This is a genomic window from Halobellus rufus, assembly GCF_000739575.1.
Lineage (GTDB): Archaea > Halobacteriota > Halobacteria > Halobacteriales > Haloferacaceae > Haloquadratum > Haloquadratum rufum.
Genome location: NZ_BBJO01000014.1, coordinates 341,641 through 397,128 on the forward strand (window position 1 = coordinate 341,641; position 55,488 = coordinate 397,128).

General features: G+C 64.9%; 57 protein-coding genes and 1 pseudogene (1 of these 58 only partly in view). 24 read left to right on the top strand and 34 right to left on the bottom strand.

Annotated elements, in window-relative coordinates:
* Window positions 1-30 precede the first annotated feature (30 nt).
* Together ACP99_RS08165 and ACP99_RS08170 are read left to right on the top strand one after the other, a co-directional pair.
* On the top strand, window positions 31-1,467 hold the full coding sequence (locus ACP99_RS08165) for an aldehyde dehydrogenase family protein (RefSeq protein WP_049986116.1): 1,437 nt from the start codon (window positions 31-33) through the stop codon (window positions 1,465-1,467).
* Window positions 1,468-1,545: 78 nt separating this feature from the next.
* Window positions 1,546-1,992 (top strand): universal stress protein, encoded by a 447-nt coding sequence (locus ACP99_RS08170; RefSeq protein WP_049986117.1) that lies wholly within the window; start codon window positions 1,546-1,548, stop codon window positions 1,990-1,992.
* A gap of 42 nt (window positions 1,993-2,034) precedes the next feature.
* Here the strand turns inward: ACP99_RS08170 and ACP99_RS08175 are convergent, their stop codons facing one another.
* The 3 genes from ACP99_RS08175 to ACP99_RS08185 all read right to left on the bottom strand — a co-directional run bounded on the left by ACP99_RS08175 (window position 2,035) and on the right by ACP99_RS08185 (window position 5,078).
* On the bottom strand, window positions 2,035-2,781 hold the full coding sequence (locus tag ACP99_RS08175; RefSeq protein ID WP_049986118.1) for an SDR family NAD(P)-dependent oxidoreductase: 747 nt from the start codon (window positions 2,779-2,781) through the stop codon (window positions 2,035-2,037).
* Between the two features lie 67 nt (window positions 2,782-2,848).
* Window positions 2,849-3,946 carry a hypothetical protein gene (locus tag ACP99_RS08180; RefSeq protein WP_049986119.1) on the bottom strand — a complete coding sequence of 366 codons (1,098 nt, stop codon included), beginning with the start codon at window positions 3,944-3,946 and terminating at the stop codon, window positions 2,849-2,851.
* 91 nt (window positions 3,947-4,037) lie between these two features.
* Window positions 4,038-5,078 carry a zinc-binding dehydrogenase gene (locus ACP99_RS08185; protein ID WP_049986120.1) on the bottom strand — a complete coding sequence of 347 codons (1,041 nt, stop codon included), beginning with the start codon at window positions 5,076-5,078 and terminating at the stop codon, window positions 4,038-4,040.
* A 140-nt stretch (window positions 5,079-5,218) separates the two neighbouring features.
* Here ACP99_RS08185 and ACP99_RS08190 point away from each other — a divergent pair, with 140 nt between their 5' ends.
* Window positions 5,219-6,772 carry a GMC family oxidoreductase gene (locus ACP99_RS08190; protein ID WP_197052387.1) on the top strand — a complete coding sequence of 518 codons (1,554 nt, stop codon included), beginning with the start codon at window positions 5,219-5,221 and terminating at the stop codon, window positions 6,770-6,772.
* A gap of 133 nt (window positions 6,773-6,905) precedes the next feature.
* Window positions 6,906-8,432 carry a GMC family oxidoreductase gene (locus ACP99_RS08195; protein WP_049986121.1) on the top strand — a complete coding sequence of 509 codons (1,527 nt, stop codon included), beginning with the start codon at window positions 6,906-6,908 and terminating at the stop codon, window positions 8,430-8,432.
* 2 nt (window positions 8,433-8,434) lie between these two features.
* Here ACP99_RS08195 and ACP99_RS08200 read toward each other — a convergent pair whose 3' ends face one another.
* Window positions 8,435-9,973, bottom strand: coding sequence for a sulfatase family protein (locus ACP99_RS08200; RefSeq protein WP_049986122.1), 1,539 nt, complete (start codon window positions 9,971-9,973; stop codon window positions 8,435-8,437).
* A gap of 62 nt (window positions 9,974-10,035) precedes the next feature.
* Entirely contained in the window at window positions 10,036-12,081 is a 2,046-nt protein-coding gene (locus ACP99_RS08205) for an AMP-binding protein (RefSeq protein WP_049986123.1), read from the bottom strand.
* A 363-nt stretch (window positions 12,082-12,444) separates the two neighbouring features.
* Between ACP99_RS08205 and ACP99_RS08210 the strand changes: the two genes are divergently transcribed.
* Window positions 12,445-14,268 carry an ABC transporter substrate-binding protein gene (locus ACP99_RS08210; protein ID WP_049986124.1) on the top strand — a complete coding sequence of 608 codons (1,824 nt, stop codon included), beginning with the start codon at window positions 12,445-12,447 and terminating at the stop codon, window positions 14,266-14,268.
* A gap of 372 nt (window positions 14,269-14,640) precedes the next feature.
* Here ACP99_RS08210 and ACP99_RS08215 read toward each other — a convergent pair whose 3' ends face one another.
* From ACP99_RS08215 to ACP99_RS08235, 5 genes are all read right to left on the bottom strand, one after another.
* Complete coding sequence (locus ACP99_RS08215; RefSeq protein WP_049986125.1) at window positions 14,641-15,624, bottom strand: ABC transporter permease; 984 nt, start codon at window positions 15,622-15,624, stop codon at window positions 14,641-14,643.
* Window positions 15,621-17,759 (bottom strand): ABC transporter ATP-binding protein, encoded by a 2,139-nt coding sequence (locus ACP99_RS08220; protein WP_049986126.1) that lies wholly within the window; start codon window positions 17,757-17,759, stop codon window positions 15,621-15,623. Before ACP99_RS08220 ends, ACP99_RS08215 begins: the two co-directional genes overlap by 4 nt.
* A gap of 1 nt (window position 17,760) precedes the next feature.
* Complete coding sequence (locus ACP99_RS08225; protein ID WP_049986127.1) at window positions 17,761-18,669, bottom strand: ABC transporter permease; 909 nt, start codon at window positions 18,667-18,669, stop codon at window positions 17,761-17,763.
* Window positions 18,670-18,779: 110 nt separating this feature from the next.
* A complete protein-coding gene (locus ACP99_RS08230) occupies window positions 18,780-19,460 on the bottom strand; it encodes a hypothetical protein (RefSeq protein ID WP_049986128.1) in 681 nt (226 codons plus the stop codon).
* A 98-nt stretch (window positions 19,461-19,558) separates the two neighbouring features.
* On the bottom strand, window positions 19,559-20,407 hold the full coding sequence (locus ACP99_RS08235) for a BKACE family enzyme (protein ID WP_049986129.1): 849 nt from the start codon (window positions 20,405-20,407) through the stop codon (window positions 19,559-19,561).
* Window positions 20,408-21,086: 679 nt separating this feature from the next.
* Here ACP99_RS08235 and ACP99_RS08240 point away from each other — a divergent pair.
* Complete coding sequence (locus ACP99_RS08240; protein ID WP_049986130.1) at window positions 21,087-22,241, top strand: thiolase family protein; 1,155 nt, start codon at window positions 21,087-21,089, stop codon at window positions 22,239-22,241.
* An 87-nt stretch (window positions 22,242-22,328) separates the two neighbouring features.
* On the opposite strand, the gene ACP99_RS08245 is transcribed toward ACP99_RS08240, so the two are convergent.
* Genes ACP99_RS08245 through ACP99_RS08260 form a run of 4 tightly spaced genes read right to left on the bottom strand, consistent with a single transcriptional unit; the run spans window position 22,329 to window position 25,406 of the window.
* Window positions 22,329-23,063, bottom strand: coding sequence for a 2-oxo acid dehydrogenase subunit E2 (locus ACP99_RS08245; RefSeq protein WP_049986131.1), 735 nt, complete (start codon window positions 23,061-23,063; stop codon window positions 22,329-22,331).
* A 13-nt stretch (window positions 23,064-23,076) separates the two neighbouring features.
* Entirely contained in the window at window positions 23,077-23,355 is a 279-nt protein-coding gene (locus tag ACP99_RS08250; RefSeq protein ID WP_049986132.1) for a lipoyl domain-containing protein, read from the bottom strand.
* A 24-nt stretch (window positions 23,356-23,379) separates the two neighbouring features.
* On the bottom strand, window positions 23,380-24,393 hold the full coding sequence (locus ACP99_RS08255) for an alpha-ketoacid dehydrogenase subunit beta (RefSeq protein ID WP_049986133.1): 1,014 nt from the start codon (window positions 24,391-24,393) through the stop codon (window positions 23,380-23,382).
* Window positions 24,393-25,406: a thiamine pyrophosphate-dependent dehydrogenase E1 component subunit alpha gene (locus tag ACP99_RS08260; RefSeq protein WP_049986197.1), complete on the bottom strand. Its 1,014-nt coding sequence runs from the start codon at window positions 25,404-25,406 to the stop codon at window positions 24,393-24,395. The genes ACP99_RS08255 and ACP99_RS08260 overlap by 1 nt, the downstream gene beginning before the upstream one ends.
* Window positions 25,407-25,766: 360 nt before the next feature.
* On the opposite strand from ACP99_RS08260, the gene ACP99_RS08265 reads away from it, so the two are divergent.
* Together ACP99_RS08265 and ACP99_RS08270 are read left to right on the top strand one after the other, a co-directional pair.
* On the top strand, window positions 25,767-27,029 hold the full coding sequence (locus ACP99_RS08265; protein WP_049986134.1) for a tyrosine-type recombinase/integrase: 1,263 nt from the start codon (window positions 25,767-25,769) through the stop codon (window positions 27,027-27,029).
* A gap of 97 nt (window positions 27,030-27,126) precedes the next feature.
* Entirely contained in the window at window positions 27,127-27,651 is a 525-nt protein-coding gene (locus ACP99_RS08270) for a hypothetical protein (RefSeq protein ID WP_049986135.1), read from the top strand.
* 115 nt (window positions 27,652-27,766) lie between these two features.
* Here ACP99_RS08270 and ACP99_RS08275 read toward each other — a convergent pair whose 3' ends face one another.
* Window positions 27,767-28,636, bottom strand: coding sequence for a DMT family transporter (locus ACP99_RS08275; protein ID WP_049986136.1), 870 nt, complete (start codon window positions 28,634-28,636; stop codon window positions 27,767-27,769).
* A gap of 220 nt (window positions 28,637-28,856) precedes the next feature.
* Here ACP99_RS08275 and ACP99_RS08280 point away from each other — a divergent pair, with 220 nt between their 5' ends.
* The 3 genes from ACP99_RS08280 (at window position 28,857) to ACP99_RS08290 (ending at window position 30,656) form a co-directional block, all read left to right on the top strand.
* Window positions 28,857-29,294, top strand: a complete 438-nt coding sequence (locus tag ACP99_RS08280) for an ester cyclase (RefSeq protein ID WP_049986137.1) — start codon at window positions 28,857-28,859, stop codon at window positions 29,292-29,294.
* 308 nt (window positions 29,295-29,602) lie between these two features.
* A complete protein-coding gene (locus ACP99_RS20460) occupies window positions 29,603-29,989 on the top strand; it encodes a CBS domain-containing protein (protein ID WP_049986138.1) in 387 nt (128 codons plus the stop codon).
* 205 nt (window positions 29,990-30,194) lie between these two features.
* Complete coding sequence (locus tag ACP99_RS08290; RefSeq protein WP_049986139.1) at window positions 30,195-30,656, top strand: ester cyclase; 462 nt, start codon at window positions 30,195-30,197, stop codon at window positions 30,654-30,656.
* Window positions 30,657-30,663: 7 nt separating this feature from the next.
* On the opposite strand, the gene ACP99_RS08295 is transcribed toward ACP99_RS08290, so the two are convergent.
* From ACP99_RS08295 to ACP99_RS08305, 4 genes are all read right to left on the bottom strand, one after another.
* Window positions 30,664-31,056 carry a secondary thiamine-phosphate synthase enzyme YjbQ gene (locus ACP99_RS08295; RefSeq protein ID WP_049986140.1) on the bottom strand — a complete coding sequence of 131 codons (393 nt, stop codon included), beginning with the start codon at window positions 31,054-31,056 and terminating at the stop codon, window positions 30,664-30,666.
* A complete protein-coding gene (locus tag ACP99_RS08300) occupies window positions 31,008-31,403 on the bottom strand; it encodes a hypothetical protein (RefSeq protein WP_049986141.1) in 396 nt (131 codons plus the stop codon). The genes ACP99_RS08295 and ACP99_RS08300 overlap by 49 nt, the downstream gene beginning before the upstream one ends.
* A gap of 3 nt (window positions 31,404-31,406) precedes the next feature.
* The gene (locus ACP99_RS20465) at window positions 31,407-31,562 is read right to left on the bottom strand and encodes a hypothetical protein (RefSeq protein ID WP_197052388.1); all 156 of its coding nucleotides are present in this window, start codon (window positions 31,560-31,562) and stop codon (window positions 31,407-31,409) included.
* 69 nt (window positions 31,563-31,631) lie between these two features.
* Window positions 31,632-32,273 carry a dienelactone hydrolase family protein gene (locus ACP99_RS08305; protein WP_049986142.1) on the bottom strand — a complete coding sequence of 214 codons (642 nt, stop codon included), beginning with the start codon at window positions 32,271-32,273 and terminating at the stop codon, window positions 31,632-31,634.
* A 105-nt stretch (window positions 32,274-32,378) separates the two neighbouring features.
* Between ACP99_RS08305 and ACP99_RS08310 the strand changes: the two genes are divergently transcribed.
* From ACP99_RS08310 to ACP99_RS21190, 4 genes and pseudogenes are all read left to right on the top strand, one after another.
* Window positions 32,379-32,840, top strand: a complete 462-nt coding sequence (locus ACP99_RS08310) for a hypothetical protein (protein WP_049986143.1) — start codon at window positions 32,379-32,381, stop codon at window positions 32,838-32,840.
* A gap of 52 nt (window positions 32,841-32,892) precedes the next feature.
* A complete protein-coding gene (locus tag ACP99_RS19900; protein ID WP_156105631.1) occupies window positions 32,893-33,066 on the top strand; it encodes a C2H2-type zinc finger protein in 174 nt (57 codons plus the stop codon).
* A gap of 100 nt (window positions 33,067-33,166) precedes the next feature.
* Window positions 33,167-33,310: a DUF7557 family protein gene (locus tag ACP99_RS20470; protein WP_197052389.1), complete on the top strand. Its 144-nt coding sequence runs from the start codon at window positions 33,167-33,169 to the stop codon at window positions 33,308-33,310.
* Between the two features lie 285 nt (window positions 33,311-33,595).
* Window positions 33,596-33,670: pseudogene (locus ACP99_RS21190) on the top strand (plastocyanin/azurin family copper-binding protein); the annotation flags it as partial.
* A 26-nt stretch (window positions 33,671-33,696) separates the two neighbouring features.
* Here ACP99_RS21190 and ACP99_RS21195 read toward each other — a convergent pair.
* Window positions 33,697-33,831, bottom strand: coding sequence for a hypothetical protein (locus tag ACP99_RS21195; protein ID WP_269319657.1), 135 nt, complete (start codon window positions 33,829-33,831; stop codon window positions 33,697-33,699).
* Between the two features lie 9 nt (window positions 33,832-33,840).
* On the opposite strand from ACP99_RS21195, the gene ACP99_RS21200 reads away from it, so the two are divergent.
* Both ACP99_RS21200 and ACP99_RS19905 read left to right on the top strand, forming a co-directional pair.
* Complete coding sequence (locus tag ACP99_RS21200; RefSeq protein WP_049986144.1) at window positions 33,841-34,089, top strand: plastocyanin/azurin family copper-binding protein; 249 nt, start codon at window positions 33,841-33,843, stop codon at window positions 34,087-34,089.
* A gap of 175 nt (window positions 34,090-34,264) precedes the next feature.
* Entirely contained in the window at window positions 34,265-34,429 is a 165-nt protein-coding gene (locus ACP99_RS19905) for a hypothetical protein (protein ID WP_156105632.1), read from the top strand.
* Window positions 34,430-34,566: 137 nt separating this feature from the next.
* Here the strand turns inward: ACP99_RS19905 and ACP99_RS08320 are convergent, their stop codons facing one another.
* From ACP99_RS08320 to rdfA, 5 genes are all read right to left on the bottom strand, one after another.
* Complete coding sequence (locus tag ACP99_RS08320; protein ID WP_049986145.1) at window positions 34,567-35,196, bottom strand: phosphoribosyltransferase; 630 nt, start codon at window positions 35,194-35,196, stop codon at window positions 34,567-34,569.
* A gap of 24 nt (window positions 35,197-35,220) precedes the next feature.
* Complete coding sequence (locus tag ACP99_RS08325) at window positions 35,221-35,673, bottom strand: Hsp20/alpha crystallin family protein (protein WP_049986146.1); 453 nt, start codon at window positions 35,671-35,673, stop codon at window positions 35,221-35,223.
* Window positions 35,674-35,773: 100 nt separating this feature from the next.
* Complete coding sequence (locus ACP99_RS08330; RefSeq protein ID WP_049986147.1) at window positions 35,774-36,196, bottom strand: CBS domain-containing protein; 423 nt, start codon at window positions 36,194-36,196, stop codon at window positions 35,774-35,776.
* Window positions 36,197-36,447: 251 nt separating this feature from the next.
* A complete protein-coding gene (locus ACP99_RS08335; protein WP_049986148.1) occupies window positions 36,448-37,212 on the bottom strand; it encodes a proteasome assembly chaperone family protein in 765 nt (254 codons plus the stop codon).
* Window positions 37,213-37,469: 257 nt separating this feature from the next.
* The gene (rdfA, locus tag ACP99_RS08340) at window positions 37,470-38,084 is read right to left on the bottom strand and encodes a rod-determining factor RdfA (protein WP_049986149.1); all 615 of its coding nucleotides are present in this window, start codon (window positions 38,082-38,084) and stop codon (window positions 37,470-37,472) included.
* A gap of 245 nt (window positions 38,085-38,329) precedes the next feature.
* Between rdfA and ACP99_RS08345 the strand changes: the two genes are divergently transcribed.
* The gene (locus tag ACP99_RS08345; protein ID WP_049986150.1) at window positions 38,330-38,569 is read left to right on the top strand and encodes a DUF7120 family protein; all 240 of its coding nucleotides are present in this window, start codon (window positions 38,330-38,332) and stop codon (window positions 38,567-38,569) included.
* Window positions 38,570-38,691: 122 nt separating this feature from the next.
* Here ACP99_RS08345 and ACP99_RS08350 read toward each other — a convergent pair whose 3' ends face one another.
* From ACP99_RS08350 to yicI, 5 genes are all read right to left on the bottom strand, one after another.
* A complete protein-coding gene (locus ACP99_RS08350) occupies window positions 38,692-40,158 on the bottom strand; it encodes an MATE family efflux transporter (RefSeq protein WP_049986151.1) in 1,467 nt (488 codons plus the stop codon).
* On the bottom strand, window positions 40,155-40,787 hold the full coding sequence (locus ACP99_RS08355) for a TetR/AcrR family transcriptional regulator (protein WP_049986152.1): 633 nt from the start codon (window positions 40,785-40,787) through the stop codon (window positions 40,155-40,157). The genes ACP99_RS08350 and ACP99_RS08355 overlap by 4 nt, the downstream gene beginning before the upstream one ends.
* A 939-nt stretch (window positions 40,788-41,726) precedes the next feature.
* On the bottom strand, window positions 41,727-42,506 hold the full coding sequence (locus tag ACP99_RS08360; protein ID WP_049986153.1) for an IclR family transcriptional regulator: 780 nt from the start codon (window positions 42,504-42,506) through the stop codon (window positions 41,727-41,729).
* A gap of 52 nt (window positions 42,507-42,558) precedes the next feature.
* The gene (locus ACP99_RS08365; RefSeq protein WP_049986154.1) at window positions 42,559-43,692 is read right to left on the bottom strand and encodes an ABC transporter ATP-binding protein; all 1,134 of its coding nucleotides are present in this window, start codon (window positions 43,690-43,692) and stop codon (window positions 42,559-42,561) included.
* 68 nt (window positions 43,693-43,760) lie between these two features.
* On the bottom strand, window positions 43,761-46,100 hold the full coding sequence (yicI, locus tag ACP99_RS08370) for an alpha-xylosidase (protein ID WP_049986155.1): 2,340 nt from the start codon (window positions 46,098-46,100) through the stop codon (window positions 43,761-43,763).
* 89 nt (window positions 46,101-46,189) lie between these two features.
* On the opposite strand from yicI, the gene ACP99_RS21205 reads away from it, so the two are divergent.
* The 3 genes from ACP99_RS21205 to ACP99_RS08385 all read left to right on the top strand — a co-directional run bounded on the left by ACP99_RS21205 (window position 46,190) and on the right by ACP99_RS08385 (window position 49,741).
* Window positions 46,190-46,840, top strand: coding sequence for a glycoside hydrolase family 3 N-terminal domain-containing protein (locus tag ACP99_RS21205; RefSeq protein ID WP_081927285.1), 651 nt, complete (start codon window positions 46,190-46,192; stop codon window positions 46,838-46,840).
* Window positions 46,822-48,414 carry a glycoside hydrolase family 3 C-terminal domain-containing protein gene (locus ACP99_RS21210; RefSeq protein ID WP_049986157.1) on the top strand — a complete coding sequence of 531 codons (1,593 nt, stop codon included), beginning with the start codon at window positions 46,822-46,824 and terminating at the stop codon, window positions 48,412-48,414. The genes ACP99_RS21205 and ACP99_RS21210 overlap by 19 nt, the downstream gene beginning before the upstream one ends.
* Window positions 48,415-48,475: 61 nt before the next feature.
* Window positions 48,476-49,741, top strand: coding sequence for a mandelate racemase/muconate lactonizing enzyme family protein (locus tag ACP99_RS08385; RefSeq protein ID WP_049986158.1), 1,266 nt, complete (start codon window positions 48,476-48,478; stop codon window positions 49,739-49,741).
* Between the two features lie 157 nt (window positions 49,742-49,898).
* Here the strand turns inward: ACP99_RS08385 and ACP99_RS08390 are convergent, their stop codons facing one another.
* The 3 genes from ACP99_RS08390 to ACP99_RS20475 are packed head-to-tail and all read right to left on the bottom strand — an operon-like array spanning window position 49,899 to window position 51,641.
* A complete protein-coding gene (locus ACP99_RS08390; protein WP_049986159.1) occupies window positions 49,899-50,759 on the bottom strand; it encodes a carbohydrate ABC transporter permease in 861 nt (286 codons plus the stop codon).
* Between the two features lies 1 nt (window position 50,760).
* Window positions 50,761-51,405: a carbohydrate ABC transporter permease gene (locus ACP99_RS08395; RefSeq protein WP_049986160.1), complete on the bottom strand. Its 645-nt coding sequence runs from the start codon at window positions 51,403-51,405 to the stop codon at window positions 50,761-50,763.
* A 56-nt stretch (window positions 51,406-51,461) separates the two neighbouring features.
* On the bottom strand, window positions 51,462-51,641 hold the full coding sequence (locus tag ACP99_RS20475) for a sugar ABC transporter permease (RefSeq protein ID WP_197052390.1): 180 nt from the start codon (window positions 51,639-51,641) through the stop codon (window positions 51,462-51,464).
* A 223-nt stretch (window positions 51,642-51,864) separates the two neighbouring features.
* Here ACP99_RS20475 and ACP99_RS21215 point away from each other — a divergent pair, with 223 nt between their 5' ends.
* The 3 genes from ACP99_RS21215 (at window position 51,865) to ACP99_RS08405 (ending at window position 54,252) form a co-directional block, all read left to right on the top strand.
* Window positions 51,865-51,999, top strand: a complete 135-nt coding sequence (locus ACP99_RS21215; protein ID WP_269319658.1) for a hypothetical protein — start codon at window positions 51,865-51,867, stop codon at window positions 51,997-51,999.
* The gene (locus ACP99_RS08400) at window positions 51,999-52,976 is read left to right on the top strand and encodes a YeiH family protein (RefSeq protein WP_049986161.1); all 978 of its coding nucleotides are present in this window, start codon (window positions 51,999-52,001) and stop codon (window positions 52,974-52,976) included. The genes ACP99_RS21215 and ACP99_RS08400 overlap by 1 nt, the downstream gene beginning before the upstream one ends.
* 88 nt (window positions 52,977-53,064) lie before the next feature.
* On the top strand, window positions 53,065-54,252 hold the full coding sequence (locus ACP99_RS08405) for a threonine synthase (protein ID WP_049986162.1): 1,188 nt from the start codon (window positions 53,065-53,067) through the stop codon (window positions 54,250-54,252).
* A gap of 68 nt (window positions 54,253-54,320) precedes the next feature.
* On the opposite strand, the gene ACP99_RS08410 is transcribed toward ACP99_RS08405, so the two are convergent.
* On the bottom strand, window positions 54,321-55,488 hold the 3' portion of the coding sequence (locus ACP99_RS08410; protein ID WP_049986163.1) for an FAD-binding and (Fe-S)-binding domain-containing protein. 1,880 nt of this gene lie beyond the right edge of the window; 1,168 of the gene's 3,048 nt are visible here — the last part of the coding sequence; the start codon falls outside the window, past its right edge; the stop codon is at window positions 54,321-54,323.

Sequence of the window (55,488 nt, forward strand, 5' to 3'; positions counted from 1 at the left end):
AACCCACGACTGGTCCACTGGTGGAATTCAATGTCACTCACAACGCAACAACAGTACGAGTTGTTCATCGACGGCGAGAGCGTAGCGCCAGCGAACGGGGAGTATCGAACCACGGAGGACCCCGCTACCGAGGAACCGATCGCGCGGTACGCGGCCGCGACGGCGGCCGACGTCGATCGCGCGGTCGAGGCTGCCCAGCGTGCCCAGGCCGAGTGGGAGACGAAACGGCCCAGCGAACGCGGTGCGGTGCTTCGCGACGTCGCCGACGCGGTCCGAGAGAACGCAGATGAACTCGCTGAGATCGAGACGAGAGACCAAGGAAAGCCCATCTCGTACTCGGAGCGGTTGAGTCAGGCCGCCGCGGGGACGTTCGACTTCTACGCGGGTGCCGCGGACAAAGTCCAAGGGGACAGCATACCGATCGGGGAGGACGGCGTCGACTTCACGATGGAGGAACCCTACGGAGTGAGCGCGCAGATCATCCCGTGGAACACGCCGCTCAACCTCACGGCACAGGGAATCGCCCCAGCTCTCGCTGCGGGCAACGCGGTCGTGATCAAGCCCGCACCGACGACCCCACTTCCCCCGCTGCACCTCGCGGAAGTCTGTAAGGAGGCGGGCGTTCCGGACGGTCTCATCAACGTCGTTACCGGCGCGACAGAACCCGGCGCCGCGCTCTCCGGACACGAGGGCGTCGACACGATCTCCTTCACCGGGAGCGTTCCCACGGGACAGGCCGTGATGGAGTCCGCGGCGAAGAACATCACTCCCGTCACGCTCGAACTCGGCGGCAAGAACCCCGCGGTCGTGATGCCGGACGCCGACCTCACGGAGGCGGTCGAAGCGATCCAGACCGGAATCTTCAGCAACACCGGACAGATCTGTGCGGCCGCCGATCGAGCGATCGTTCACGAGGACGTCTACGACGAGTTCGTCGAGATGATCGTCGAGCGCGCAGAGGGATACAGCCTCGGCGCGGGAGTGGACGATCCGGATATGGGACCGCTCAATCACGAAGCGCACTTCGAGGAGGTGATGGAGTACATCCGGACCGGGATCGACGAGGGGGCGACGCTCGAAACCGGCGGCGAGGCGCTCGACCGGGACGGCTACTTCGTCGAGCCCACCGTCTTCTCGGACGTCGAGAACGGTATGACGATCGCCCAAGAGGAGATCTTCGGTCCGGTGCTCTGTGTCATTCCGTTTTCGGATCAAGCGGAAGCCGTCGAGATCGCCAACGACATCGAACTCGGCCTCACGAGCGGCGTGTTCTCACAAGACATCGATACGGCACTCCAACTCTCGCGCGACATCGAGGCCGGAACCGTCTACGTGAATCAGTGGTTCGGTGGATCGACGGCGACGCCGTTCGGCGGCTACAAAAAGAGCGGAATCGGTCGTGAGATGGGAATGTACGCCTTCGAGTCACACCTCCAGACGAAGAACGTCTGTATCGACCTCTCCTGACGAACCCCCTAGAACTAGCCCCTCTCGGGTTCACTTTTGGAGAACAACTTATTTGCCACTCCGGTTTGAGTGGACGCTATGGCCATACTCGCTGCCATCGACGAAACCGAGCAGTCGAAAGAGGTGCTCAAGATCGGGTACGACCTCGCCGAGCGGTACGACGAGACCCTGATCGCGCTGCACGTCATTCCGAAGGAGCAACACGAGGAGTACGAGGCGTCGATCCGCGACATCGCCGAGTTCTCCGATTACTCGTTCACGCAGGAGGAAGCGAGCGCAGAGCGGTTCGTGCGGCACTTCGTCTCCGAGACGCTCGGCGACCCCGACCTCGACGACGTCGAACCGAGCGGTGCGGTCGGCAACGTCGCGAACGAGATCATCAACAAGGCCGACGCCGTCGAGCCGCGGTTTCTGGTCATCGGCGGTCGCCGCCGGTCGCCGACCGGGAAGGCCGTCTTCGGCGACACCGCGCAAAAGGTCCTGCTGAACGCGGACTGCCCGGTCGTCACGAAGATGGCCGACTGAGTCGTCCCGCTGTTCGTCTCTACTCGTCGCGCGTTCGATCGGTTAGCTGTCGTCGTTTCCGGTCTCGTAGTCCAGATCGAGGTCGTCGGCCGAGGGGTTGAGGTGGCCGCCGCCGTCGACCTCCAGGATCGTCCCGTCGACGAACTCCGAGAGGTCGGAGGCGAGGTACAGGACGCCGTTGGCGACGTCTTCGGCCTCGACGAAGCGTCCCATCGGCCCGCGCGGACTGCCGCCGGGACAGAGCGCGTTCACTCGGATGTCCGGTCCGAGGTCGCGGGCGGCGTGTTTGGTCAGCCCGATGAGTCCCCACTTCGAGGCCGTGTAACTCGGATTGCCGTTGACGGTCACGTTGCGACCGGCCATCGAGGAGATGTTCACGATGCGGCCGTTTCCATGCTCTAGCATCCCGGGCATTACGGCCTTCGAGCAGTTGTAGGGGCCGGTGAGGTTGAGATCCAGGCCGAACTGCCAGGCGTCATCGTCGATCTCCTGGAAGGTCTCGCCGCCGCTGCCGCCGGCGTTGTTGACGAGGATCTCCACGGACCCGAACCGCTCCTCCGCGGCCTCGACCAACGCCTCCGCGGAGTCGCGGTCGGTCACGTCGCACTCGACGAACGTCGTCTCGGCACCGTCATCGGCGATGTCGTCGGCGACGTCGCGGCCCTTCTCGACTTGGACGTCCGCGAGGACGACGTTCGCGCCGGCCTCGCCGAGCCGTGCCGCGATTTCTGCGCCGAACCCCTGTGCTGCGCCGGTAACGATCGCTGTCTCTCCGGAGAGGTCGATCATACCCGCAGATTACGGGGTGTGCTAATAAATCCCGGGGGCGCAGTCGGCCGGTTGTCGCTCCGCCCTCTCAGTACGTCGAGCCGTCGAACCACTGCCGATCGAACGCGTACTCTTCGACGAGTTCGTCCCAGCCGTCGGGGAACACGATCGGCTTCGTGACGGGCCCGCCGATCGACGGACCGACGATGGCGTTGACGCGACCCGGGCCGCCGATCGTCGCGACTTTCACGTACTCCGGCCCGTCGATCTGTGGCACCTGTCGCCGACGGACCGTTCCCTCGTGTCTGCGCAGCGGACCGTCCCAGAGCGTGCCCTTCTGGTAGTCCTCCGCTCGGAGGTAGGAGTTCTCACAGAGGTAGTTCTTGATGTCCCGCTTGGACATCTCGGCGGCGGCCAACTCCTCGGCGTTGTACCGGTTGACGAGGTGAAAGATCGTCTGATCGATGTCGCCGCCCTGCTGTCGTCCGCCCACCATCGACGGCGGGGTGTTCCTGACCATCCCCTCGAGGATCTCCTCGGCGGTGTTGTCGTGGGGGAACCACTGGATGAAGCTGTTCGGCCCCGCGAGCGTGATCGTGCTCTCGTCGGCGTCGTGGCCGTGGGTGACGTGATAGGGCTCCCACGGGCTCTGTTCCTCGTTCTCGCCCGCGAGCAGGCTGAACTTGAAGGGGTTGCCCATCACGCCCATGTCCTTCTCGCCCGGACGGAGCGCGGCCGTGTTCTTGTAGGCGAGCCCCAGCGCCCGACCGATCGTCCGGTTGGCGTGGAAGTTCGGGCCGAACGCGCCCGATCCGCTCTCGATGTCGAGTCTCTCTCGGACCGGACCGTTCACGATCCACTGGTAGGCCCACGAGCCGGTGCTCACCGACACCTGTATGGAGTTCGACCGGGGATCCGCTAGCGCGCGAACGCCGGCTTCGAGGACCGGCATATACGGCGGCGCACACCCAGCCATCACCGCGTTTGAGGCCAGCATCTCGACGGTGATCGGGGTGTCTTTGTTCCCCAGCCGCCCGAGCACGTGCCCGCGGTCGTGGGCCGTCCCGCGGAGCATCTCCTCGACCTTCTCGTCGGTCGGCGGCACGATCGGGAGCCCGTCGGTCATCCCCTGTTCGTAGAGCGATCGCGACACCGAACTCGGCGTGTCGTCCTGTTGATTAGCCATCGTGAATGGGTGAGTGGTACTCAAAGCGCGGTACCTTGATTGTTTCGCGTCAACACACCGACGACGGGGTCTCGGTGGCCTCGACCCTCCTTCACGGCTCGACGAGCACCTTCACTTCGCCGCTGTCGCTGTCGGCCAGCGGCTCGAACCCGTCCTCGACGATGTTGTCCAGCGGAATCCGCGACGTCACGAGCGGACCGGCGTCGACCTCTCCGCTCGCCAGCATCTCGTACACCGCGCCGAACTCCCGGTCGGCCCGGGGCCCCGTCTCGTAGGCGGCAGACCCGTTGATCGTGCGCTCGTGGTTGACGAAGTCCATCGGGTCGACCTCGACGGGGCCTTTGAACACGCCGAGAACCGTCGTGTGTCCGCTGGCTTTCGTGGCCGTGATCGCGTCGTTGAGCGCGGACCCGTTCCCCGCGACCTCGAACGAGACGTCGGCCCCGCCGTCCGTCTCCTCGGCGACCCGGGCGGCGAGGTCCGTCTCCCGCGGATCGACGACCACGTCGGCCCCGCACACGGCTGCGAGCCGTCGTCGGGACTCGCGGTGCCCGGAGGCGATCACCGGACTCGCACCCGCGGCCGTCGCGAGCTGGACCATCCCGAGACCGATCGGTCCCAGCCCGACGACGACGGCGGAGTGGCCCGGACGCAGCGGCGATTCGAGCAGCCCGTGGTAGGCGACCGTCAGCGGCTCGGCGACCGCGGCGTCGGTCGGCGAGAGCCCCTCGGGCAGTTCGATCACGTTTCCGACGGGCGCGACGACCTGCTCGGCGTACCCGCCCTGCCGGTGCGCGCCGATGACTTCGAGGTTCCGACAGAGGTTGTACTTCCCGGCGTCGCAGCACCAGCAGCTCTCGCAGGCCACGAGCGGGTTGACCCCGACCTCGGTACCGACCTCGACGTCGACGCCATCCCCGACGGCCGCGACCGTCCCGCCGAGCTCGTGGCCCATCGTGTACGGCAGGTACCCGTCGTCGTCGCGGCGCGGCCCGTGGAGGTACTCGCCGAGGTCGGACCCGCAGATTCCGCAGGCGTCGACGTCGATCAGCACCTCCCCGGCCTTCGGCTCCGGCGGCTCGACCTCGTCGATACGAACGTCTCTGTTCCCGTGGTAGCGCGCTGCCTTCATCTCGATTCCCCTTTTCGACCATCGAACATAAATGGTGGTCCGTCTGGTTCTCGCTCCCCGGTCGGCGTGGCTCTCGACCCGGCCGCGCACGTGACCGCTACCGAATGATATTTGACACTCTAATTAGCACATCAACGTTGATGTACGACTACGTGATCGTCGGTGGTGGGAGCGCGGGCTGTGTGCTCTCGCATCGACTGACGGAGGTCGACGACGTCGAAGTCCTGTTGCTGGAGGCCGGCGCGCCCGCCAGCGACCGCGACGCGGTGAGAGACCCCTCGCGGGTCTGGGAACTGATGGAGTCGGACCTCGACTGGGCGTTCAAGACCGAACCGCAACCGACGATGAACGGGCGACGGGTCGACTGGCCGCGCGGGAAGGCCCTCGGCGGGTCGACGATGATCAACGGGATGGCCTACGTTCGCGGCCACCCCTACGACTACGACACCTGGGCCGAACTCGGCAACGAGGGCTGGAGCTACGACGATCTGCTCCCGTACTTCAAGAAGTCCGAGAACTTCCAAGCGGACGGGGACTTGGAGTACCACGGAACCGACGGCCCCCTCACGGTTTCGCGCGGCGACAACGCCGAAGACCTCACGCCGAGTGAGTTCCAAGAGAAACTGGTCGCGGCGGCCCGAGAAGCCGGAATGGAGAAGAACCTCGACTTCAACGGCGAGCAGCAGGCCGGGATCGGCTGGTACCACTCCACGATCGAGGACGGGGAGCGTCACAGCGCCGCGAAAGCGTTCATCGAACCGATCCTCGACAGGCCGAACCTGACCGTCGAGACGGAGGCGCACGTCACGCGGCTCACCTTCGACGGCGACCGGGCGACCGGCGTGGTCTACGAGCAGCGCGGTCAGGAACACGAGGTCGAGGTCGCTCCCGACGGCGAGGTCGTCGTCTCGGCGGGGGCGATTCAGTCGCCGCAACTGCTGATGCTCTCGGGACTCGGCCCGGCGGGCCACCTCGAAGATCACGGAATCGACGTCAAGGTCGACCTCCCCGGCGTCGGCCGCAACCTCCAAGACCACCTCCGTGTCGACGTCGCCTACGAGACCGAGGGGACGATCACGCCCCGCGACCCCGACGACCTGCCGGAGAAGGGTGCCCGCTACGATCGCGTCCTGACGGGCGCGTTCGAGCGCTCCTCGCCCGACCTCCCCGCGCCGGACCTCCAGTACGGGCTGTCGGCCGGGCTCGACCCCGAACACCCCACCGAGGGGTACTCGATCGCGGCGCTCCCGCTCCGCCCGTCCAGTCGCGGCCGAATCACGCTCGCCTCGACGGATCCCTACGCGGATCCGATCATCGACCCGAAGCTCCTCTCGACGGAGAAGGACGTCGACGACATCGTCACCGCCGTCCGCCGCGCTCGCGAGATCGCGACGGCCGACCCCCTCGACGACGTCCGGAGCGAGGAGGCACGCCCCGGACCCGACGTCCAGTCCGACGAGGAGATCGCCGACTACTGTCGGGATACCGCCGAATCGGGCTATCACCCCGTGGGGACGTGCAAGATGGGCGACGACGAGATGGCTGTGGTCGACGACGATCTCCGCGTCCACGGCGTCGAGGGGCTTCGCGTCGTCGACGCGTCGATTATGCCGAACCTCGTCAGCGGAAACACGAACGCGCCGACGATCGCCATCGCCGAGAAGGGAGCCGATCTGCTCAAAGCGGCCCTGTAGGGCTCTCTGTCGCCACTCTCCTCGCGCTTCGCGTAGCCGACTCGATCGGCCTCCGTCGCCACCGACGACCGCCGTATCACCTCCGGTCTGTACACAAAATTAATTACGTACACTCGCCTGCAGTCAATCGTCAATGTCGAACACGTACGACTACGTCGTCGTCGGAGCCGGGTCCGCCGGCTGCGTGCTCGCGAACCGTCTCTCGGCGGACGGGAGTACCGACGTACTGTTGCTGGAAGCGGGGAAACCGGACGAGAAAGACGAGATCCACAACCCGACGCTGTTCCCGGCACTGATGCAGTCGGACGTGGACTGGGACTACTGGACGGCCCCGCAGGAGGGCCTCAACGGCCGACGGGAGTATCAGCCCCGCGGCAAGACCCTCGGGGGTTCCTCGGCGATCAACGCGATGATGTACGTGCGCGGGAATCCCCACGACTACGATTCGTGGGCCGAACTCGGCAACGACGGATGGAGCTACGACGACCTGCTCCCGTACTTCAAGCGGATGGAGGACTTCGAGGGCGGCGAGTCCGAGCACCACGGCGCGGGCGGCCCGCTCCGCGTCGAGCAGGAGCACCCGTACGGCGACGTCACGAACGCGCTCGTCGACGCCGCGGTCGAGGTTGGCTTCGATCGGAACGAGGACGTCAACGCGGGCCGACAGGAGGGGATGGGCCACCTGCACCTCACGGTCGAGGACGGCACGCGTCAGAGCACCGCCGTCTCGTACCTCCATCCCGTCCTCGATCGGGAGAACCTCACGGCCGAGACCGGCGCACACGTCACGCAGATCGAGTTCGACGGCGATACCGCCACGGGCGTCACGTACGTCAAGGACGGTTCCGCACACACCGTCGACGCGGCCGAGGAGGTCGTTCTCTCTGCGGGGTCGATCGACACCGTCCAACTGCTTCTGCTCTCCGGCGTCGGTCCGGCGGAGGAACTCGAAGCACACGGTATCGAGGTCGAACACCACCTGCCTGGCGTCGGGAAGAACCTCCAAGACCACCTCGTCGTGTCCTCGGCGTACGAACTCCACGGCGATCCGGAGATCGAGAACGGCGAGGTCCTCTGTCAGGTCACCGGGTTCGAGCGGACGGATCCCGACCTCCCCGCACCCGACGTCCAGTACTTCCTCGCTCGGGTGTACTTTATGCGGCACGGGTTCGACAACCCCGAAGAGGGCGCGGGGATGACGCCGAGCGCGACGCTGCTTCACCCCGAGAGCCGCGGCGAGATCACGCTCGCCTCGGACGACCCCTTCGACGACCCGCTCATCGATCCGAACTACCTCGACGCGGAGGCGGACCTCGACACGCTCGTCGAGGGGCTCAAGCGGACCCGCGAGATCGCACACGCGAGCGCGCTCAACGAGTACCGCGGCGAGGAGATCTGGCCCGAGGGCGACGCCGAGAGCGAGGAGGACCTCCGCGAGCACGTCCGCGAGACAGCGCAGACGATCTATCACCCGGTGGGGACGTGCAAGATGGGCGACGACGAGATGGCCGTGGTCGACGATGACCTCCGCGTCCACGGGGTGAACGACCTCCGGGTCGTCGACGCCTCCGTGATGCCGCGGATCACCTCCGGAAACACGAACGCGCCGACGATCGCGATCGCGGAGAAGGGCGCGGACCTACTGAAGGAATCGCGGTAGCGCTAGGACCAGATATCCTCGCCGTCGAGGTAGCCCTCGACGTCCTGCGGCACGTACCCCTCGTATTCGAGGACGCGCTCGGCGTGTTCGTCACGCCCGGTCTCGCGAAGCGTTTCGGCGTACTCCTCCGCGTCGAACCACCGCGTGCCCGTTCTCCCTTGGAACGGCCCACCCTCGTGGAGCACTTCCCAGAGCGGATCGGCCGGCGCGCGCTCGTGTTCGGGATTCGCACCGTTTCGGTCGTGGGCGACCTCCATCAGCCGCTCTGAGACCCACTGATCCAGCATCGCGAGCCCCTTCCGGACGACGTCCGGTCGGTCGCGTGCGAGGTTCGTCGTCTCGTGGGGATCCTCGGCGAGGTCGTACAACTCGACGGGGTCGAGCTCGCGGATCCCGTCGTGATACGTGCGAAGGAGGATCCAGTCGTCCCAGCGGACCGCCCGCATCGCCGACAGCGCGCCCTGTCCGACGACGAGGTACTCGCGACCGTCGGACTCGCCGTCGGTGACCGACTCGGCGAAGGACCGGCCGTCCCAGCGCTCCGGGACCTCTCCGCCGGCGAGATCGACGAGCGTCGGCGGCAGGTCGAGGTGGTAGTAGAAGTCGTCGTCGACGCCCTCGGCGACGCCGGGGCCGTGGACGATCAGCGGGATCCGGTTCGTCTTGTCGTCGGCGGTGACGTGGTTGCCGTAGACGTTGAGTTCACCCTGGTTCTCGCCGTGGTCCGCGGTCACCACGACGAGCGTCTCCTCGAAGACGCCCGCCGCCCGCAACTGGTCGAGGAGCTTCTCGATGTAGTCGTCCATGTACTTGATGCCGGTGTCGTAGCCGTCGATCCACTCGACGTACTCCTCGCGAGTTCCGATCTCGGAGGGCTGTCTCGGCAGCGAGTCGTCCCAGACCGGCGGTTCGCGTGCGCTGTGGAGTCCGTAGCTCTCGTACTGCTCCTCGAGCGTCTCCTGATCCGGCCACTCGGGAGCGGGTTCGTCCTCGAAGGGGTAGCCGTACTCGATCGGCGTGTCGTAGGGCGCGTGCGGGTCCCAGAAGTTGACGTGGAGGTACCAGTCGTCCTCCGTCGCGTGGTCGTCCAGCCACGACTCGGCGAACGGGTACGTGACGTCGGCGCTCTCGAAGCCGCGCTCGCCGGTGTCGATCCACCGGTCGAACCCGTCGACCGTGTGCCACGCGCCGTGGCGTTGTGGAAACGGGCTGATGAGTGCCGTCTCGTGGCCCACGTCGCGCAGGGCGGTCGGAAGCGACCGGTAGCCGTCGGTCGAGGTGTTCGTGTTCCGTCGGTGCCCGCGCTGGCGGAGTTCGGCGTTGACCCCGCCGTGGTTGATCACGCCCGAGTGGATCCCGAATCGGCTCCCGAAGAAGGCGGTTCGGGAGGGGAGACACGGCGCGTCCGAGACGTAGTAGTTCGTGAACCGGCGGCCGTTCTCCGCGAGCGAGTCGATGGTGGGGGACGTGTCGCGGTGATACCCGTAGCAGCCGAGGTGGTCCGGTCGCAGCGAGTCGCAGTCGATGACCAGTATGCGCATCGACCGAGTAGAACCGGGTATTCTTCAAAAATGTACGGGTGAAACGACGATGGATCCACGATTCAATCGAGTCGGGCACGGAGGCGTTCGAGCGCCTCCGGGTTCTCCATCGACGAGAGGTCGCCGGGGTCTTCGCCCGCGGCGACCGATCTGACGGCTCTCCGGATGATCTTCCCCGACTGCGTCCGGGGGAGGTCGTCGACGAAGTGGAGCCCGCACGGCCGGAACGGCTTCCCCTGCTCTCGACCGACGAGCGCTCGAAGTTCGTCCGCGAGCGCCTCGGAGGGTTCGTAATCGGGATCCGGGATCACGAACGCGAGGACGGCGGTCCCTGTCGTCTCGTCGGGGACGCCGACGACCGCAGCCTGCGTGACGGCGTCGTGCTCGGCGAGCACGCCCTCGACCTCCGCGGGGCCGACTTTCCGCCCGGCGACGTTCAGCGCGTCGTCGGCGCGGCCGTGGAGGTACCAGAAGCCGTCCTCGTCCTTCTGCGCCCAGTCGCCGTGGTCCCAGAGGTCCTCCCACGTCGACCAGTACTCCTCGAGGTACCGCTCGTCGCCGCTCCAGAGGCTCTTGGTCATCGACGGGCAGGAACTCCGCGCGACCAGATAGCCGCGCTCGTTGTCCTCGGCGACGCTGTCGCCGTCGGCGTCGACGATATCGATGTCCATCCCCAGCCCGGGACCGCCGAGCGAACAGGGTTTCAGCGGCTGCGTCGGCATCGGCATCAGGAAACAGCCGAGGATCTCTGTACCGCCGGAGATGTTGATGATGGGACACTCGGCGTCGCCCACCGTCTCGTAGAACCACTCCCACGACTCGCGGTCCCAGGGCTCGCCGGTCGAACCCAGCAGTCGCAGGCTCGAGAGGTCGTGGCGCTCGACCCAGTCGTCGCCGTGTTCGCGCAACGCGCGGATCGCCGTCGGCGAGATGCCGAACTGCGTGACGTCGTGGCGGTCGATCAGCTTCCAGAACCGGTCCGGTTCGGGGTGATCGGGCGCGCCCTCGTACATCACTACCGTCCCGCCGAACGCGTGGTTCCCGATGAGCGTCCACGGCCCCATCATCCAGCCGATGTCGCTCACCCAGAAGATGCGGTCTCCCGGCTTCTGGTCGAACCCGAAATGAATCTCCTTGGCGGGTTGGACGAGTCCCCCGGCGTGGGTGTGGACGATCCCCTTCGGCCTCCCCGTCGTCCCGGAGGAGTACAGCAGCATCGACTCCTGATCCGAGGGCAGCGACGTCGACTCGTAGCTGTCGTCGGCGGTCGCGACGGCGTCGTCCCACCACGCGTCGCGACCGTCGCTCCAGGGGATCGACGACGCCGACGCGCCGGCCGCGTTCCTGCCGTCCGTTCGCGCCTCAGCCTCCCGCGACCCGAGCCGGTCGTAGACGACGACGTCTTCCACGTACCCGGCCTCGTCGATAGCGCTGTCGGCGGTCGCCTTGAGCGTGACCTCGCTCCCGCGCCGATAGAACCCGTCGCCGGTGAACAGGACCGCACACTCGCTGTCCTCGATCCGCGTCGCCGTCGCGTCGACGCCGAATCCCGAGAAGATCGGAACGGCGATCGCGCCCACCTTGAAACACCCGTAGAGGATGGCGGCCACCTCGGGGACCATCGGCATGTAGAGGCCGACGGTGTCGCCGACGCCGACGCCGACGGATTCGAGGTAGTTCGCGACCCGGTTCGCCTGTGTGTGCAGATCACCGAAAGTGACGTCGCGGACGTCACCGGGCTCTCCCTCCCAGAGTATCGCGGTCTCGCCGCGTGAGTCACTCCCGTCGACCGCGTGACGATCGAGGACGTTGCGTGCGATGTTGAGCCGACCGCCGGGGTACCAGTCGGTGAACTGCGGGCCGTCGGTGTCGTCGCAGACCGCGTCGTACGGCTCGTCGAATTCGAGGCCGAGGTAGTCGACGACCTCGTCCCAGAACCACTCGACGCCGGCGTCGTCGCGGTCGTGCTGTCCGGCCGTGCGTGCGAGCAGTTCCTCGTGGTCGTCGATGTCGTGGGCCTGCATAAACTCCCAGACGTTCGTCGACTCGACCTGCTCCCGGCTCGGTTCGTGGGCAACCGGGTACTGCTCGCCTGGGTGTTCTGTCATCTTTGTGGGGAGTATATGTCCGGTGGGAGTGTGATAATTCTTCCCATTCCGACGATAAAAACGGTGGACGACGGCGTTTGTCCGCTTGCCTGACTACCCGTTCGCGAAAAGAACCGAACGGACCCGAAACGCGCCGGAGCCTCAGTCGGTTTCGCAACGTTCGGGCAGACACGGCCAGTCTCGGGTCTGTCACACCGCTAGGGCTCTTGCGGCCACGTCGGCGTTCCGTCACGCTAACAGAAACGGCGTCGTTTTCGCGGTGGGTTTATTATGTTCGATTTCGATGGTTGGGTGAGGTGTGCGGAAACACGCCACATCCCTCGCCGGGGGGCGTTCATCCGGACACGGCACGAAGGTGACATTATGAGCGCAGAATCACCAGACGACGGCGGTATCGACCGACGAACATATTTAGCAGCGCTGAGCGCCACTGCGGCGGCTGGCCTCGCGGGTTGTGGCGGCGGTGGCGGGGGCGACGGTGATGGCGACAGCGGCGGCGACGGTAGCACTGGCGACAGCGATCAGGAACTCGGCGAACGCGTCCCGACGGTCTCCATCGGGGCGCTCGGCGGCGTGGCGGGCGCCTCCAACATCGAGCAGGCCAACCTCCACATCCGTGACCAGTTGGAGTCCGTCCTCGGAGTCCCCTCCGAGGTGGCGGTCAAGGAGCTGACGACGTACTGGAACGAGGTGTACAACGACGCCCGGACGTTCAGTTTCAGCGTCGACCTCAGCCCGCCGTTCCCCAGCTTCCTGGACCCGGACAACCTCATCGGGCCGTACCACATCTCGTACGCGGGCGCCAACGGGAAGCCCAACACCAGCAACTACGCGAACTGCGAGTACTCTCAAAAGGTCGAGGCACAGCGGGCGGCAGCGAATCCGGACGAGCGCGAGACGTTGGTCAACGAGGCTTTGGCCATCGCGAGCGAGGAGGTGACGCCCATCACCCTCGTGACGAACACGGTGGCGGGCGTCTATCGCACCGACCAAGTCAACGCGAGCGGCATCGGCACCGCGGGCGTCGCGGCGCGGAACCCCGAGTTCCTCTGGGAGTCCGAGCCCATCAACGGGGCGGACCAACTCCTCCTGAATATGACGCCGGGGAACATCCCCAGCGTCGTCTACCAGAACACCCGACCGGCAACGCCGTGGGTTGGGACGGTGTACATGCCCCTCCTCTACCGGGACAAGGACTACGAACTGGCCGCCGGTGCCGCGGAGAGCTGGGACGTCGAGGACGGCTACCAGACCTTCACGTTCAACCTCCGCGACGGGATGACGTTCCACAACGGCGATCCCATCACGTCCGAGGACGTGAAGTGGACACTCAACTGGCTCAACGACAACTCCGACGTTCTATCGTCGATCAACTCCTTCCCCTACGAGTCCATCGAGACGCCCGACGACACGACCGTCGTCGTCAATATGGAGAGCCCCCAGCCACCGTACATCAACGCCTTCATCCCGAACTGGAGCGGCATCCTCCCCAAGGACGTGTGGGTCGAGGCCGGGGCCGAGGAGAACCCCAAGGACCCGGACCTCGAGGAGATCATCGGGTCTGGCCCCTACCAGGTCGAGAACTACCAGCCCCGGCAGATCCTCGCGCTCTCCCAGTACGACGACCACTGGATCGATACCAACGGCGGCGTCACGTTCCGGGGCTACTCCGACCGGCAGACCGCCCGCCGGGCCTTCGAGGAGGGAAGTCTGAACGTGCTCATCAACAGCACGACGGACACGAACGAGCAGATAAAGCAGTCGCTCGGCGACACCGCGGAGGTCGTCACCGGCGAGGCGTTCTCCTCCTGGGAGGTGCGCAGCCAACACTCCTTCGCTCCCGCGATGTTCACGGAGTTCCGCCACGCCGTCTCTCAAGCCATCAACCGTCAGCGGATGGTGAGTATCCTGAACAGCGGCCAGGGGAGCCCGGAGCTCTACTCCTCGTTCATCGGAAAGACACACCCGTGGCGCCCGCCGGAGGATATGCTCACGCAGATCGCGGACAGCCCGCAGGCGAACCCCGAAACCGCCAAGCAGATCCTGCGCGACGAGGGCTGGGGCTGGGACGACAGCGGCCGGCTCCGCTACCCGGCGGACAAGGACCTCACGCCGCGCTGGCCCGAGGGCTCCTCGCCGTGTGAGAACCCCGACGGCTTCCCCTGCCTCCCCGACCTCTGCGAGTGACCTGACCACCCGAGTGGACCGCCCGTGCCGCTCGTCCGTTTTGCGCCGTTTTTCTCCCGCCGCGCGGAAAGTTGACACACTCGACCCCGCGTCCACGTGACCGTCTCGCTCGACCGCAGCAGCTTCGCGATGCGCTACTCGGTCGGCGGGACGACCGACAGGCCTTCGGTCAGTCCCTATCGGTACACCGCCCGTGAGACCGCTGACGCCGACTCCACGTCTGAGCGTTTGCTCGACACGCTACTATCGCTCCCTCGTGAGCGGAGGACTTGGTAGTTCGGGAGCGGGACAACGCGGAGAACCGGCCGGGGGAAGAGAACGTTCGGGACCGAGAACGGGACGAGGACAGACGACGGAGACCCGACGCCCGGGCTACTCGCCCTCGATGGTGATGCGCGGGTCGATAATGGTGTAGAAGATGTCGACCAGGAAGTTCCCCACCACGATCCAGATGGCGATGAGGAGGAACATGAACTGGATGACCGGCGTGTCGCGGGCGAACACCGAGGTGAGCAACAGCTGCCCGATGCCGGGCCAGTTGAAGACGATCTCGATGAGGACCAGTCCGCTGATGGAGGTGGCGGTCACCGCCGGCAGGACCGTGATGACAGGCAGGGAGGCGTGTTTCATAATGTGGCGGAACCGAGTCCACTTGCCGAGGCCGAGGAGGCGCTGGTAGACGGCGAACTCCTGGTTGCGGACCTCGACGACGCTCCCCCGCATCACCAGCGTGGGGTAGTACATGTACTTGATGACGACCGTTAAGAACGGCAGCGTGTAGTGGTACCAGAAGCTCTCGGTGAGGTATATCTCCCACCCGGGATTGTTGGTCACGACTTCGATCGACGCGATACTGCCCGAGGGGAACAGGTTCAGCGACATCGAGAAGATGGCGATCAGCAGGATGCCGATGAAGAAGTCGGGCGTCGTTCCGACGATGTTCGGCGGGATGATGCCGTACTTCTCGAGGGTGGAGCCGGGGTTGCTCCCCAGCAGTGCGCCGTACAGCGAGCCGATGACGAAGGCGGCCAAGACACCGGGCAGGGCCAGGATCATCGAGTTGCGCAGCGCGGGCGCGACGACGTCGACGACCGGCTTGCTGAACTGCCGGGACATCCCGGCGTTCCCGGTCATCATATTACCCATCCACGTGAAGTACTGGATGTAGAGGGGCTCGTCGAGGCCCCACGCCTCGCGGACCGCCTCGACCTGCTCGGCCGATGCCCCCTGCTGGAGGAGGAGCGTCGCGTAGTCTCCCGGCATCAACCGGAAAGAGAAGAACAGGAACGTGGCGATGGCGAATATCAGCAGTATCGACACCACCATCCGCCGGGCGTAGTAGTAGAGCCGGCTCATCGCGGCTCACCCCCGTCGCTGATGGCGGCCGCAGGCGTGTCGGCGACCTCCTCGCCGCACTCCTCGTGGTTGTAGTGGAGGTGACAGGCCGTCTGGTGGTCGCCGTCCTCGACATCGACGTAGGCTGGCTTCGTGTCGCAGATGTCCATCCGGTCGGGACACCGGTCCTTGAACCGACAGCCGCCGGGGAGATCGGTCGCGTCGCCCGGCGTCCCGGGGAGCTCCGCCCACTCCCGCTCGTGGTGCGGATCGGGCACCGGGATGGCCTGCAACAGCGATCTGGTGTAGGGATGTTTCGCCCCGTTGAGCAGTTCCATCGTCGGCGCGCTCTCGACCAAGCGGCCGAGGTACATCACGTTGACTCGGTCACAGACGTACGAGACCGTCGAGAGGTCGTGAGAGATGTACAGCATCGACACGCCGTACTCGTTGGTCAGGTCGTTGAGGAGGTCGAGGACCGACGCCTGGGTCGACACGTCGAGCATCGACACCGGCTCGTCGGCCAGGATGACGTCCGGTTCGAGGATGAGCGCACGGGCGATGGCGACCCGCTGTTTCTCACCCCCGGAAAGCTGTGACTCGCTCCGGTCGATGTACTGCTCGGCGGGCGTGAGCCGCACCTGTTCGAGGATGTCGAGGATCCGCTCCTCGCTGCGCTCCATATCGTGGATGCGCAGGGGCTCCATCAGCGTCTCACGGACCGTGAAGTGCGGGTTGAGGGTGTTGAACGGGTCCTGAAGGATTATCTGGACGCGCTGGCGGAACTCCTTCCAATCGCTCTTGTCGAACTCGGAGACTGGGTCGCCGTCGAACAGTATCTCGCCGTCGGTGGGGGAGTACTTACCCATAATCGTCTGGAGCAGCGTCGACTTCCCACAACCGCTCTCACCGATGACGCCTTGGATCTGGTTACCCTTCAGTTCGAGGTCGACCCCGTCGACGGCGCGGACCGGTTCGTCCCCCTCGCCGAAGAATCGGGACTTGATGGAGTCGATGATGTTGGTCGACTGGTCGAAGTGCTTGTGGAGGCCGTCCAGTTCGAGGACGGTCTCCTCGTCGCCCCGATCGGCGGCCGCCGAGGCGCCCTTCGCGACGGGAGTCTCGCCCGCGGCCGCTCCTTCCACGTCGCGCTCGTCGAGGTACTCGGCGGCGAGGTCCTCTATCTCGTCGTTCCGGATGCAGGCCACTTCGTGGGCGTCGTCGTTGTCGGGAACGGTTTCGAGGGGCGGTGCCCCCTCCCAACACTCCTGCTCTGCCCACGGACAGCGGTCCGCGAACGTGCAGTAGTCGACCTCCTCCTGGAGCGACGGGGGGACCCCCTCGATGCCTTCGAGTTCCCGGTTGGGATACCGGATGTCCGGGAAGGCCTGCTGGAGGAGTATCGTGTAGGGGTGGCGGGGCTCGTCGAAGACGGCCTCCGTCGTCCCCTGCTCGGCGATCTGCCCGCCGTGCATCACCGCCATCGAGTTACACATCTCGAAGACGACGGCGATGTCGTGGGTGATGAACAGCAGGCTGAAGTCCCGTATCTCCCGCAGTTCGTCGAGGTGCTTGAGAAACTGGTCCTGCATAATCACGTCGAGCGCCGTCGTGGGCTCGTCCGCGATGACCATCGAGGGTTCGAGCAGGAGCGAGAAGGCGATGATGGCCCGCTGTTTCATCCCGCCGGAGAACTGATGCGGGTAGTCGTGGACCCGCGACTCGGGGAGGCCGACGACGTCGAACAGTTGCTTGAGTTCGTCGACGGCCCGTTCCTCCGACCAGTCGGTGTGGGCCTCCGCGACCTCGATGGCCAACTCGCTGATGCGCGAGAGGGGGTCGAGGCTGTTCATCGCCGACTGCGGGATGACAGCGATCTCCTTCCAGCGTATCTTCTCGTTGTACTCCTTCTCGGAGAGGTCCTGGACCTCCTCGCCGCGGTACTTGATCGTTCCCTCGGTGATCGCACCGTTCGAGTCGAGGGAGTTCGTGACGGCCTGCGCGAGTGTCGACTTCCCGCAGCCGCTCTCCCCGACCAGCCCGAAGTACTCGTTGGGGTCGATGCTGAGCGAGGCGTCCGTGACCGCACGGAGGTCGCCGGTCTTCGTCTGGTACGTGACGTCTAGGCCTTCGACCTCTAGTAGTGGTTCCGTCATATTAGCCACCGAATTCGGAGACGTTGGTTTCGTGCACGCGCTCGTAGCCGCGGCCGAGCATGAAGATGCACAGCACGGTCAGCGAGATCGCGAACCCGGAAGTGAGCGACCACCACCACGCTGAGGCGATGTACCCCGAGTTGTAAGCGTTGCGAAGCATCAGACCCCAAGAGGGAATGCCCAAGTCGGCGAACCCGATGAAGGCCAGCGAGGCGCTGATGATGATGGTGAGGCCCGTCCCCAGCGAGAAGAAGAGGACGATCATCCCACCGAGGTTCGGGAGGATGTGACGGGTGATGATGTACCGGTCGCTCGCCCCGAGCATCTGTGCCGCCCGGACGTGCTCCCGTTCGCGTATCTGGAGGACCTGCGACCGGAAGACGCGAGCGTTGTTCCGCCACAGCAGGCAGCCGATGATGAGGATGGTCGTCCAAGTGCCGACGCCGAAGTACGCTGCGAGGACGATCGCCGTCGGGATGAGGGGAATGCCAAAGGCGAAGTCCGTGACCCGCATGAGGATGTCGTCGACCCGGCCGCCGAAGTAACCCGCGGTGACGCCGATGAGGACGCCGATGGTGACGACGAGCGCGCCGCCGAGGAGGCCGGTGAACAGCGTCGGACGGGCACCGTACAGGAGCCTGCTGAACACGTCCTGTCCTCGCGAGGTGGTCCCGAGCGGGTGGGCGAGCGACGGGGGCTGGAGTTCGAGGACGCCACCGCCCTCGACGAAGAATATCTTGTCGGGCTGATAGGGGGCGATGTACGGCCCGAACAGCGCGAGGAACAGCACGAACAGGAACCCGAGGAGGAACGCGACGGTGAGCCTGTCCGAGAGGTACAGTCGCAGCGACGAGCGGAGGTTGCGGAGCAGGTAGTGGTCCGTTATCTTGCTGACGCTATTGAGTAGCATGGTCCCTCATAACGCATCCATAATTGTAGGGGGACATAACCTTTCCAATAGGAGGGGGGCGGCGAGCACCGGATACCGTCCGCGGGACCGCGGTTTTCGAGCTGTCCGCGCTACGCGTCGACGTCCTCGACGAGGAGGTCTATCTCGTGCCGCAACGCGTCGATGCCGGGGTTGCCCACGAACCGGGACTCGACGGTCGCCCCCGAGCAGAAGAGGACCGTCGGCGCGGCGGCGGCGTCGTACTCCTCGCGGAGCAACTCGACGTGGTCGGGGCCGTAGACCGCGCCCAGGCCGACTCCCTCCGGAATTATCCCGTCGTGGCGGAGGGCCGAGAGGTCCTCGCGGACCTCCGCACACGGCTCGCAGTCCTCGCGCCAGAAGTAGAGGATGGACGCAGGCTGGCTCTCGATGAACGGCGCTATCTCCTCCCCCGAGAGGGCGACGAACCCGGCCGGGAGGTTCGTGTCCCCGTCGGCCGTCTCGGTCCGTTCGAGCGAGACGGCCACGTGGACGCTGGTCGCCTTGTCGACGGTCTCACAGACCTCCTCGATGGCCATCGCGTCGGCGAGGATGTAGTCGCTGATCTCCTCGACGCCGAAGGGAGTCCCGTCGGCGTACCCCGCGATCAGCTCCGCCTTCGTGTCGTCGTCGTACTCGGTGACGGTCCCGCGGAACCGCTCGCGGGCCGCGCGGAACTCCTCGGTCAGTCTGAGTTCGCCGTCGTCCTCCTCGAATACGCCCTCGGTGCGAAGCGTGTCGTAGACGTCCTCGGGATCGAACTGGGTACTCATAGTCCCTCCAACGCCGTGGCGTGACTAAACGCTTTTCCGTGGGTCGGCAACGATCGCGACGCGCGAAAACGGGGACACTGCCGCGGTCGAGCAGGGAGTCAGAGGTTCAGGATCTCTCGGGTCTCGTCCGTCGAGGCGATCGGCCGCTCCAACCTCTCGGCGATGTCGGCCGCGCGTTCGACCAACTGGGCGTTGCTCTCGACTAACTCGCCGCGGCGGTAGTAGACGTTGTCCTCCATTCCGACGCGGACGTGGCCGCCGAGCGTCATCGCCATCGTCGTCAGCGGGAGCTGGTGACGACCGATGGCCATACACTGCCACTCGGCCCCTTCGGGGAGGTTGTCGACGAGGTTGATGAGGTTCCGGGGTCTCGGGATCGTACCGGTCTGCATTCCGAGGATCAGTGTCGTCCAGAACGGCTCCTCGAGCATCCCTTCGTCGGCCAGGTGGTGTACCTCGGTCAGGTGCCCCGGGCCGAACACTTCGAGTTCCGGCTTGACGTCGTGCTCGTTCATCCGGCGGACGTACTCCTCGTTCTGCACGCGAGTGTTCATCGCGACGACGTCGCCCCGGGTGTTGAGCGGACCGAGATCGACCGTCGCGAGATCCGGCGTCGGGCGGGTCTCGATCACCGGCCTGATTCGGCCCTCGCGGTCGTTGCCGCCGCCCGTAGTGAAGTTCACCAGGATGTCGTCGCAGCGTTCTTCGATGATGTCGCGGAGCTCTTGGAACTTGGCGGGGTCCTTCGTGGGCTCGCCGTCCTCGTCTCTGGCGTGGACGTGTACGATCGACGCGCCGGCCTTCTCGCAGTTCCGAACGTCCTCGGCGATCTCTTCTGGCTGTTCGGGGAGGTTCGGGTTCGCCTCCTTCCCGTGCATTCCTCCGGTCGGCGCGACGCTGATGATAACCGGCGCTTCGAAGTAGTCTGCATATCCCTGATACGCCATCGACCACGGATTCAGTAGGGCCGATAATAAGGTTTCCCCGGAAGTGGTCTCTGTCCGAATTACAGTAGCGTTTGCAAGTCTTCACTCACTCGATCGCACGCAGTCGTGCGATCGGCTGAGCGATCAGTTGCAAACGCTACTGTAGTCCGCGACAGCGCGTGCTCTGGCGACGTCTACACGAAAGATCACACGGTGTTTGACATAAACAAAAAACGCACTTCGATCCCTGCGCTCATCGAAGTACCGGTAGCTACGTCAACGGAATGAATATCATTATCTTTCCTGTTTTATGCCCGATCGGCACTTAGTCTATTTGTATTCGCGAAATCACGACAAATAACGACTGTACGTCTGTTATTTACATCTTCACGGGGTTCGCAATTTGACAGTACAAAATACAACGTCGCAATTCCAATCCCGATGCCGACTTCACCGGCCCTACAAACCGTCTGTCATCCGTATTTTTGCATTCGAGAGTGCCCCCGTTTCGATTGCGGTATCCGCGGCGGTTGCGTATCTCGGTGTGGGCGTTCCGTGCGCTACTAACCGCCCGCTGAGGCTTCATGTGGCTCGTCGCTTCCGATCGAACGGGGTTCTCACTTTCCTTCCTCTTTGATACTGTAGAATACCCAGAGCGCCGAAACTCATTTGCTCCTCTCAGCGCAAGTTCGAACCGCCTATGAAAAACGCTGTTATCGTCGACGCCGTCCGCACCCCGTTCGGCAAACACGGCGGGTCGCTCCGGGATCTGCATCCGCAGGACTTGGCGGCCCGACCCCTGATTGGCCTCGAGGAGCGCAACGGCTTCGATCCCGCTGTGGTCGACGACGTGATCTACGGCTGCGTCACGCCCGTCGACGAACAGGGGATGAACGTCGGTCGCCTCGCCCCGCTCGTCGCTGGCTGGGACGACAGCGTGCCGGGCGTCCAGCTGAACCGGTTCTGCGGCTCGGGCCAGCAGTCGGTGAACTTCGCCGCCGGAATGGTGATGTCCGGCCAGCAGGACGTCGTGGTCGCCGGCGGCGTCGAGCACATGAGCCGAGTAGAGATGGAGTCGGACGGCTCCGACGACGACCTCTCCGAGACGTACTTCGAGCACGTCGACGAGAAGGTTTCACAGGGGGAAGCGGCCGAACGGATCGCGGAAAAGTGGGACTTCACCCGCGAGGAGATGGACGAACTCGCCGTCGACTCCCACCGCCGCTGGAAACGGGCGTGGGAGGAGGGGCGCTACGACGACCAGATCGTCCCGGTCGAGACCGAACTCGCGGGAGACCCCGTCGTCGTCGACGAGGACGAACATCCGCGGCCCGAGAGCACGGTCGAGTCGCTGTCGGAACTGCCCCTGGCGTTCCGCGAGGAGGGCAACGGCGTCCACCACGCCGGCAACTCTTCGGGGATCGTCGACGGCGCGTCGGCGCTCTTGATCGCGAGCGAAGAGGCCGCCGAGGAACACGGGTGGGAGCCGCTCGCCCGGATCGTCGAGACGCAAGTGGTCGGGAGCGATCCCGTACTGATGCTCACGGGGCCGATCCCGGCGACCGAGCAACTCCTCGAGACAACCGATATGGAGATCGAGGACGTCGACCTCTTCGAGGTCAACGAGGCCTTCGCCTCCGTCGTCGCCGCGTGGATGGAGGAGACAGGCGCTCCCTGGGAGAAGACGAACGTCAACGGGGGCGCGATCGCGCACGGTCACCCGCTCGGGGCGACCGGCGGCGCGCTCGTCGGCAAACTCGCTCACGAACTGCAGCGGACCGGGACCGACTACGCGCTCTCGACGATGTGCATCGGCTTCGGGCAGGGGATCGCCACGCTCATCGAACGGGTGTGATCCCGTCCGCGTTCGCGAAAGCGCTGCTTTCGACCGCCTCCCCAGAGTATGGCTCTCCTACCCAACGAACGCGTGTTGCCAGTCCTCTCACACGTACTTCGAGGCGGTCTCGGCGTTGCTCGCGAGCGTGTCGAGAAACCGCGCGGCGTCGGCCCCGTCGACCACTCGGTGATCGAAGCTCAGGCTCAGCGTCAGGTGCGGGCGCGTCCGTACGTTCCCGTCCGAAACGACCGCTCGATCGCTGGTCCGTCCGATCCCGAGGATGCCGATCTCCGGCGGATTGATCACCGGATCGAACGAGTCGATACCGAGCGGTCCGAGGTTCGAGACCGTGAACGTGCCGTTGCGGAACAGGCTCATCGTGTAGTCGCCGGACTGAACCAACTCCGTGAGCCGTCGCCGTTCGGCCGCCACCTCGTAGAGGGACTTCGACGCGAGATCAGCGAGCACCGGCGTGACTAACCCGTCGTCGATGGTCACCGCGACGCCGACGTTCTGCTCCTCGTAGAGCCTGTGGGTCCCCTCCTCGTACGTCGCGTTGAACGCGGGCCACTCCGTCAACGCGTCCGACAGCGCACAAAGCAATACGTCCGCTATCGACGGAGCCCTGTCGGGATCCCCCGCTTTCGCGTCCTCCGCGGCTGTCACGACCGGCCCCGCATCGATCGTCCGATTCACCGTCACGTGCACGGCCTGGCGGTAACTCTCGCTGAGGCGACTCGATATCGTCTTTCGCATCGGGGTCAACGTCCGCTCTTCGCGGACGGTCCGTTCGGCCGAGTCGGTTCTGTGCGTCGCCTCTCGGTCGTCGTGTTCACTCATCGGCTCCTCCCGCTCATTGCTCTGGTTCCGCTTCCGTCGGCGTGATCCACGCCAGCGTGTCTCCGCGCTCGAACTCGGCGTCCTCCTCGCGGACGATCTCCGAGAGGACCCCAGACGCCGGGGCGTACACGTCTAGGCTGACCTTCTCGATCTGAATTTCACAGAGGCTCTCGGACTCCTCGACGTCGGAGCCCTCGCCGACGAACCAGTTTACCACGACTCCCTCCTCGCTCTCGACGTCGCCGGGCCACTCCGAGACGGTCACCGCCACGCGGTCGGTGTGTTCGCTCATCGGCTTGAGTCCTCGCTCATCGTCTCACTGGGTCCGTTGGACCGCGCTCACGATGTCTTTGGTGCTCGGAATGACCTCGTCCTCCAGCGGCCGCGAGTACGGGATCGGGACGTCGGGCACCGCCACCCGTTCGACGCTTTCCAACGCGCCGAGCGACTCGTCCGCGACGGTGGCGACGATCTCGCCTGTCACGCCGAAGGACCGGTAGTCCTCGTCGACGACGACGAGGCTCCCGGTCTTCTCGACCGATTCGACGATGGTGTCGGTATCGAGCGGCACGAGGGATCGGAGGTCGATCACTTCCGCACTCATCCCCTCGTCGGCGAGCGTCTCCGCCGCTTCGAGCGCCCGATGAACGTGCAGTCCGAGCGTGACGATCGTCACGTCGTCGCCAGCGCGCTTCACGTCTGCGCTCCCGAACGGGATGGTGTACTCGGTCTCGGGGACGGGCGTTTTCGGCCCCTCGGGTGCGGGCATCCACCCGATTCCCATCAACCGCTTGTGGAACATGTAGAGTACGGGATCGTCGTCGCGGATGGCGTTGTGCATCAGCCCCTTCGCGTCGTACGCCGTCGACGGGACTACGACCTTCAAGCCCGGGACGTGTGCGAACGTCCCGTAGAGGGTCTGTGAGTGCTGTGCGGCGTCGTTGTACGTCCCGCCGACCGCGGCGGTGAGGACCATCGGAACCGACACGTTCCCGCCGCTCATATACGTGTTCTTGGCCATCTGATTGTAGATCTGGTCCATCGCGACGCCGAAGAAGTCGACGAACATCAACTCCGCGATGGGCCGCATCCCGACCTGTGCGGCCCCGACAGCCGCGCCCAGATAGGCAGTCTCGCTGATGGGCACGTCCATCACGCGGTCGTAGCCGAACTCCTCGCGGAGCCCCTGCGTCGAGTCGAAGATGCCGCCGTAGTCGGCGACGTCCTCGCCCATATAGAACACCTCGCTGTCCTCGCGCATCTCGTGGGCGATGGCCGACACCATCGCTCGACTCATCGTCAGCTCACGGGTGGATTTCGATTCTGCCATCAGTCGTCACCTCCGATTGCCTCGAAGTCGGGTTCACTGTCCGTCACGCCGTTCATCGGGTTCACGAACACGTCTTCGTGGGCCGCGTCTGCCTCCGGCTGCGGCTGTTCTTTCGCCCACTCGATCGCCTCCTCGACGCGGTCGTGCGCCGCGGTCCGGATCTCCTCGATCCGATCGTCGGTCACGCCCGCATCCCGCAGGTCCGCCTCCAACCGCTCGATCGAGTCGCGGTCGGCTGCAGCCTCCTGATCGGCTTCGGGCCGGTACGTCTCGGGGTCGCCCATAAAGTGGCCCATCCGCCGGTGCACCTGCACTTCCATCAGCGTCGGGCCGTTGCGGTCGCGCGCTCGCCCGATCGCCTCGCCGGCGACCTCGGCGATTTCGATCGCGTCGTCGCAGTCGACGCGAACGCCCGGCATCTCGAAGCCGTCTGCCCGCTTCGACCCGTTCTCGACGTCCGTGACGCGTTCTTTCGGCATACTGATCGCCCAGTCGTTGTCCTCGATGACGAAGACGACCGGGAGGTCGAACACCGCCGCGAAGTTCAGCGATTCGAGGAACGCGCCCTGATCGATCGCCCCCTCGCCCAGGAACGACACCGCGACGCTGTCGGTGTTTCGCTTCTTGGCTGCAAGTCCGGCCCCGACGGCGGGTGGGCACCCCTCGGCGATGATTCCGCTGCATGCGAAGTTCACGTCCGGGTCGAACAGGTGCATGTGCCCGCCCTTTCCCTTTCCTAGGCCGGTTTCGCGCCCGAATATTTCCGCGGTCATACGCTCGAGATCCACACCCTTCGCAATGGCGACGTGGTGGGGTCGGTGCGTCGCTGTCACGACGTCGTCGTCGCGGAGGTGCTGAACCACGCCCGCGGCGGCCGCTTCGTGGCCGGCCGCGAGGTGTAACTCGCCCGGAATCGGGCCCGCCGAGATGTCGAACGCGGGTTGTTTGCCTTCGAGATACTCCTCCTGGAGCCGCTCCTCGTAGTGCCGAGCGGTCACCATATTCTCGAACATCTCCTCCATCGTCTGTTCGCTGACTAGCGGCATCGTTGCAGAACACCGAATGGTGCGTATTGTACTTATGGACCAGATGCGCGTTGAGTGGCTAGTAGGACGTCTGTACTCTCCGGTATCAGTATTTTACTCGATTCTATCGCTCCGAGACCCTCTGCCGAATTTGGTATAGCATTATATAATTTACTCGTAACAGCGGTCTTTTTTGCGTCGATTCTGTGTTGTTTCGTTGTCTGCCCGGGACAACGACGCACCACAAAAACTAAGTTATCACACAGAAATCTGCTACCGACCGAAATCGATGCGCTTCGAATCACTCACCCCCGGAGCTTTCGGCCTTCTAGGGCGGGCTGAACCGGTATGAAACCGACGTACGCACGATTCGACGGGTTGGACGAGTTTGAGCGGTTCTACCGTGAGGAGATCGTGTCCGCGCTCCGATCGGACCCGACGGTCGACCTCGACCCGACGCACGAGACCCCGACCTACGCGTGGCTCAAATCGAACTACTCGGGGTTCGTCGAGCGACTGCGACGCGATTACGAACTCTCTCCGGGCCAGTTCTACGACGAGGTGGGTCTGCCACCCGAAAAACTGGACGACAGCGCCGACTGGGGGCTCGATCACGATCCCACCGTGCAGGCGCTCGAAGACTACCTCGAAGAGCTGGAACGGGACCGCGGGCGCGCCGCGACGACGGTGGAACCGCGACGCTCGAGGCTGAAGACGTACGCGACGACGTATCGCGCGACCAACGGCACGGGCGATCTGCTCACTCCCCTGTTGGACGAGACGGCGAAACCGGACGAGATCGCGCGCGTCCGCGACACGTTTCGTGTTCTCGACGACGAACTCGGCACGCTCGCCTCGAAGAAGAAGTACGTCTCGGCGGTGAAGAACTGGTACACGTTCCTCGTCGAGATGGGGAGAGGGATCTACAACCCCGCAGAGAACCTGTTGAACCGGTTCGGCTGGGACGAAGACCCCCGCTATGACCATCCCGCCCTCTCGCGGGACGACCTCGCGGCGCTCCTCGAAGTGGCCGACGCCGACTCGCGCTTCTTGCTTCTCGCGCTCGCTGGATGGGGGCTCCGACCGGTTGAAGCGTGCGAACTCCACGTCGAGCAACTGGTTCTCGACCCCGAAGAGGGAGACGTGCCGCACGTCGCGTTCGAGGCCGGGGAACGGAAGAACGCGCGACGCACCCGCAACACCGTCGAGATGCTCGTCGGCGTCGACGCCGTTCGAGAGCGCATCGACGCCCTCAGCGACCGGGACGGTTGGACTGGCTATCTCCTCCCCGGACAGTCGCCGGATCGACCGATCTCGACCGCGACGGCGCGGCGGTGGATCCGGGAACTCGGCTCGCAGGCGAACGTCCGAATCGACGGTGGTCATCCGCTCCCCAAGATGGGCCGACGGACGTGGTACCGGCTCTATCGCCAGCAGCGACCGTCGATCGAAGCCGGCACCGCGGCGGTCGCCGCCGCTCAGGGAAGCCGCGACGCGGGGGTTTCAGACCGGAACTACCTCGACGAGCGGACGCGTCGACAGGCACGCGCCGACGCGATGCGCGAACTCGTCCGCGACGAGCTCGCGGCCATCTTCGAGCCGTACCTCTGAGCACGTCCATCTCGACGACGACCCGGGAGGTCGTCCGGAATGGAGCCGTCGAACGCCGGAGAAGTCATACGTCTCCCGGTTGTAGGCCCTCGAAAGTATGCCGCCCGAACGTGACACCGTCCGGCTTCCGCTCGAATTGCTCCGCCGCCAGGTGGCCGAGGCGACCGGCCGCTCGGCGTCGTTCGTCGACGTCACCGACGTTGAATTGGACGGGAACTCCCTGGAAGTGGCGTTCGAAACGCCCGACGAGGACGTTCCGGTCGTCGAGGTGGTCGTCGAGGGACCGGACGGACGCACGCAGACCACGTCGGTCCGGCTGGATACGCCCTCCGGCCTGAAGGTATTCGGTGAACTGCTTCGGATCGAATACGCCGGTCGAGACGCCGAGACGGGCGAAATCCTCGTCTCGGTCGATCAGCGCGTCGGCGACGACTGGCGGACCCTTCTGGGGTGTGGCCAGATGTGGGCCGTCGAGACGTCCGGAGGCGATGATTCCCCGGTCACGTGCCGCGCCGAAACGCCTCGCCGTCCCGACGAGGAGGTGGAGCCGGATGCCGACGATGCCGATCCGGGTCCCCCGGACGCCGCAGCCGAGGGGTTCCTCGGCGACTTCGATCGATAGGTGACCGCTACCGCGTCGTACTCGGTACGTACCGGGCGAGACTGCATTGATAAACTACATCTAGCTATACACAGTCGGATGGGTCGAGCGCATTACGACTCCCTTTACCGGTAGTTCACACGACACTTTCCCGCTGGATGAAGATCACGCTGAGTACGACGAGCGTACCGCCGACGACGGTGACGACAGAAACGGGCTCACCCAACACCAACGCCCCCAAACCGACAGTCACGCCGGGTTCGGCGGTGCTGATGATGCTCGCCCGACTCGCTCCGATCTTTGCGATCCCAGCGAAAAACGTCAGTACCGGCACCACGGTCGCCAGAATCGCAATCCCGAGGACAGCACCCCACGCCGTCGGCGTCGGCGGCATCGCCAAGGACCCCGTTCCGGCGCCGAACACGAGGAAGCTGAGGGCTGCTGCCGGTAACACGAACGCCGTCAACGTCTCGGCCCGTACCGTCGTGAGCGCGTGCTGGCTGACCATAATGTACAACGAATACGCACAGGCGGCCCCGAGGACGACGACGACGCCGCGCGGATCCACACCGGCGGGGTCGACGCCGGTGATGAGTGCCACCCCGCCGATCGAGAGCGCCAACGCGGCGACGATCGGGGGCGTCACCCGTTCGGGGTTAACGACCGCTGTGAGGACCACGACGAACGCCGGATACGTGTAGAGGACGATCGCGACCATCCCGGCGGTCATGAACTCGAGACCCAGGAAGTACAGCGCGCTCTGGGTCGCGTACCCGCCCGCACCGAGCGCAAACGCGATCGCCACGATCCGCCTGCTCGGAATCTTCAGCCGACCTCGAGACCAGAGTACCGCCCAGACGATCACTGTCGCGAGTGCGAACCGGAACACGAGCACCGTGGGGATCGATAGCTCCTCCTCGGCCGCGATGACGCCGAAAACCCCGAGCGTCCCGAAGCCGACTGCGGAGGCGACCACGAGTGCGATTCCGACCGTTTCGTCGTCCATACACCAACGCCGTGACCGGGTTGCAAAACGGTACTGATCTGGAATCTCGTTCTCTCAGCGTTGCTATCAATCGAGGGAAACCCTGGATGTGTGCGGTGTCGCAGCCCCGGCCTCGTCGTCTGATCCATTCGGGATCGGATGGGGATTTACATTCAGGTTACTCGCAACTTGAGCGGTAGTAACAAAGACCGACCCACCAGAACTCACTCCTAGTGGTTCGATGAGCATCACGACGACCGAAGATCGCAAAGGGGCAGTGCGCGAGTCAAATCTACGGGAGTGGAACGAGGGGGAGATCGACGAGGATCTCTATGGCGAGGAGTACGTCTTACACGATCCCCTTGGTGACCATAACTTCGCAGACGTAACGAAGATGATCGAAGCCGTGCGGTCTGGGACCTCCGATTTCCAGTTCAGGGTCGACGACCTGATCGGAGAAGGGGATCGAGTCGTTCTACGGTACACGATGACCGGGAGAAACACGGGTGCGTCGTACCTGACGGAGGAACCGACCGGGAAGTCTTGGGAGGCGTCGGGGATCTCGATATACCGATTCGAGGGCGAGCAGATCGTCGAACAATGGGACAACTTCGACTACTTCGGCGTGATGAAGCAACTCGGCCTGATCAGTACGGAACCCGCTGCCTCCCGAAGCTAGTTGTCTCCAACTCGTGTGTCGCTTTTCCGTCGATTTCGCTCTCGTCGGTCCGTGTTGACGTATGTTCGGTCCTCGGCTTTTGTCGTCTTCTGCACGTCGTCGTCCGCTGGACGCGTTGGCGCTTTTCGGTGCCGCCTCGGACGCTGAAAGACAGCTGCCGTCCCGATGTGGGACTGATCGTCGGCGAGCGGTGCGAGTGTTTTGGGCGTTGCCTCGCCGCCGACGCAGAAGCTGAGAGTCAGGCCCCGAGACGGACGCCTCTCGATTCGGAGCGAACTACTTTGGTATCGCAGTCGGATATGCCGTCTATGGACGTTCCAACTGTCGACCGGGTACTGTCGCGCCCAGTAGAAACCGTGACCCCGGACACGACGATCCCCGCGGCGGCAGCGACGATGCTCGATCACGACGTCGGTGCGGTGGTCGTACTCGACGATTCCGACCAACTCGTGGGGTTACTGACCGTGACCGACGTGGCCGCGCACGTCAGCGAGGGTCGGGTCTCGCCCGACGCCACCGTCGGAGAGTGGATGCGGACCGACGTGACCACGACGACGCCCGAGACGGCGATCGGTGAGGTCGCCGAAACGATGGTCGATCGCCTGATCCACCACGTGCCGGTAGTCGACGGCGAAAGCGTCGTCGGGATGGTCACGACGTTGGATCTGACGGCTCACCTGGCCCGATCGCTCTGAGGTAATGCGTGAGCGATCACGGCGCTCGCCTCGAACGTCTGAGGTACTACGGATGTATACCGGGCCTACGGCGCGCTTCGATACCTCGGACGACGGCGGATGGATGAGTCCCTCGAACTGATGTCGAGTAAGGCTGTTTTGTCGGCTCAGGGCAACTGAATACGTCTTTCTAACAATGCGTCTGTCCCACGTCTCTCCGATTGCTATGGGAGCACAAGAGAACAAAGCGATGGTCCGTCGAATCATCGACGAAGCGTGGAACGATCAGGATCTCGACGTCGTCGACGAACTGTACAGTGAGGACTACACCGGACACTGGTATCTGCCAGAGGGTCGAGAGAGCGACCGCGAAACGCTGAAAGGGTTTATGAGCGAGGTGTTCGAGGGATTCCCGGATTACCAGATGAACGTCGAGTTCGTTATCGCCGAAGGGGAGTACGTCACTGTCGGCTTCACCGGACGGGGGAGCCACGAGGGTGAATTTATGGGAATTCCGCCGGGCGACAGCGAGACGCCGTACAACCCGACGCCCGGTCACATCACGTTCCGGATCGAAGATGGAAGGGTCGTCGAAGGCTGGTCAACGTGGGACGCGCTCGGACTGTTGCAAGATATGGGCGCGCTGCCGGACGATCTGTCTGCGATGGCACCGGCGGCTGACGACTGAGCCGCGATCACGCGGACGCGGTGGTCACGTCGAGCGAACGCGTCCGCGGCCCGTCGCACTCGACGAACAGGATCGACTGCCACGTCCCGAGGTCGAGTCCGCCGTCGACGACCGGGACCGAGACGCTCTCGCCGAGCAGCATCGAACGCAGATGCGCGTCGGCGTTATCGTCGATCAGATCGTGTTCGTAGCCGCCGTCGCGGGGAACGACGCGGTCGAGCGCGCGCTCGACGTCGCCGAGGAGGCCCGACTCGTTCTCGTTGACGACGACGCCGGCCGTCGTGTGCGGAACGAACGCCGTACACACACCCTGTTCGACGTCGTCGGGGACCGCCTCCTCGACCTGTGCCGTCACGTCGACGACGGCGACGCGCTCCTTCGTTTTGACTTGGATCGACATGTCCGAGCGTACGGGCGGTGGGATGATGAGTCTACTCGTCGGGTCGGGCTGCCATCAGCGGGGAGATAGCCGTCTCCGAGGCGTTCATCATCCATCGGTTCGACGTAGACGTCCCGATCGCGAGGACTTCGGGCCACCTCCCCGGCGTCGTGCGGACTCACGTCCGCGAGGAAGAAGTACGTCTCGGTCGGGTATGTCTCGACGCCACACGACCGGAGCGACTCGGCGAGTTCCGCGGTCCACGAGTGGAGCCGCGCGAGTCGCTCACGGATCTCCGCCGACTCCTCGACCTCGCGGGCGTGGTGACGGCGGTGGCTTCGATCTCGGAGTTTCGACGCCGCGTGCACTCTCTACCGCTCGAATTGGAGGTCCCGCTCCGGCGATTCGGCGACCACCCACCAGTGGACGTCCGATTTGGGGTGCCGACGTTCGACGTGGTCCCGGAGCCCCGCACCCGTCTCGAAGTCTTTGCCGCAGAGGTTGCATCGGTGATGACGGTTCGACATCGGTTCGAACTAGGACGGCATCGCTATTGGGTGCTTGGTTCGCTGCCCCCGGTGACGTCTCACCCGTGATTACGCCAGGTGCGTCTCGAACCACGCCGCGGCGCGTTCGGCGACTTCGTCGAGCGCGCCCGGTTCCTCGAAGAGGTGAGATGCCCCCTCGACCACGGCGAGTTCGCTCGTGCACGTGAGTTTGCGGATTCCCTCCCGGTTCAGTTCCAAGACGTCGGTGTCGTCGCCGCCGACGATGAAGAGCGTCGGAGCGGTCACGTCGGGTAGCCGCTCGTCGGCGAGATCGACGCGCCCGCCGCGCGAGACGACCGCTCCGACGTCGTCCCCGCGGTCGGCGGCAGCCCGCAGCGCGGCCGCAGCGCCGGTACTCGACCCGAAGTAGCCGATGTTCATCGTCCGCGTCCGCTCTCGATCGCGAAGCCAGCCCGTCGCGTCCTGCAGTCTCGCGGTCAGGAGATCGACGTCGAACCGCGTCTCGTACGTTTCGTCCTCCGATTCGGTCAGCAGATCGAACAACAGCGTGCCCAGCCCGTGCGCTCTGAGTACCTCCGCGACGAAGTTGTTTCGCGGGCTGTGTCTGCTGCTTCCGCTGCCGTGTGCGAACACGACGAGCCCCGTCGCACTGTCGGGGACGACGAGCGCTCCTTCGAGTCTCACGTCGTCGATCGGGATGGTCACGAACTCGGCAGGCTGATCGGTCATACGCGAAGCGACGTCGGCATCGGACCTCAGTGTTCTTGCCAGATATCGTTCCGAGGCCGCGACCGCCGACGCAGATTTATCACTGTGGTCGACCAAACTGGTGGTATGGCGGCCGACATCGACATCCCAGACCCGCCGGACCTGACGAACCGCCGGTCCCCTTCGTCGCTCGATGAGGCGTCTCTCGACAGTCCAAGCGACCTCCGTCGGGAGGAACTTGAGGGGCTCCTTCGCGACGGAGCGTGGCGCGAGGCGTTCGCCGAGTGGTTCGAGTACACCGACCTCGCTGCGGCGGACGTCGCGACGCTCGAGGAGCACGGCCTCTTCGAGCAACTGGATTTCTATTGGGACCCGTTCGAGGACCGCCTCCGCTTCGAGGTACCCCAGGTACCGGAGTCGCTGGCGGGAACCGATCTCGAAGACGTCCTGGGGACCGAACTGAGCGACCTCGGGCAGGCGGTGATCGAACTGCTCTCGGAGGCGTACACCGAGTGGGACGAGACGGGTTCCCCGGCGGACTCCTGGCAGAACGACCCGGTTGACGACGAGTCTCCGTTCGAGCAGTGACCGAGCGGCCGACACAGACCGACGCGAATCCAACCGACCGATACCCGGACCGATGACAGACGATACCGACTCCGAAATCGAGGCCGACACCGACGACGACGCAGGGCCACCGTCCGAGGAGCGGCCCTTCGAGTGCGAACTGTGCGGAGACAGATTCCGGACGGAGGCCGAACTGAAAGATCACGTCTGGGAGTACCACGAGATGGGCGGTGACATCCCTCCGTAGCGACTCTGACGGATCCAAAGACGGAGCGCCGTTCCGACCAGTGGGCTGTTCACCGCCGCTGGGTGAGGTTTTATGCCCTCGTGTCACGTTGTCAATCGTAATGGTGAGGACTATCGAGCTCAGTGACGAACTCGCCGCGCGCATCGAAGGACACCTCGAGGACGACGAGACGATCCCGGAGTTCCTCGAGGAACTCGTGTCCATCTACGAGCAGGAAGGCCGGTTCCTCCAAGAGGGACCGTGAGAGGCGGTCGAACTTCCCGTCTCTCGGAAGTGGACGGTCCACGTCGAGCGAGGCCCGATCATTTGATTCGCCGACCACCCCGATCCCGACTAACCGGAGTGATCGGTCACGGCCGGGGAGAAACGACCGACTTACTATCGTTCCCCCTTTCGACCTCCGGGTATGGATCAGTCGTCGACGCGCGTGTCCCGGCGCGACTTCGTCCGCTGGGGAGCGATCGCAACTGCGGCGAGTGCCGGGACTGGAACGGCTCGCGCCCAGGAGGGAGAACGTCACACCATCGAGATGACCGACGACTTGGTGTTCGACCCCGACGAGTTCACGATCGCGCCGGGAGACACGGTCGTCTGGGAGAACGTCGGCCAGATCGGCCACTCGGTGACGGCCTACGAGGACGACATTCCGGAGGAGGCGACGTACTTCGCCTCCGGAGGTTCGAGGAGGAGTCCGCCGCCCGGAGTGCCTACAGGGCGGGCGATCCGGAGAGCGGTGACGTCGTCGAAGACGCCACCTACGAGCACACGTTCGAGGTGGAAGGCACCTACGAGTACTTCTGTATCCCGCACGAGTCGGTCGGGATGCTCGGCACGCTCGAAGTCACGCCGGGCGGGGGGGCCGACGACGACGGCGGCGGTCAGCCCGTTCCGACCGTCCCCGACGTGGCCAAGACGATTCTCGTCGCGACGACGGGGGCCTTTGTGGCTGTCGTCGGATTGGCCTACTTCTTCTTGAAGTACGGCGGCGATTACGAACCGATGGACGAGGAGGGTTCGAACTGATCCTCGTGGCGGGTCGACGGGTGCCGCACGCGGTCCGATTACGGTCCAGTCGACAGTATTAGTTTTCTCGACGTCGTACGTTGGAATCCGACACGCCGAACTCGCTACGCCGTGACCGCTCTGCGGACTCGTATGCGGAGTCGGTCGGCGAAGCCGGCGGTCGGAGGACAATACGATGCCAGACACCAAAGACGGGCGTGACAAGAAGTCCCACGACGAGGAGCGACGCCAGCGGGAACGCGCGTTACGACGAGCCCTCGAATACGCGCGCTCGGCAACAGAACGACGCGAAGAACGCGAGGAGGAACTCGCCGAGGCGGAACTGGCAACCGACGAGTGAGATCCTTGGCGGAGACGGTGGAAACAGGGGACGAAGCGACTAGTTCCGAGAGACGACGTGACGAGTTCGCCTGCTGGCGGTGGTCGGCAGTGGTTTGCAGACCGGAATTTGTGACCGGCGGATCGAGACGCCGTTGCTCACTCTGACGGGTGGAGATACGCCCTCGCGCGCTCGTCGCTCACCTGCTCGAACGACTCGTAGAACTGTCCGACCGCGCCGAAATAGCTCGGGACTTCAACGCAGACGAGCTCGTCGACCTCGGATCGGAGCCGTTCGATCGTCCGGTGCGGTGCGACCGGGACAGCGAGAATCACCTGTTCGGCTCCCGCTGCGTGGACTTGCCGGATACACGCGGTCGTCGTCGCGCCGGTTGCGACGCCGTCGTCGACGATGAGCACGCGCTTCCCGTCGAGTTCCAACTGCGGACGGTCCCCGCGGTACCGCTGCAGTTTCGAGCGCGCCGCCTCGCGCTCACGCTCGGTCTGTTCTGCCAGGTACGATTCCTCGACGCCGAGCTCTTCGATCAGCGAGTCGTTCGTCCAGCGGGTCCCGTCGCTCGCGACGGCTCCGATGGCGAGTTCCGGGTTGCCCGGGGCTCCGATCTTTCGCGCCGCGACGATATCGAGCGGGACGCCGAGGCGGTCGGCGACGACACGACCGACGGGGAGCCCACCGCGCGGCACCGCGAGCACCACGTCGGCGGTGACTCCGCTGTCGACGAGGGCGTCGGCGAGTCTCGATCCGGCGTCCGTGCGGTCTTTGAACATACCTCGATCGGAGCGATCGACTCCTCACTCCACGTCGATGTCGACGCTGTGCGCCTCTTCGACTTCGATCTTCGGGAGCGTTACCGTCAGGACGCCGTTTTTCATCCGGGCGGAGACGGCCTCTTTGTCCACCTCGTCCGGGAGGCGAATCGAGCGGTGCATCGATTGCTGCCGGCGTTCGTGCCGGAGATACGCTTCCTCTTCGGTGTCTGTTTCGACGTCCCGATCCGCTTCGATCCGCAGCGTGTGGTCCGTCACGTTGAGTGCGACGTCCTCGCGTTCGAATCCGGGAAGATCGACGGTGACGACGAACTCGTCGTCGTGCTCGATCACGTCCACCGCCATCGATTCGAGTTCCGTCGACCACCGCCCGAGCGGGCCGTCGGACTCCCAGATACGACTCGACTCGTCGAACTGTCTGCTCATTCGCTCGAACAACCGTTCCAGTTCCTCGAATGGGTTACTTCGTGCGCTCATAGCTGGGTTTCCCCATTTCACCTACGTCTACCTCCCGCAAATATTCTCGGGTCGATCCATCCGCCACTCCGCCGTTGATGGCTTTACCAGTCTGTCTCAGTCAATACGGTGGCGACTCGCTTTCGATGACGCCGGCGAGGTTGTCCAGCTCGTCCGCGAGCAAGACGACCAAGTCGTCCAGCGTCACGATTCCCGTGAGGGCGTCGCTCTCGTCGGTTACCGGCATCCGCCGGACTGCGTGCTCGTGCATCTGTCTGATCGTCTCGAAGACGCCGGTGTCGCCGCTGACAGTCACGGGGGCGTCAGTCATAATGTCCCCTGCCGTCACCTCAGTCGGGTCCGCACGCGGTTCGAGTACCTCGAGCACGAGGTCCCGATCCGTGACGACTCCGACGGGTCGGTCGTCTTCCTCGATGATGACGCTTCCAACGTCTTCTTCTTTCATCACGCTCGTGAGGTTCCCCGCCGACTGCTCTCGGTTCGCGGTCATTACGCCCGTTCGTGAGACGTCTGTTACTGGCATCGTCCTCCGTCGGACGTTCGGGCGACGGTCTGATAATTCTACGTGCCAGATGCTGTGGTTCGTCTCCGTGCCACGTGCCGAGGTCGGGATCTCGGTTCTGTCGCAGGTCGGTTCGAGGATCCACCCGCTCGCGGTGCCACCGCTATTGGAGGTGCCACGTCGACGGGTACGCCGCTGCTACTGGTAACAAAAGTACGTCTGTTACGTCTCACAGTCGGTGCCTACCCCGACTCAGGGTTTGAAGCGGGCGCCTACTGGTACATCGTCGGCCCGCGCGGCTCTTCGAGGCCCGCTTGCTGCTCGGCGGCGATCTGTTGGTAGTGCTGTGCGATCTGCTCCAGTTGCGACCGTATCTGATCTGCCTGCGCCTCGAGTTCCGTGGTGTCGATGTCGAAGTCGACGAGCGGTTCGAGCGCGTCCTCGATGACCGCCCGCGCCGCGGCCGGATCCGGGAGGTACGGATTCGCTTTCACGACGAGGACGGCGGCCGGAACGCCAGCGTGGTTGCACTCCGATACCAGCGCACCGGTGATTCCGCCGAGTAAGCCGAGCCCCTCCGCGAGTTCGATGCCGGCGTCCTCGAGCTGGGCTTCGACGTCGTCGGTCGTCGCGACCCCGACGACGTCGCCGATCTGCGCTTCGGTTTCGGCGGGCGCGCCGGCGAGGAAGACGGCCCGCTCGAACTCCTGGGAGAGGTCGTCGAGGATGCAGCGACTCAGCGCCCTGAACGACTGGCCGGGGAGCGCCACGTCGCTCTGTAGGGTCATCACCGCCGGATCCTCGCCCGCGTACACCCTGACGAGGTCTCGGACCCGTCCGTCCTTGAACGAGGTGATCGGCGGGAAATCAGCGGAGATGACGTTGCCGTGGTGTTCGAGATCCAATTGTCTGGTGATGACGTCCGCCGCGATGGCTGCGACCAACCCGTGGCCCGGGAGGCCCTCGATCAGCGTCGGCTTCGCCGCGTCGAACTCGGTGACACGCTCGAACGTGACTGACACGTCTCTTTGTGACATCGTATCGAGTACGTCGGGTTTCTCGGTATTCAGTGTATCCCGAGCACCCGCTCGCGCTTCGATCGGTCGACGGCTGAACCGTCGGACAGGCGAGTGCCGATCGAGAATCCGCGACGGACGAGATAGAAGCGTCTGTGAGGAGTGAAGCAGCGCGGAACGATTAGTTCGACAGACGCTGACCTAATTATATCAGATTACAGCTGTCTATTCACACGTCATCTTTTGTTGATATAGTCCGTCCGAATCCACTCGGCGCTTCAGGAGTCGTTTTGGCAGTCGCACCCACCACGGTCGAGGAGATCCGCGATCCCGTAGCTGGCACCGCAATCCTCACAGTACACCTGCACGTCGACGAGGACGCTGAAATCGCCGAGCGTGAGGCGATCAGTCGAGCGAAGCTGTTCGATGTTGTTCTCGACGACCGCGACGAGACGGCTCTGGAGGCGTTGGACGGTGGTCCGGACGTTTTCGATTCGGTCCCCGCTGGACCGTTCCTTCGAGGCGTTTCTGAACTCGGTCAAATACGTGTGTACGGCCTGGTGTGAGACGAACTCCTTTCGAACCGTCTCGGGGTCGATCCCGTTCCGTTCGAGGGTCGCTTCCGCGTCGACTCGCATCCCCGCGGTCACGTCGTCGTCGGTCAGGAGCCGATAGAGATTCGCGACCTCGCCGTCGATCGGTGTCTCGCCCGACTGTTCGAGTTTCGCGGCGAGCAGCCGTCGGTTGAACCAGTCCGCGAGCGATCGGAGGCTCTGGCTCTCGTACCCCTTTCCCGTCCACCTGTCCTCGAGTTCCTGATCGACGCCATCCATCTCGTAGGCGTGGATGAGGCGGCCGACCTTCGAGCGGGTCGGGTCGGGCGTTTCACTCATATTCGACCGTTGCTCCGGACCAATGTAAATGTGTCAGTGACGCGTCTGAGCCGGCGGGACGACGGTATTCGATGCCACTCGTCTCTTCCTGAAATTCCGAATTTATAGTATACCATTCTATTTGATAAATACTCTCCGAGGTCGGTGCTCGGCTACCGCCAGTGATCCTCGATCGTGGCGCCCTCGATCGAACTGGTCCGGTCGAAGCCCACCACTCAAGTACCCCGAGACCGAACCCCGGGTTAATGCCAATCGTCGAAGTCACGTTGCCTGACGAACTGCTGAGCGAGTTCGAACAGTTAGTCGACGAGGAGTTCGTCACCGAAGAACAGGCCGTCGAGGAACTGCTCACGATGGGAATCGACGCGTACAACGTCGACGTCGTCGACGACAGCGAACCCGGCGACGACTTCATGGAGGGGGCGGAGAACAACCTCTTCGACACCGCGTCCGACCCCGGCGACCTCGACGACGACAGACTGTAAGCCGCAGTCTCCGAGTCGGTTCGAGCGGCACGGCGCAGTGGCGGCTCCCCAATCGCTGTGTCGCACAGTTCGTATTCTCCCGACCCTCGCCGCACGGCCGTGATCCTCGTGGACCGCGGCCGCTAGTCGTCTGCCGGTGCCGGTCGGCGCACGGACCCCGTCCGCCAGGTGCCCCAGCGGTACCACGCGAAGGCGATGAGTGCCCCGGCGACGTTCGATATCGGGAACGCGATCCAGATCCCTTCCGCGCCGAGTTCCAGCGACGTGAAGTACGCCACCGGGATCCGGATCAGCCCGAGCATGACGATCGAGATCGCGGCGGCGGTGAGGGTCTTTCCGGCCCCGCGGAAGCTGCCCGAGTACGCGCGCATCACGCCGATGAACCCGAAGCTCGGGGCGACCCACCGGAGGAAGTTGCTGCCCTCGTCGATCACCGCGGGATCGTTCGTGAAGACGGCCACTAGGGGTTCCGCGGCGAAGATCGCGACGACCCCGAGCCCCGTGAGGACGACGAACATCGTCTTCGCGGCGAAGTCCGCGGCGGTCCCCGCGCGGTCCGGTTTTCCGGCACCGATGTTCTGACCCGTCATCGTCTCGACGCCGCGCGCGACGGCGATCGCGGGCAGGAAGATCACCGAGAAGACGCGGACGCCGATCCCGAACGCCGCGACGACTGTCGTCGGGAACATACCGACGACGAGCAGCAGGAGGTTGACCGAGAGGGACCGCCCGGTCACCTCGACCGACGCCGGCAGGCCGATGTCGAGGAGGCGTCGGAGGTACGCGAGGTCGGGACGCATCTGGCTGGGGTGAATCATCACTCCCCGGACGCCCTCTAGCATCACCGCGATGCCGACGACAAACGCCAGCGCGCGCGAGAAGATCGTCGCGACCGCCGCGCCCGCGACGCCCGACCCCGTGTACCCTGTCGAGGCGAACAGCGACGCCTCGACGCCGCGGAGTCCGAGCATTCCGAAGAGTGGATTGTCCTCGAAGCCGAAGATCAGGATCGGGTCGATCGCGATGTTCAGCACGACCGACCCCAGCATCACGAGCATCGGGGTCACGGTGTCCCCGTAGCCGCGCATCAGCGCGATGAACACGAAGAACCCGAACATGAACGGCATCCCGACGGAGATCACCTGCATGTACCCGGTCGCGAGCGGGAGCACGTCGGGTGAGGCCCCGAGGAAGTCGATGAACGGTCCGACGGCGAAGTAGCCCAACACCCCGAGGAGGATTGATCCGATCACGCCGAAGGCGACCGTCTGTGAGGCCGCGTACTCCGCCTCTGCTTCCTCTCCCGCGCCGATGTGCTGGGCGACGAGGACGCTCCCGGCGACCGAGAGTCCCATCCCGAGCGAGATGAGAAGAAACACCATCGGGAACGCGAAACTGATCGCCGCCAACGCCTCGGTGCTGTACTGACCGAGCCAGAAGGTGTCCGCGAGGTTGTACGCCGTCTGCAGGAGGTTCGTGATGACGATCGGCAGCGAGAGGTAAAACAGCGGTTTCCCGATGTCGCCGCTGGTGAGGTTCAACTCGTCGGGGCCCTTGAACAGCGAGCTGATCCGGTCGAGGAGGCTCATTCGGTCGAACGCCCCGTTGTGATCGGCTCAGTCCCTGATTCGACTTCGTCGGCGGATCCCGAAGGGCGCAGCGTCTCGTCGATGTACGTCCGCAACGCGGCCGCAGACGCCTCGGGCGGATGGCCGACGCCGACCTGTCTCGTCTGGACCCCGTTGACGAACGTCGTCAGAAACGACGCGATCGCGTCCGGATCGACGTCCTCCCTGAACGCTCCGGATTCGACCCCGTCTTCGAGGATCGATCGGAGCTCCGCCGAGAACGCCTCGTCGAACCGCTCCAGTCGGTCTCTGAACGCCGAATCGTACGGCGATTGGGCCTTGATTTCGAGCAGCGCGGTTCGGAAGGCGGGTGCGTCCTCGCGACCGGTGACGAACGCGTCCAAGAGCGCGTGGAGACGCGCTTCCGGAGCGTCCCCTCCGATACCGGTGAGTCGATCCTCGAACCGCTCGTAGAGGTGATCGAGATAGGCCAACAGTAGTTCGTGTTTGCCGTCGTAGTGATAATGGATCGAGGCCTTGCACAGTCCCGCCTCGTCGGCGATGTCCTGCATCGTCACCTCCGCGTACCCGTGCGTACACAGCGCGTCGTGGGTGGCGTGGAGAATGTCGGTCGCCGTGTCCTCGGTCATCCCTGACGCTCCATTCGTTACCGAAACTGACTGTCCGGTCAGTCAAAAACCGTTCGATGTGCGCCCCGCTTTCGACCCCCCGTGTGAGCCGATGTCTCGACCCACAGTTGGCTATCTCTCCGTCTGAATGGTCGATAACTCAAATCTCCCGTGAAGTCGTCGAGTGGGTCGGAACCGCCTCACACTCCTCACGAATCGTTCGCTGAATTTTCTGACTGTGCATTCGTTGCGGGCGCGGGGGTCGACAGACACCATCCGTCGGCTAGATGAGAAAATTCAATACTGATGACATATACTAACTCGATGAAATATAAAATAAAATAGATTTATATTGAAACACCAGAAATAATATATGAATACTCCCATCAGAATTGTGTAGTATACTTGGTAAAATTGCGATTATACGAGGTTATAGAGAATTAGCTGTCATAGCTGGTATTATTATATAATATACTAACATCTATTTAATCTTATATTACCCAAGAATCAAAATCAATCACAAAGTGATAGTAGCGTCTGTTCGGCTCGTCGTATTCGCCCTCTATGTTGCAATGTCTCTTTCCGGGTCAATGCCAGACGTAGATCGGATAGTGAATAACAAGTGTACTCAAGTTATTCCAATTTGACCGGGTCGCCACGACGGGTCGACGATACCCACTACGCGTCGAGCGTGTCAGTTCGGCACACGCGAACGAATTTCCCGAACGGACTCTGAGGTCGTCCAGTCCTGAGGGGAGGTGGTGGCTCCTATCTCCAGAAGTGCTTGGGTGACTCCCGACTCCCGCGCCCGAGTACAGCAAGGTCGCACTGAATCCCTCGTTTGGCTCTTGCGAATATCTCACAGCGGTCGGTATCGGGCTTACTCTCTACGTGATTGGTCAAACGAGTTCGGTGCGGACCGGAGAGTCGAGTATACGACGTGTTTGCGTGGCGCGAACGCTAGAGCTGTGTCGCGTTGACTTCGATGATGTTCGCGGCCCCCTGAACGACCTCGGGGAGTTCCTCGTGGAACCTGTCGCCTTTGAACCGACTCGTCGGTCCGGAGATGCTGATCGCCCCGTGCAGGTCGCCGTTCGCGTGCTTGATCGGAGCGGCCACGCAGCGGAGGCCTTGGAGGACTTCCTCGTCGTCGTAGGCGACGCCCTCTCTACGGACTGTTTCGAGGGCGTCGAACAGTTCCTCCCGCGTCGACACCGTGTTCTCGGTGCGCTGGGGGAGGCCGTGCCGATCGATGATCTGCTCGACGCGCTCTTCGGGCAGTTGCGAGAGTATGGCCTTCCCGAGCGCCGTGCAGTGGAGGTATTTCCGGTTTCCGACGTAGGAGGCGGTCTGGATCGCGTTTTTGCCGCTCGCCTTGTGGAGATACACGCCCCGGCCGTGCTCTTCGACCATGAACTGCGCCACTTCACCCGTCTCTTCGGCGAGGCGCTCGAGTTCCTTCTTCGTCACCTCGTAGATGTCGACTTGGCTCTTGGCGTACTCCCCGATGTCGACGAACCGGAGACTGATCTCGTAGCTGTCGTCCCGCTTGACGACGAACTCGTTGTCGGCCAGCGTCGTCAGGTGACTGTGGATCGTCGCCTTCGATCGGTCGAGGTGCTCGGCGAGTTCGGAGACGCCGGCACCGTCCTTCTCACGGAGCGCCTGTATGATGTCGCAGGAGATCTGCACCGCTTGTACCCGCCGCCCCGATTCTGCTTCGCCCGGTGTTTCGCTCATACGCGAGGGTATAGCGAGGAGGCACTTAATTGTTCGCGAGAAGCAAACGGTCTCAGGCCTGGACGGCGGTCGTGTCGGTCTCGTCGCCGAGTTCGCTGTTCTTGATCGCCTCGCCGCTTCGCCCGTCGAAGATGTGGATCTTCTCTTCGGGGAAGACCACGTGTACCTCCTCGTCCGCACTGATTCTGCGCTCGCCCTCGATGCTGGCCGTGTAGGTCTGCTCGCCGATATCGAAGTAGGCGTACGTGACTTCACCCATCGGCTCGACGACCTCGACGGTGGTTCTGACGGCGTTCTGGGTATCCGAACTCACGAGGCGGATGTGTTCGGGTCGAATGCCGAGGGTGAGATTCTGACTGCTCTCTGCGAGCGCGCTTTGGGTCTCTTCGGAGATCCGATAGCTGAACTCGTCGTGGTCGAGGACCCGCCCGTTCTGCTCGACAGAGAGGAAATTCATCGATGGCGAGCCGATGAACCCGGCGACGAAGCGGTTCTTCGGCCGGTGGTAGCACTCCAACGGCTCACCGATCTGCTGTAGTTTGCCCTGATCGAGGATCGCGATGCGGTCACCCATCGTCATCGCTTCCGTCTGGTCGTGGGTGACGTATATCGTCGTGATGTCCATATCCTGCTGGAGTTGCTGGATCTCGGTTCGCATCGTCGTCCTGAGCTTCGCGTCCAGGTTCGACAGCGGTTCGTCCATCAGGAAGACTTCGGGCTCTCGAATGATCGCCCGGCCGAGGGCGACGCGCTGCTGTTGTCCGCCCGAGAGATCGCCCGGTTCCTTCTCCAGCAACTCGCGGATTTCGAGTAGTTCGGCCGTCTCCTCGACGCGTTCGTCGATCTCGTCTTTCGAGAGGTCGGTCGTGATCTTCAGACCGTATCCGATGTTCTTCCGGACCGACATGTGGGGGTAGAGCGCGTAGTTCTGGAACACCATCGCCATCTCTCGATCTTTGGGCTTCTCGTACGTGATGTCGCGGTCGTCGAGCAGTATGCGTCCGGAGCTCGCCTGCTCCAGTCCCGCGATACACCGAAGCGTCGTCGACTTCCCACAGCCCGACGGCCCGACCAGGACGAGGAACTCGCCGTCCTCGATATCGAGATTGAGCTCGTTGACCGCGACGATGTCGCTGCCGTCCGATTCGAACACCTTCGTCAGATCGTTCAGTTGTAAGCGTCCCATGGTGTTTGGTAGCGGTATTACGCGACTGTTTAACACCTCTCCTAATAAATTCACTCCTCCGGAACGTGTCACACCACGAGCGTGAGGACGGAGTCGGTGACCGTCCACTCGCCGTCCTCGGGGTCGGCGTCGACCGAGGTCGCCCGCTCCCCGTCGACGGTGACCGCCTCCGGATCGGCGTCGGAGACGGTGACCGTAACCCGGTCTGCAGTGACGGGACCGATATCGACCGACAGCGTTCCGTTCCCCAGTTCGACTTCCACCTCGACAAGCGCGTCCGCATCGACGTCGTACACGCGCCCGCTGGCCTCACCATCCGAGAGCGTCGCCACCAGTTCGAGGTGGTCCGGCGTCCCGGGCTGGACGGACTGTGTGGGCTCGCGCTCGGGGACGACGCTCCCCGCCCGGACGAATATCGGCATCTCGTCGAGTTCGACCGCCGTTTCGATCCACGTGCCGCCGTCGAATCGCTCGCCGGACGCTCTGTCCCGCCACTCGCCCTCGGGCAGATACACCGAGCGGGTGCCGCTGTCGGTGAACACCGGCGCGACGAGTATGTCCGTACCCAGCAGGTACTGGGTGTCGAGCCGGTGTACCGCCGGGTCATCTTGGTACTCTAAGACGAGCGGTCGGACGACGGGGAGGCCGGTCCGCGCGGCGATCTCGGCGTACGTGTACAGGTACGGCAGCAGGCGGTACCGCAACCGGGCGTACTCTCGGAAGATGTCGAGCGCCTCCTCCCCGAACTCCCACGGTTCCCGCGGCGTCGTCCCGTGGCAGCGAGCGTTCGAGGAGAGCAGCCCGAACTGCGCCCAGCGGGTGTACACCGCGTCGCTGGGCGTGCCCCGGAAGCCCCCGATGTCGTGGCTCCAGAAGGCGATCCCCGACAACGACGCAGAGAGGCCCCCGCGGAGCGCCGCGCTCATTCCGTTCCAACTCGTCTGCGGATCGCCGCCCCAGTGCATCGGGAACGACTGGCTCCCCGTCCAGGCCGAACGACCCCAGACGAGCGCTTCTCGCGCCCCGTTGACCTCTCCGACGACCTCGTAGACCGCCTCGTTGTAGAGATACGGGTAGAGGTTGTGCATCGTCCGCCCGCTCTTCCCGTTCGCGAAGACCGCGTCCTCGGGGACGTACTCGCCGTAGTCGGTTTTGAACACGGCGACGCCCTGTTCCAACAACCGGCGGTGTTTGTCCTTCCACCACTCGACCGCCGCCGGATCGGTGAAGTCGACGAGGGCCCCGCGGTAGTCCCCCTGACAGGTGTGGTCCATCACGTACGGCTTTCCGGTGCCGTCTTCGACGAAATACCCCTCCCGAGCGCCCTCCGCGAAGGCCTCGGTACCGACCGGGACGTGGGGGTGTTCCCACAGCGAGAGCCGGAAGCCGTCCTCGCGGAGCCCGTCGATCATCCCCTCGGGGTCGGGGAACTGGTCGGTGTCCCACTCCAGATCGGTCGATTTCTGCTCGCGCATCCAGAACGGGTCGAGGTGGAGCACGTCGCTGGGGATCGACTCGGCTCTGAGGCGCTCGGCGACGGCCTCTAACTCCTCGCGGGACTCGTATCCGAGACGGGACATCCAGGTGCCGAACGCCCACTTCGGCGGGCGGGACGGACGGCCCGTGAGGGCCGTGTACCGGCGGATGACGTCCCGGAAATCCGGCCCGTAGAAGAAGACGAACGCGAACCGGTCCTCCCCGACCGACACCGTCCCCGACGCGGTCGAGGACTTCCCGAAGTCGTAGCTGACGCGCGCGGTGGTGTCGACGAGCATCCCGTAGCCCTTCGACGAGAGGTGAAAGGGGATGTTCTTGTACGCCCGTTCGGTTTCGGTCCCGAGCGGCTCCTCGTGCCAGAGGTCCAGCTCTCGCCCCCGACGGTCGAACTCGACGAACTGCTCGCCCGCGCCGTAGATCTTCTCGTCGGGAGAGAGGCGGAACGCGGTGCCCGTCTCGGTCACCCGCCGCGGGTTGTGGTTGATCTCCTCTTGTGAGAAGCCGAGCGGTTCGACGCGCTGGCGTCCGAACACGTCCGGGTCGGAGCGCTGCTCCTCGAAGACGACGTCGCCGGTGTCGGCGTCCCTGACGACGAACGACCACTCGTCGAGGCCGATCGAGAGGTCGAGCGCGCCGGTTTCGAGCCGGAGCGTCTCGTCGGTCTCGACGACGTTTAGATCGAATTCCGTCGAGACGGCGTCGGTGTCTAGCGGGGGATACTCGCTCTCGGCGGCGACCTCCGGGTTCGCCTGGAGCTCGAACCGGAACGTTCGGGGGCCGTACAGCTGCAGGGTCACCGGAACGGTGCGAGGCGTCGCAGACTCCGGGGCGACCACGTCGCACTCGAGGCGTACCGTTCGGTCCTCGACGGCGTAGTCGGCCACGGCGTCGACGGTAATGCGTTCACTCATCGTACCAACGACGGCGCGGCTCTCGGTAATAAAACTACTCCGTCGGGTGCGCGATTTTTTGATCCCGGGGGGTGTATTACCGCAGAACGATGGCCGCTACTCCCGCTGTGGACCGACTCGTCGAGGAACTGCCGCTGGAAGCGAAGGTCGCACAGCTCGGGAGCGTGCGGATCGGATCGCTGCTGGAAGACGGCCGATTCTCTCCCGAGCGAGCCCGAGCGGAGATCCCGCACGGCGTCGGTCGCGTGACGCGCGTGGGCCGGGAGAGCGGACTCTCGCCGTCTGCGCTCGCGGACGTCGTCGCCGACGTTCAGTCGTTCTTGCGCGCGGAGACGCCGTACGGCATCCCCGCGTTCGTCCGCGAGGAGAGCCTCTGCGGCTACGCCGGGCGGCGCGGGACCGTCGTCCCCCAGGCGATCGGGATGGCGAGTACGTGGGACCCGTCGCTCGCGGAGGAGGTCGCCGCAGCCGTCGGCGATCAGTTGCGCGCCGTCGGCTGCCAACTGACCCTCTCGCCGGTGGCGGACCTCGGCGTCGAACCGCGCTGGGGCCGCATCGAGGAGACGTTCGGCGAGGATCCGGCGCTCGCGTCGGCGATGACTGAGAGCGTCGTCACCGGATTCCGCGAGGCGGAGGTCGATCCGACGCTCAAGCACTTCGTCGGCCACGGGCGGCCGGCCGGCGGACGGAACCGCGGTCGCCGACGGCCTCCCTGCGGGAGATGCGCGACGCCGACCTGAGACCGTTCCGGGCCGGCCTCGAGGCGGGCGCGCCGTCGGTGATGGCCGCGTACAACACCGTCGACGGCGTGCCCTGCCACGCGAATCACCGGCTTCTCACCGGAATCTTGCGCGAGGAGTGGGGCTTCACCGGCACCGTCGTCTCCGACGGGCGGGGCATCGAACTCCTGGCCACCGAGTACGGCGTCGCCTCCGACGAGAGAGAAGCCGGCGTGCGGGCGCTGTCGGCGGGGATCGACGTCGAACTGCCGGAGACCGAGTGCTTCGGCGACCGGCTGGTCGCGGCCGTCGCCGAGGGCGACGTCGACGAGTCGCTCGTCGACCGCGCGGTCCGCCGTCACCTCGGACAGAAGGTCCGTGCGGGCCTGTTCACCGACCCGCTGCCTGACCCCTCGTCGACCGACGAGGCGTTCGAATCCGACGCGGTTCGTCGGCTCGCACGCCGGGCCGCGCGGCGGTCCCAGGTACTCCTCTCGAACGACGGCGTCCTGCCGCTGTCGACCGACGCCACGGTCGCGGTGGTCGGCCCCAGCGCCGACGCGCCCCGGAACCTGCTGGGGAACTACTCGTACGCCGGCGCGGAGCAGCGCGACGGGGGCGTGGCCGTCACGACGCCGCGGGGGGCGCTGTCCGAGCGAGTGGGGACGGTCGAGTACGCGCGGGGATGTGGAATTCGGGCGGGGCCGACCGACAACGTCGATGAGGCGGTCGGAGTCGCAGCCGACGCGGACGTCGTCGTGGCCTGTCTCGGCGGTCGATCGGGGATCGACGTCGAACGCGACTCCTCGGGCACGGCCGGGGAGGGCCTCGATCGGGCGACACTCGGTCTCCCCGGACGGCAGTACGAGCTACTCGACGCGATCGCGTCGACGGCAACGCCGGTCGTCGTCGTCCTCGTGAGCGGACGCCCCCTGGCCGTGCCCGAAGTGGTCGAACGGGCGAGCGCGATCGTCGCCGCGTGGCTGCCGGGCCAGGAGGGCGGCGCTGCGATCGCCGACGTCCTTCTCGGCTCCGACCCGGGCGGGCGGCTACCGGTCTCGCTCCCGCGCTCGGTGGGTCAGCTCCCGGTCCACTACCGACAGCCGCCGGTTTCGGGCGACGAGTACGTGTTCTCCCGGGCCGACCCGCTGTTCCCGTTCGGACACGGGGAGAGCTACGCCGAGTTCGCGTACGAGGACTTCGACGTCGACGCAGCGTCGACGACCACCGACGGGACGCTGCGGGCGTCGGTCGCCGTGGAGAACGTTTCGTCTCGTGACGGCACCGAGGTCGTACAACTGTACGCCGGACACCGCGGCGGACGCTCCGTCCGCCCGAGCCGGGAGATCGTCGGATTCGGACGGGTCTCCATCGACGCGGGCGATCGGGTCGAGATCGAGTTCTCCCTGCCCGCCGCCGCGCTGGCCACGTACGCACCCTCTGACCGCCTGCTCGTCGAACCCGGCAGCGTCGACCTCGCGGTGGGTCGATCGGCGACCGATCTGCGTGAGCACGAGACCGTCGAGCTGATCGGCGAGCCGCACGCGCCGACGGAGCGGCCGTCGGTCGCCGACACGACTGTTCGGACCGCGTAACCGCCGCGCCTGTCTGTAGCCATCACAATCTTTAATTCCGGTATCCGCGACTGCAAAGGTGATGCCACAAGACGACCAACCGGACTATCGGATTCCACAGGGCGGCGGCGTCCCGTGGCGAGATATGGGGATGGACGAGACGCACCGGCCGCCGGAGCGCGACGTCGAGATCACGGGGATCGAGACGATGGCCATCGCGGGCAACTTCACGTGGGGGATCGTCAAGGTCGAGACTGACGCCGACGTGTACGGGCTCGGCGAGACGTTCCGCGCGGAGGCCGCGCTCGATATGGCCGGTCGGATGGAGATCGACCTCGAAGGGGAGAACCCGCTCGACACCGACCGCATCCGCGAACTGCTCGAACAGCGCTACACGGGGACCGGTCGGATCGGGCAGGCAGCCTTCACCGCGATCGAGACGGCCTGTTACGACATCAAGGGCAAGCTGTTCGACGTCCCCGTCTACGAGCTCCTCGGCGGGAAGTACCGAGACGAGATCAAGATCTACTGCGACACTCACGGCGGGGAGTCGCTCGGCGAGGCCACAGAGCACGACCCCACCGACGTGTACACGCCCGAGTCCTACGCCCGCGCGGCCCGCGAGGTCGTCGACGAGGGGTTCGAGGCGCTGAAGTTCGACCTCGACGTCCCGACGCACAGCGAGTACGACGAGGCGAATCGACGGATGGACAACGAGGCGCTCGAACACAAGGTCAGCCTCGTCGAGGCCGTCCGCGAGGAGATCGGATACGACGTCGATCTCGGGATGGACCTCCACTGGAACTTCACGACCGAGACGGCGATCCGACTGGGGAAGAAGCTCGAGCGATTCGATCTGGCTTGGATCGAAGACCCCGTCCCCCCGGAGAAGACCGAATCCCAGAAGCGGGTCACCGCAGCGCTGGACACGCCGGTCCTGACCGGAGAGAACCTGGTGAAGGCCAACCAGTTCAACACGGCCGCCCGCGAGGGGATGATGGACATCGCCGCGCCGGACGTCAACAAGTGCGGCGGGCTGGGGGAGTACGTCGACATCGCGACCGTCTGTGACCTGTACGGGATCCCGATCGCCTCGCACAACATCTCCAGTCCCCTCGGGACGATCGCCGGGGCGCACGTCTCCGCGGCGATCCCCAACTTCCTCTGTATGGAGTGGCACTCCCGGGACGTCCCGTGGTGGAACGACATGTGCACGCGCGTCGAGGGATCCGGGCCGATCCTCGAAGACGGCTACATCGACGTGCCCGAGGGCCCTGGTCTGGGCGTCGAACTGAACCGCGATCTGTGCGAGCGGTATCTCGTCGACGGCTACGATCTGATCGTCTGAGGCCGCTTTCTTCAACCCGCTTTGCGGGCCGTTTCGCGAGGATCGCGGTCGTTGGGATGGTCTCGACAACGTCACAGAAACTTCGATCGCTCGAAGGTGCGCGAGTCGCGGTCGAAAGACGAGCGGTACGTCGTGAGGGCCGGTCCCTCGCCGTCGATTACGCCTTTCCGGTCGCCGTGAGCCCCTCGACGACCTTCCGCTGGAAGAACAGCATGAAGAGGATGAGCGGTATCACGGACATGAACACGGCCGCAGAGATCGTTCCCCACGGGTACTGGAACTCGCCCTGATAGAGCGCGATGCCGACCGTGATCGTCCGCATCGAGTCCTCCGTCATGAACGTCAGCGCGAAGAGGAACTCGTTCCACGCGTAGATGAACACGATGATCGCCGCCGTCGCCATCGCCGGGGCCGAGACCGGGAGGATGATCCGGAAGAGCACGCCCACGCGCGAGAGGCCGTCCATCAGGCCGGCCTCCTCCAACGAGTCGGGGAGTTCCTTGAAGTACGCCTGGAAGATCCAGACGGCGAACGGCAACTGGAACGCGGCGTAGGGGATGATGAGCCCGAGGTAGTTGTTGAGCAGCCCCCACGACCGAGCCAGGCTGAAAAGCGGGATGAGCCGGGCGATGAACGGCAGCATCGCCGTGCCGAGGATGAGAAGGAGGACGGGAAGCTTGAACCTGAACCGAAGCCGAGAGAGCGCGTACCCCGCGAGCGACCCGAGCAACACGTCCAGCACGGCCGTACCCGTGGCGACGATCGCGCTGTTGAGCAGGTATCTGAAGAACGGCGCTCCCTGGATCGCCGCTCGGTAGTTCTCTAAGGTCGGATCCCGCGGGATGTACTCGACGGGGAACGTGACGACGTTGCCCGGCTGTTTCAGCGACGTGATGAGCATCCAGAGGATGGGGAACACCGAGATCAGGGCGATGACGAAGATGCTCCCGTAGAATCCCAGTTTCTTGCCGACCCACTGGAACCGCTCGATCTCGAACGCGGAGGAGTCGTGGCTCATCTCACCGCACCTCCGGTTCGTAGAGGGTCCCGACGTACACCATCGCGATGGCGAGCGCCACCAGCGTGATCACCGTCGCCGTCGCGGCACCCTCGCCGAAGTTGAGCCGGGTGAACGTCAGCTGATGGTCGAACAGCACGAGCGTGGTCGTCGCCGACGCCGGACCGCCGCCCGTGAGCCCGAACGGGAGCCCGAACGCCTGGAACGCGGGGAGCGTCCGGAAGATGAGTGCGACGAGCAGCGTCGGTTTCAGAAGCGGGAGCGTGATGTCCCAGAACTGTCGGACCCGGGAGGCACCGTCCATCCGCGCCGCCTCGTAGAGGTGGTCCGGGATCGACTGCAGCCCCGCGAGGAGGATCAGCGCCATGAACGAACTCGTCTTCCAGATGGTGATGAACAGCATCGAGTAGAGCGCCGTGTCGGGCCTCGCCAGGAACGGGAAGGGTTGCTGGAGGAGTCCGACGCGGATGAGGAGGTCGTTTATCACGCCGTACTGGCCGTTGAACATCCACGCCCAGATCCGGGCGTTGATGACCGTCGGGATCGCCCAGGGGAACAGGATCGCCGCCTGCGCGAAGTACTTGCCGCGGAACTCGCGGTTGAGAAGCAGCGCGAGACCCAGCCCGAGGACCAACTCGATCGGCACGCTGACGAACGTGTAGATGAGCGAGACCCGCAGCGCGTTCCAGAACCCGTCGCCGTTCAGGAATGGTCCAGCAGGGGGCCGCTCCCGTAGATCTCGCGGTAGTTCTCCAACCCGACGAACTCGCGCGGGTTCATCTCCAGCACGTAACCGGTGTGAAGGCTCCCGATGACGGTGTCGAAGATCGGATAGAACGACACCGCCAGCAGGAACGACACCACCGGGGTCAATAGGATCACGGCCAGCTCCTCCTCGGTAAACCGGAGGTCACGGTACCGTTGTAGTCTACTCTGTCGTCTCGAGCCCTCTCGGCGAGGTGACTCGGACGAAGCTTCTGCAGTTTTCACCATTCGTATGCGTACACGAGCGTCTTTCGTTATAAAATTACAGGGGTGACTCGGACCGCCTCCGACGGCAGCAACGTACTTTTATAATACACTGACACAGAAGACCGAGTACACGATGCTTAGACGAGTCCGTACCCAAGTGGGAGAGGCGAGCGCCCGGTGGCGACGCAGGATCACGGCGGCCGACCGCGGCTGGAAGGCGACGGCACTCGGTGTCGCGATCGTTCTCCTGACGGTGTCGGTCTTCTGATGTCGCTGCTCCGCCGGATCGGACCCGGGCTACTGCTTTTGGCGGCGCTCGGGGGAACCGCTCGGGCCGTGGGTGCGACCACCCCGTTGAACCCGCTCATCGTCGCAATTGCCCTCGGGGCGATCGCCGCCGCCACCCTCGGCGTTCCCGCGTGGGCGAGACCCGGCGTCGACCGCCACAAACTGATCCTCGAAGTGGGCATCGTCCTCCTGGGCGCACAACTCACGCTCGGACAGTTGACCTCGACCGGGCCCTCCGTAGTCGGTCTCGCCGTCGGCGTCGTCGCCCTCGGCGTGCTGTTCGTCGAACTCGTCGGCCGGTGGGCGGGGCTCGAAGCGAAGACTCGCTCGCTGCTGGCGGCCGGTGCCAGCGTCTGCGGCGTCTCGGCGATCATCGCCGTCGCCGGGAGCATCGACGGCGACGAGGCGGACATCAGCTACGCGGCGGGAACCGTCCTCCTGTTCGACGCCGTCACGCTCGTCGCGTTCCCGGCCGTCGGCTCCCTCCTCGGCCTTCCGGACCGGACCTTCGGGATCTGGGCGGGGCTCAGCCTATTCTCGACCGGGCCGACCACCGCCGTCGGGTTCGCCATCTCGGAGGTCGCCGGGCAGTGGGCCACCGTCACCAAACTCATTCGGAACACGCTCATCGGGGTGCTGGCCGTCGCCTACGCGATCTACTACTCCGGCGGCGAGCGCCGGACCGGCCCGAGCGCGGTCTGGAACCAGTTCCCGAAGTTCCTCGTCGGGTTCCTCCTCGTGGCGGTCGTCGTCAACCTCGGCACCGTCGACGGCTCCACCAGAGCCGTGCTCGGGCGGATCAGCGACTGGCTGTTCGCGTTCGCCTTCGTCGGCCTCGGCGTCGAGTTGAACCCGCGCCGGCTCCGATCGACCGGGATTCGGCCGTTGGCCGTCGTCCTCGCGCAGTTCCTCACGGTCAGCCTGTTGGCACTGGGAGCGGTCCGACTCCTCGTGTGAGACCGGGTCGTCAGCTGCTGAATCCGACCTTGGCCCGCACCGAACCCGAACATTTTTTATCTGGTAAAACCGATCGGTTTCCGTTACCGTGACCGAAACAGACAGCCTCGTCAGTCACTTCGAGTGTTACGACTGCGGCGCCACCTACGAGTTGGACCACACCGAGTTCCCGTGCCCCGACTGCGGGGGGATCCTCGACCCCCAGTACGACTACGACGCGATCGACGTCTCCCGCGACGAGGTCGAATCCCGGCAGGATTCGATGTGGAAGTACCGCGAACTCCTCCCGATCCTCGACACCGACGACATCGTCTCGATGGGGGAGGGGAACACCCCGATCGTCGACTGCCCCGACCTCGCCGAGGAGATGGGGGTCGCCCGCGTCGCGATCAAAGACGAGGGGCAGAACCCGACGAACACGTTCAAAGATCGCGGCGCGTCCGCGTCTATCTCCGGGGCGAGCCAGCAAGACATCGAGGAAGTCGCGATCCCCTCGGCCGGAAACGCCGGTCAGGCCGCCGCGGCCTACACCACGCGCGCGGGCATCGACTGTCACGTCGTCCTCAACTACCAGTCGAACGACATCCAGAAGACGATGGTCGAGGCCCACGGCGCTGACCTCCACCTCGTCGACGGCAAACTCGACAAGGCCGGTGCGACGTTCGGCGAGATGCGCGATGAGCACGGGTGGTACACCGTCGCGACCTTCCAGACGCCCTTCAGACACGAGGGGAAGAAGACGATGGGGCTCGAAGTCTTCGAGCAGTTCGGTTGGAGCGGTCCCGACGAGATCTTCTACCCCACCGGCGGCGGCGTCGGACTGATCGGGATCTGGAAGGCCTACCAGGAACTCCTCGAACTGGGGTGGCTCGACGACGAGACCCCGCCAAGCCTCCACGTCGCCCAGTCCGAGGGGTGCGCGCCGGTCGTCGAGGCGATCGAGGAGCACCGCGAGCGCCACGACGCCTGGGAGTGCCCCCAGTCGATCGGCCGCGGGATCGAAGTCCCCGACCCGGGCGCGTCGCCGTGGATGCTCGAAGCTGTCTACGAGACCGGCGGGACCGGGAAAGCAGTCACCGACGGCGAAGCGCTGCAGGGCGCGCTGGACGCCGCGCGACACGCCGGCGTCGAGATGTGTGTCGAACCCGGGGCCGCCCTCGCTGCGGCGATGCAGATGGCCGAGGAAGGCGCGTTCGACGAGGACGACGAGATCCTCATCATCAACACCGGTGCCGGAAACAAGGCCGCCGACGCGCTGGATTACGCGATCGAGTGATTCACGGAGACGTTCTTCTTCGGTGATACCGGGGCACCGTCCGACCGTCGGACGGACCCCCCGACGGCTTACTCGCTGATAGCCTCGGCCAGCGCCTGAATCGGCGTGGGCGGGCCGTGCTGTCCGTCCGAACTGATCGGGCCGTCGGCGGCCCCGTCGGTCATATCCTCCAACTGGGTCCGACACGACGCGCCCGGTGCGACGACTGCGTCCGCGGGGCTCTCCGAGACCTGTTCGACGAGGATCTCTCCGATCGCCGTGCTCATCGCGTGGTGTTCGGCCTCGTACCCGAACGTCCCCGCCATCCCGCAGCACGAGGAGTCGAGCGGGTCGACGTCGTACCCCGCCCGCCGGAGCACGCCGACGGCGTGGTGGTCCTTCTTCGTCGCCTTCTGGTGGCAGTGGCCGTGATACGCCAGCGAGACGTCGGGTGCCTCGAAGTCGATCTGCCTGTCCAGTCCGAACGCGTCGAGGTACTCGCAGACGCCGTAGGTGTTCGCCGCGACCGATTCGACCGCCTCGCCGGCGAGCAGGTCGAGGTAGTCCGACTGGAACATCACGGCGTCGGACGGTTCGACGAGGACGACGTCCCATCCCGCCTCGACCCGCGGGGCGAGCGCGTCGACGTTTCCGGCGGCCGTCCGCCGAGACCGGTCGAGGAACCCCTTCGAGTGTGCGGGCCGCCCGCTGTCGGTTCGGTCGGCGAGTTCGACGTGGACGTTCGCGGCTTCGAGGACGCGGACCGCCGCCCGCCCGACGCCCGGGTGGCTGTAGTTCGTGTAGGTGTCGGGAAACAGGACCGCTCGCCGCTCGGCGTCGGACCGCGGCACCCGCGCTCCCCCGCGACTCCGGAACCACTCCTGGAGCGACTCCCGCTCGAAGGTCGGCAGCGTGCGCTCGCGGGCGATCCCGAGCACGCGCTCGGCGAGGTGGCGGGCCCCGGGGACGTCGGGGAGGGCGTTCGACAGCGGTGCCGTCGCGCTCCCGAGGCGCGCGAGCGTGTCGGCGTTCGCGAACAGTCTCTCTCGCAGTCCCGCGCCCTCTTGGCGGTGGCGAGCGTGGGTGACCTCGGCTTTGAGTTTCGCCATATCGACCTCGCTAGGACAGTCCTTCGCGCAGCCCTTACACCCGATACAGAGGTCCAGGACCTCGGTGACGAACTCCTCGTCGGTTGGGTCGTCGGGGACGTCGCCGCTCATCGCCTGCCGGAGCATGTTCGCCCGCCCGCGCGTGCTC

Bases quoted from the DNA above. Each gene is read 5' to 3' on its own strand.
- ACP99_RS08245 (WP_049986131.1), bottom strand. From the start codon at position 23,063: ATGAGTGAACACGACGACCGAGAGGCGACGCACAGAACCGACTCGGCC.
- ACP99_RS08320 (WP_049986145.1), bottom strand. From the start codon at position 35,196: ATGTTCAAAGACCGCACGGACGCCGGATCGAGACTCGCCGACGCCCTC.
- ACP99_RS19900 (WP_156105631.1), top strand. From the start codon at position 32,893: ATGACAGACGATACCGACTCCGAAATCGAGGCCGACACCGACGACGAC.
- ACP99_RS08215 (WP_049986125.1), bottom strand. From the start codon at position 15,624: ATGAGCCGGCTCTACTACTACGCCCGGCGGATGGTGGTGTCGATACTG.
- ACP99_RS08355 (WP_049986152.1), bottom strand. From the start codon at position 40,787: ATGACCGAGGACACGGCGACCGACATTCTCCACGCCACCCACGACGCG.
- ACP99_RS20460 (WP_049986138.1), top strand. From the start codon at position 29,603: ATGGACGTTCCAACTGTCGACCGGGTACTGTCGCGCCCAGTAGAAACC.
- ACP99_RS08240 (WP_049986130.1), top strand. From the start codon at position 21,087: ATGAAAAACGCTGTTATCGTCGACGCCGTCCGCACCCCGTTCGGCAAA.
- ACP99_RS08195 (WP_049986121.1), top strand. From the start codon at position 6,906: ATGTCGAACACGTACGACTACGTCGTCGTCGGAGCCGGGTCCGCCGGC.
- ACP99_RS08190 (WP_197052387.1), top strand. From the start codon at position 5,219: ATGTACGACTACGTGATCGTCGGTGGTGGGAGCGCGGGCTGTGTGCTC.
- rdfA (WP_049986149.1), bottom strand. From the start codon at position 38,084: ATGAGTGAAACGCCCGACCCGACCCGCTCGAAGGTCGGCCGCCTCATC.
- ACP99_RS08325 (WP_049986146.1), bottom strand. From the start codon at position 35,673: ATGAGCGCACGAAGTAACCCATTCGAGGAACTGGAACGGTTGTTCGAG.
- ACP99_RS08335 (WP_049986148.1), bottom strand. From the start codon at position 37,212: ATGTCACAAAGAGACGTGTCAGTCACGTTCGAGCGTGTCACCGAGTTC.
- ACP99_RS08200 (WP_049986122.1), bottom strand. From the start codon at position 9,973: ATGCGCATACTGGTCATCGACTGCGACTCGCTGCGACCGGACCACCTC.
- ACP99_RS08390 (WP_049986159.1), bottom strand. From the start codon at position 50,759: ATGAGCCACGACTCCTCCGCGTTCGAGATCGAGCGGTTCCAGTGGGTC.
- ACP99_RS08210 (WP_049986124.1), top strand. From the start codon at position 12,445: ATGAGCGCAGAATCACCAGACGACGGCGGTATCGACCGACGAACATAT.
- ACP99_RS08230 (WP_049986128.1), bottom strand. From the start codon at position 19,460: ATGAGTACCCAGTTCGATCCCGAGGACGTCTACGACACGCTTCGCACC.
- ACP99_RS08220 (WP_049986126.1), bottom strand. From the start codon at position 17,759: ATGACGGAACCACTACTAGAGGTCGAAGGCCTAGACGTCACGTACCAG.
- ACP99_RS08170 (WP_049986117.1), top strand. From the start codon at position 1,546: ATGGCCATACTCGCTGCCATCGACGAAACCGAGCAGTCGAAAGAGGTG.
- ACP99_RS21215 (WP_269319658.1), top strand. From the start codon at position 51,865: ATGCTTAGACGAGTCCGTACCCAAGTGGGAGAGGCGAGCGCCCGGTGG.
- ACP99_RS08305 (WP_049986142.1), bottom strand. From the start codon at position 32,273: ATGACCGATCAGCCTGCCGAGTTCGTGACCATCCCGATCGACGACGTG.
- ACP99_RS08350 (WP_049986151.1), bottom strand. From the start codon at position 40,158: ATGAGCCTCCTCGACCGGATCAGCTCGCTGTTCAAGGGCCCCGACGAG.
- ACP99_RS08295 (WP_049986140.1), bottom strand. From the start codon at position 31,056: ATGTCGATCCAAGTCAAAACGAAGGAGCGCGTCGCCGTCGTCGACGTG.
- ACP99_RS08225 (WP_049986127.1), bottom strand. From the start codon at position 18,669: ATGCTACTCAATAGCGTCAGCAAGATAACGGACCACTACCTGCTCCGC.
- ACP99_RS08345 (WP_049986150.1), top strand. From the start codon at position 38,330: ATGCCAATCGTCGAAGTCACGTTGCCTGACGAACTGCTGAGCGAGTTC.
- ACP99_RS08175 (WP_049986118.1), bottom strand. From the start codon at position 2,781: ATGATCGACCTCTCCGGAGAGACAGCGATCGTTACCGGCGCAGCACAG.
- ACP99_RS08270 (WP_049986135.1), top strand. From the start codon at position 27,127: ATGCCGCCCGAACGTGACACCGTCCGGCTTCCGCTCGAATTGCTCCGC.
- yicI (WP_049986155.1), bottom strand. From the start codon at position 46,100: ATGAGTGAACGCATTACCGTCGACGCCGTGGCCGACTACGCCGTCGAG.
- ACP99_RS21210 (WP_049986157.1), top strand. From the start codon at position 46,822: ATGCGCGACGCCGACCTGAGACCGTTCCGGGCCGGCCTCGAGGCGGGC.
- ACP99_RS08205 (WP_049986123.1), bottom strand. From the start codon at position 12,081: ATGACAGAACACCCAGGCGAGCAGTACCCGGTTGCCCACGAACCGAGC.
- ACP99_RS08265 (WP_049986134.1), top strand. From the start codon at position 25,767: ATGAAACCGACGTACGCACGATTCGACGGGTTGGACGAGTTTGAGCGG.
- ACP99_RS20465 (WP_197052388.1), bottom strand. From the start codon at position 31,562: ATGTCGAACCGTCATCACCGATGCAACCTCTGCGGCAAAGACTTCGAG.
- ACP99_RS20470 (WP_197052389.1), top strand. From the start codon at position 33,167: ATGGTGAGGACTATCGAGCTCAGTGACGAACTCGCCGCGCGCATCGAA.
- ACP99_RS08365 (WP_049986154.1), bottom strand. From the start codon at position 43,692: ATGGGACGCTTACAACTGAACGATCTGACGAAGGTGTTCGAATCGGAC.
- ACP99_RS08400 (WP_049986161.1), top strand. From the start codon at position 51,999: ATGTCGCTGCTCCGCCGGATCGGACCCGGGCTACTGCTTTTGGCGGCG.
- ACP99_RS08360 (WP_049986153.1), bottom strand. From the start codon at position 42,506: ATGAGCGAAACACCGGGCGAAGCAGAATCGGGGCGGCGGGTACAAGCG.
- ACP99_RS08310 (WP_049986143.1), top strand. From the start codon at position 32,379: ATGGCGGCCGACATCGACATCCCAGACCCGCCGGACCTGACGAACCGC.
- ACP99_RS08260 (WP_049986197.1), bottom strand. From the start codon at position 25,406: ATGTTCGAGAATATGGTGACCGCTCGGCACTACGAGGAGCGGCTCCAG.
- ACP99_RS08385 (WP_049986158.1), top strand. From the start codon at position 48,476: ATGCCACAAGACGACCAACCGGACTATCGGATTCCACAGGGCGGCGGC.
- ACP99_RS08180 (WP_049986119.1), bottom strand. From the start codon at position 3,946: ATGGCTAATCAACAGGACGACACGCCGAGTTCGGTGTCGCGATCGCTC.
- ACP99_RS21205 (WP_081927285.1), top strand. From the start codon at position 46,190: ATGGCCGCTACTCCCGCTGTGGACCGACTCGTCGAGGAACTGCCGCTG.
- ACP99_RS08255 (WP_049986133.1), bottom strand. From the start codon at position 24,393: ATGGCAGAATCGAAATCCACCCGTGAGCTGACGATGAGTCGAGCGATG.
- ACP99_RS08250 (WP_049986132.1), bottom strand. From the start codon at position 23,355: ATGAGCGAACACACCGACCGCGTGGCGGTGACCGTCTCGGAGTGGCCC.
- ACP99_RS08290 (WP_049986139.1), top strand. From the start codon at position 30,195: ATGGGAGCACAAGAGAACAAAGCGATGGTCCGTCGAATCATCGACGAA.
- ACP99_RS19905 (WP_156105632.1), top strand. From the start codon at position 34,265: ATGCCAGACACCAAAGACGGGCGTGACAAGAAGTCCCACGACGAGGAG.
- ACP99_RS08280 (WP_049986137.1), top strand. From the start codon at position 28,857: ATGAGCATCACGACGACCGAAGATCGCAAAGGGGCAGTGCGCGAGTCA.
- ACP99_RS08165 (WP_049986116.1), top strand. From the start codon at position 31: ATGTCACTCACAACGCAACAACAGTACGAGTTGTTCATCGACGGCGAG.
- ACP99_RS08235 (WP_049986129.1), bottom strand. From the start codon at position 20,407: ATGGCGTATCAGGGATATGCAGACTACTTCGAAGCGCCGGTTATCATC.
- ACP99_RS08330 (WP_049986147.1), bottom strand. From the start codon at position 36,196: ATGCCAGTAACAGACGTCTCACGAACGGGCGTAATGACCGCGAACCGA.
- ACP99_RS08185 (WP_049986120.1), bottom strand. From the start codon at position 5,078: ATGAAGGCAGCGCGCTACCACGGGAACAGAGACGTTCGTATCGACGAG.
- ACP99_RS08275 (WP_049986136.1), bottom strand. From the start codon at position 28,636: ATGGACGACGAAACGGTCGGAATCGCACTCGTGGTCGCCTCCGCAGTC.